Origin of the sequence: Streptomyces sp. DvalAA-14, from assembly GCF_900091855.1 — a bacterium.
Lineage (GTDB): Bacteria > Actinomycetota > Actinomycetes > Streptomycetales > Streptomycetaceae > Actinacidiphila.
Map to the genome: position 1 here is coordinate 1 of NZ_FMCH01000067.1, position 43,333 is coordinate 43,333.

At 71.5% G+C, this 43,333-nt stretch carries 41 protein-coding genes and 5 pseudogenes; 24 read left to right on the top strand and 22 right to left on the bottom strand.

The features are described from left to right. From GA0115240_RS03065 to GA0115240_RS03090, 6 genes and pseudogenes are all read left to right on the top strand, one after another. Positions 1–1,116: pseudogene (locus tag GA0115240_RS03065) on the top strand (molybdopterin-dependent oxidoreductase); the annotation flags it as partial. After that, complete coding sequence (locus GA0115240_RS03070) at positions 1,113–1,586, top strand: hypothetical protein (RefSeq protein ID WP_176724973.1); 474 nt, start codon at positions 1,113–1,115, stop codon at positions 1,584–1,586. The pseudogene GA0115240_RS03065 and the gene GA0115240_RS03070, both read left to right, overlap by 4 nt. A gap of 72 nt (positions 1,587–1,658) precedes the next feature. Then, the gene (locus tag GA0115240_RS03075; protein WP_093735095.1) at positions 1,659–2,738 is read left to right on the top strand and encodes an NAD-dependent epimerase/dehydratase family protein; all 1,080 of its coding nucleotides are present in this window, start codon (positions 1,659–1,661) and stop codon (positions 2,736–2,738) included. A 73-nt stretch (positions 2,739–2,811) separates the two neighbouring features. After that, positions 2,812–3,543 (top strand): glycosyltransferase family 2 protein, encoded by a 732-nt coding sequence (locus GA0115240_RS03080; RefSeq protein ID WP_093735096.1) that lies wholly within the window; start codon positions 2,812–2,814, stop codon positions 3,541–3,543. Then, positions 3,540–4,172, top strand: a complete 633-nt coding sequence (locus tag GA0115240_RS03085; protein ID WP_093735097.1) for a TIGR04282 family arsenosugar biosynthesis glycosyltransferase — start codon at positions 3,540–3,542, stop codon at positions 4,170–4,172. The genes GA0115240_RS03080 and GA0115240_RS03085 overlap by 4 nt, the downstream gene beginning before the upstream one ends. Then, a complete protein-coding gene (locus GA0115240_RS03090; RefSeq protein WP_093735098.1) occupies positions 4,169–4,873 on the top strand; it encodes a methyltransferase domain-containing protein in 705 nt (234 codons plus the stop codon). The genes GA0115240_RS03085 and GA0115240_RS03090 overlap by 4 nt, the downstream gene beginning before the upstream one ends. Positions 4,874–4,884: 11 nt before the next feature. Here the strand turns inward: GA0115240_RS03090 and GA0115240_RS03095 are convergent, their stop codons facing one another. The 3 genes and pseudogenes from GA0115240_RS03095 to GA0115240_RS39100 form a co-directional block, all read right to left on the bottom strand. Then, a complete protein-coding gene (locus tag GA0115240_RS03095) occupies positions 4,885–5,100 on the bottom strand; it encodes a hypothetical protein (RefSeq protein ID WP_093735099.1) in 216 nt (71 codons plus the stop codon). Continuing rightward, positions 5,097–5,768 (bottom strand): RNA polymerase sigma factor, encoded by a 672-nt coding sequence (locus tag GA0115240_RS03100; RefSeq protein WP_202450976.1) that lies wholly within the window; start codon positions 5,766–5,768, stop codon positions 5,097–5,099. The genes GA0115240_RS03095 and GA0115240_RS03100 overlap by 4 nt, the downstream gene beginning before the upstream one ends. Positions 5,769–6,134: 366 nt before the next feature. Then, positions 6,135–6,374, bottom strand: a pseudogene (locus GA0115240_RS39100) (FAD-containing oxidoreductase); the annotation flags it as partial. A gap of 212 nt (positions 6,375–6,586) precedes the next feature. Here GA0115240_RS39100 and GA0115240_RS03115 point away from each other — a divergent pair. The 4 genes from GA0115240_RS03115 (at position 6,587) to GA0115240_RS37825 (ending at position 10,117) form a co-directional block, all read left to right on the top strand. Next, positions 6,587–7,690, top strand: coding sequence for a lactonase family protein (locus GA0115240_RS03115; RefSeq protein WP_093735129.1), 1,104 nt, complete (start codon positions 6,587–6,589; stop codon positions 7,688–7,690). 274 nt (positions 7,691–7,964) lie between these two features. Further along, entirely contained in the window at positions 7,965–9,128 is a 1,164-nt protein-coding gene (locus tag GA0115240_RS03120; protein WP_093735100.1) for a lactonase family protein, read from the top strand. 33 nt (positions 9,129–9,161) lie between these two features. Beyond that, positions 9,162–9,413 carry a hypothetical protein gene (locus tag GA0115240_RS03125; RefSeq protein ID WP_093735101.1) on the top strand — a complete coding sequence of 84 codons (252 nt, stop codon included), beginning with the start codon at positions 9,162–9,164 and terminating at the stop codon, positions 9,411–9,413. Between the two features lie 128 nt (positions 9,414–9,541). Beyond that, positions 9,542–10,117, top strand: coding sequence for a hypothetical protein (locus GA0115240_RS37825; RefSeq protein ID WP_237554555.1), 576 nt, complete (start codon positions 9,542–9,544; stop codon positions 10,115–10,117). A gap of 143 nt (positions 10,118–10,260) precedes the next feature. Here GA0115240_RS37825 and GA0115240_RS03135 read toward each other — a convergent pair whose 3' ends face one another. From GA0115240_RS03135 to GA0115240_RS03165, 7 genes are all read right to left on the bottom strand, one after another. Then, complete coding sequence (locus tag GA0115240_RS03135) at positions 10,261–11,586, bottom strand: amino acid permease (RefSeq protein ID WP_093735102.1); 1,326 nt, start codon at positions 11,584–11,586, stop codon at positions 10,261–10,263. A 243-nt stretch (positions 11,587–11,829) separates the two neighbouring features. Next, positions 11,830–13,062, bottom strand: coding sequence for a Na+/H+ antiporter NhaA (gene nhaA, locus GA0115240_RS03140; protein WP_237554556.1), 1,233 nt, complete (start codon positions 13,060–13,062; stop codon positions 11,830–11,832). A gap of 187 nt (positions 13,063–13,249) precedes the next feature. Further along, the gene (locus GA0115240_RS03145; RefSeq protein ID WP_093735104.1) at positions 13,250–15,658 is read right to left on the bottom strand and encodes a phosphoketolase family protein; all 2,409 of its coding nucleotides are present in this window, start codon (positions 15,656–15,658) and stop codon (positions 13,250–13,252) included. Then, positions 15,633–18,422: a cation-translocating P-type ATPase gene (locus GA0115240_RS03150; protein ID WP_093735105.1), complete on the bottom strand. Its 2,790-nt coding sequence runs from the start codon at positions 18,420–18,422 to the stop codon at positions 15,633–15,635. The genes GA0115240_RS03145 and GA0115240_RS03150 overlap by 26 nt, the downstream gene beginning before the upstream one ends. A 92-nt stretch (positions 18,423–18,514) precedes the next feature. Beyond that, the gene (locus GA0115240_RS03155; protein WP_093735106.1) at positions 18,515–19,366 is read right to left on the bottom strand and encodes a slipin family protein; all 852 of its coding nucleotides are present in this window, start codon (positions 19,364–19,366) and stop codon (positions 18,515–18,517) included. Positions 19,367–19,548: 182 nt separating this feature from the next. Then, the gene (locus tag GA0115240_RS03160; protein WP_093735107.1) at positions 19,549–19,983 is read right to left on the bottom strand and encodes a pyridoxamine 5'-phosphate oxidase family protein; all 435 of its coding nucleotides are present in this window, start codon (positions 19,981–19,983) and stop codon (positions 19,549–19,551) included. Between the two features lie 171 nt (positions 19,984–20,154). After that, entirely contained in the window at positions 20,155–21,066 is a 912-nt protein-coding gene (locus tag GA0115240_RS03165; protein ID WP_093735108.1) for a universal stress protein, read from the bottom strand. A 309-nt stretch (positions 21,067–21,375) separates the two neighbouring features. Here GA0115240_RS03165 and GA0115240_RS39105 point away from each other — a divergent pair, with 309 nt between their 5' ends. The 3 genes from GA0115240_RS39105 to GA0115240_RS03180 are packed head-to-tail and all read left to right on the top strand — an operon-like array spanning position 21,376 to position 24,011. Then, positions 21,376–21,897: a CBS domain-containing protein gene (locus GA0115240_RS39105; RefSeq protein ID WP_141708702.1), complete on the top strand. Its 522-nt coding sequence runs from the start codon at positions 21,376–21,378 to the stop codon at positions 21,895–21,897. Continuing rightward, on the top strand, positions 21,783–22,208 hold the full coding sequence (locus GA0115240_RS37835) for an STAS domain-containing protein (RefSeq protein WP_370673265.1): 426 nt from the start codon (positions 21,783–21,785) through the stop codon (positions 22,206–22,208). Before GA0115240_RS39105 ends, GA0115240_RS37835 begins: the two co-directional genes overlap by 115 nt. A gap of 45 nt (positions 22,209–22,253) precedes the next feature. Beyond that, on the top strand, positions 22,254–24,011 hold the full coding sequence (locus GA0115240_RS03180; protein WP_093735110.1) for a sensor histidine kinase: 1,758 nt from the start codon (positions 22,254–22,256) through the stop codon (positions 24,009–24,011). Positions 24,012–24,193: 182 nt separating this feature from the next. On the opposite strand, the pseudogene GA0115240_RS03185 reads toward GA0115240_RS03180, so the two are convergent. Further along, positions 24,194–24,658: pseudogene (locus GA0115240_RS03185) on the bottom strand (LuxR C-terminal-related transcriptional regulator); the annotation flags it as partial. A gap of 304 nt (positions 24,659–24,962) precedes the next feature. Continuing rightward, positions 24,963–25,199: pseudogene (locus tag GA0115240_RS03190) on the bottom strand (transposase); the annotation flags it as partial. Positions 25,200–25,502: 303 nt separating this feature from the next. Between GA0115240_RS03190 and GA0115240_RS03195 the strand changes: the two are divergent. Next, a complete protein-coding gene (locus GA0115240_RS03195; RefSeq protein WP_237554560.1) occupies positions 25,503–26,894 on the top strand; it encodes a serine hydrolase domain-containing protein in 1,392 nt (463 codons plus the stop codon). Between the two features lie 354 nt (positions 26,895–27,248). Further along, positions 27,249–28,160, top strand: a pseudogene (locus tag GA0115240_RS03205) (IS5 family transposase). Positions 28,161–28,183: 23 nt separating this feature from the next. Here the strand turns inward: GA0115240_RS03205 and GA0115240_RS03210 are convergent. The 3 genes from GA0115240_RS03210 to GA0115240_RS03220 are packed head-to-tail and all read right to left on the bottom strand — an operon-like array spanning position 28,184 to position 29,458. Beyond that, positions 28,184–28,669: a transposase gene (locus GA0115240_RS03210; RefSeq protein ID WP_093735112.1), complete on the bottom strand. Its 486-nt coding sequence runs from the start codon at positions 28,667–28,669 to the stop codon at positions 28,184–28,186. A 24-nt stretch (positions 28,670–28,693) separates the two neighbouring features. Beyond that, complete coding sequence (locus GA0115240_RS03215; protein ID WP_093735113.1) at positions 28,694–29,107, bottom strand: recombinase family protein; 414 nt, start codon at positions 29,105–29,107, stop codon at positions 28,694–28,696. A gap of 30 nt (positions 29,108–29,137) precedes the next feature. Further along, positions 29,138–29,458 carry a recombinase family protein gene (locus tag GA0115240_RS03220; protein WP_093735114.1) on the bottom strand — a complete coding sequence of 107 codons (321 nt, stop codon included), beginning with the start codon at positions 29,456–29,458 and terminating at the stop codon, positions 29,138–29,140. Positions 29,459–29,698: 240 nt separating this feature from the next. Between GA0115240_RS03220 and GA0115240_RS03225 the strand changes: the two genes are divergently transcribed. Next, a complete protein-coding gene (locus GA0115240_RS03225; protein ID WP_093735115.1) occupies positions 29,699–30,316 on the top strand; it encodes a flavin reductase family protein in 618 nt (205 codons plus the stop codon). On the opposite strand, the gene GA0115240_RS03230 is transcribed toward GA0115240_RS03225, so the two are convergent. Both GA0115240_RS03230 and GA0115240_RS03235 read right to left on the bottom strand, forming a co-directional pair. Further along, positions 30,270–31,088 carry a TVP38/TMEM64 family protein gene (locus GA0115240_RS03230; protein WP_093735116.1) on the bottom strand — a complete coding sequence of 273 codons (819 nt, stop codon included), beginning with the start codon at positions 31,086–31,088 and terminating at the stop codon, positions 30,270–30,272. The genes GA0115240_RS03225 and GA0115240_RS03230 overlap by 47 nt on opposite strands. A gap of 103 nt (positions 31,089–31,191) precedes the next feature. After that, complete coding sequence (locus GA0115240_RS03235; RefSeq protein WP_093735117.1) at positions 31,192–32,415, bottom strand: MFS transporter; 1,224 nt, start codon at positions 32,413–32,415, stop codon at positions 31,192–31,194. A gap of 411 nt (positions 32,416–32,826) precedes the next feature. On the opposite strand from GA0115240_RS03235, the gene GA0115240_RS03240 reads away from it, so the two are divergent. Then, the gene (locus GA0115240_RS03240) at positions 32,827–33,669 is read left to right on the top strand and encodes a spermidine synthase (protein WP_093735118.1); all 843 of its coding nucleotides are present in this window, start codon (positions 32,827–32,829) and stop codon (positions 33,667–33,669) included. Positions 33,670–33,735: 66 nt separating this feature from the next. Here GA0115240_RS03240 and GA0115240_RS03245 read toward each other — a convergent pair whose 3' ends face one another. Beyond that, positions 33,736–35,145 (bottom strand): MFS transporter, encoded by a 1,410-nt coding sequence (locus GA0115240_RS03245; protein ID WP_093735131.1) that lies wholly within the window; start codon positions 35,143–35,145, stop codon positions 33,736–33,738. A gap of 787 nt (positions 35,146–35,932) precedes the next feature. Between GA0115240_RS03245 and GA0115240_RS03250 the strand changes: the two genes are divergently transcribed. Continuing rightward, positions 35,933–36,397: a DUF4442 domain-containing protein gene (locus tag GA0115240_RS03250; RefSeq protein WP_093735119.1), complete on the top strand. Its 465-nt coding sequence runs from the start codon at positions 35,933–35,935 to the stop codon at positions 36,395–36,397. A gap of 186 nt (positions 36,398–36,583) precedes the next feature. Continuing rightward, on the top strand, positions 36,584–37,246 hold the full coding sequence (locus tag GA0115240_RS03255; protein WP_093735120.1) for a DedA family protein: 663 nt from the start codon (positions 36,584–36,586) through the stop codon (positions 37,244–37,246). 67 nt (positions 37,247–37,313) lie between these two features. On the opposite strand, the gene GA0115240_RS03260 is transcribed toward GA0115240_RS03255, so the two are convergent. Further along, entirely contained in the window at positions 37,314–37,874 is a 561-nt protein-coding gene (locus tag GA0115240_RS03260; protein WP_093735121.1) for a gamma carbonic anhydrase family protein, read from the bottom strand. Between the two features lie 58 nt (positions 37,875–37,932). Between GA0115240_RS03260 and GA0115240_RS03265 the strand changes: the two genes are divergently transcribed. Next, positions 37,933–38,691, top strand: coding sequence for an acyltransferase (locus GA0115240_RS03265; protein WP_256069517.1), 759 nt, complete (start codon positions 37,933–37,935; stop codon positions 38,689–38,691). A gap of 51 nt (positions 38,692–38,742) precedes the next feature. Beyond that, the gene (locus GA0115240_RS03270) at positions 38,743–39,273 is read left to right on the top strand and encodes a YbaK/EbsC family protein (protein ID WP_093735123.1); all 531 of its coding nucleotides are present in this window, start codon (positions 38,743–38,745) and stop codon (positions 39,271–39,273) included. 52 nt (positions 39,274–39,325) lie between these two features. Here GA0115240_RS03270 and GA0115240_RS03275 read toward each other — a convergent pair whose 3' ends face one another. Both GA0115240_RS03275 and GA0115240_RS03280 read right to left on the bottom strand, forming a co-directional pair. After that, on the bottom strand, positions 39,326–39,799 hold the full coding sequence (locus GA0115240_RS03275; protein ID WP_093735124.1) for a carboxymuconolactone decarboxylase family protein: 474 nt from the start codon (positions 39,797–39,799) through the stop codon (positions 39,326–39,328). A 113-nt stretch (positions 39,800–39,912) separates the two neighbouring features. Continuing rightward, positions 39,913–40,320: a CoA-binding protein gene (locus GA0115240_RS03280; protein WP_093735125.1), complete on the bottom strand. Its 408-nt coding sequence runs from the start codon at positions 40,318–40,320 to the stop codon at positions 39,913–39,915. 93 nt (positions 40,321–40,413) lie between these two features. Here GA0115240_RS03280 and GA0115240_RS03285 point away from each other — a divergent pair, with 93 nt between their 5' ends. After that, the gene (locus GA0115240_RS03285; protein WP_093735126.1) at positions 40,414–41,040 is read left to right on the top strand and encodes a YigZ family protein; all 627 of its coding nucleotides are present in this window, start codon (positions 40,414–40,416) and stop codon (positions 41,038–41,040) included. 11 nt (positions 41,041–41,051) lie between these two features. Here the strand turns inward: GA0115240_RS03285 and GA0115240_RS03290 are convergent, their stop codons facing one another. Then, the gene (locus GA0115240_RS03290; protein ID WP_237554557.1) at positions 41,052–41,318 is read right to left on the bottom strand and encodes a Smr/MutS family protein; all 267 of its coding nucleotides are present in this window, start codon (positions 41,316–41,318) and stop codon (positions 41,052–41,054) included. A gap of 160 nt (positions 41,319–41,478) precedes the next feature. On the opposite strand from GA0115240_RS03290, the gene GA0115240_RS03295 reads away from it, so the two are divergent. Both GA0115240_RS03295 and GA0115240_RS03300 read left to right on the top strand, forming a co-directional pair. After that, complete coding sequence (locus GA0115240_RS03295) at positions 41,479–42,639, top strand: exonuclease SbcCD subunit D (protein WP_093735127.1); 1,161 nt, start codon at positions 41,479–41,481, stop codon at positions 42,637–42,639. 7 nt (positions 42,640–42,646) lie between these two features. Next, positions 42,647–43,333, top strand: a 687-nt coding sequence (locus tag GA0115240_RS03300) for an AAA family ATPase (RefSeq protein ID WP_141708704.1), incomplete at its 3' end; no start/stop codon positions are given.

Genomic DNA, 43,333 nt, shown 5'->3' on the forward strand with positions numbered 1-43,333 from the left:
GGCAAGGGCCTGCTCGGCTCTATCTGTTCTCCTGGCCCACCCACCCCTACCTGGCTGTACCGCGTCACGCAGGGACTTCACGTCACGCTCGGTGTCGGTGCTGGTCCCGGTGCTGCTGGCCAAGCTCTGGTCGGTGGTCCCGAAACTCTTCACGCTGCCACCCGTCGCGGTCGGCTGGGGCACGCCCTGGACCGGCTGTCGCTGCTGCTGCTCGTCGGGGGTGGGATCTTCGAGTTCGTCACCGGCCTGCTGAACGTCCAGTTGGACTACGTCTTCCCGGGGTCGTTCTACCCGCTGCACTTCTACGGCGCGTGGGTCTTCGTCGGGGCGGTGGCAGCCCATGTCGCCCTGCGCATGCCCCAGGTCGTGCGGGCCCTGCGCAGTCGGGACTTCCGCGCGGAACTGCGCACGCCGACCTCCCGGACGAAGCCGGAGCCAGCCGACGACAGCGGCCTGGTGTCCACTCACCCCGCCGAACCCACGATGTCGAGGCGCGGGGCGCTGGGCATGGTCGGTCTCGGCTCCTTCGTGCTCTTCCTGGTGACTGCCGGCCAGAGCATCGGCGGACCGCTGCGCACCACCGCCCTGTTGGCACCGCACGGCCGTCAGCCGGGCGACGGCCCGGGCGGCTTCCCGGTCAACAAACCGGCTGCGACCGCGCACGTCCGCCCGCAGGACATCGGCGAGAACTGGCGGCTGACCGTCCGCGGCGCGACCGGCCGCAGCGTCACCCTCACTCTCGACGGGCTCCGGCAACTGCCCCAGTACGGCTCGGCGCTGCCCATCGCCTGCGTCGAGGGATGGTCCACGGAGAACCAGCACTGGGAGGGCGTACGGCTGCGGGACCTTGCCGCGCTGGTCGGCCACGAGACCGAACCGCCCGGGGTGTTCGTGGAGTCCGTGCAGCTCGCCGGGTCCTTCCGGGCGGTGGCGCTGCGCGCCAACCAGGTCGGCGACGGACGCTCGTTGCTGGCCCTGCGGGTCAACGGCGCCGAACTCTCCCCGGACCACGGCCACCCCGCCCGGATCATCGTGCCGGACGCACCGGGCGTGATGAATACCAAATGGGTCCGCCAACTGAGCTTCGGCGCGACGGACTTCGAGGAGCACGCATGAAACGCCTGTTCCGCGCCGTTTACGGCGAGTCCGCCTTCCACCTACTGGTCCTGCTCGCCTCCTTCGCCCTGTGCGGCTACGCGCTCGCCCGGCTGCTCACAGGCGACTGGTGGGGCGTGGTGGAGTGGGCCGTCGGCGCCGCGCTGATTCACGACCTGGTGCTGGTGCCGCTCTACGGCGGCACCGACTGGCTGCTGCACAAGGCGTTGCGAGGCCGCCGGCCGGGATCACCGGCGCGGATCATGCTGGTCAACCACATCCGGGTCCCCGCCTTCCTTTCCCTGCTGCTCCTGCTCGTCTACTGGCCGCTGATCTCCCAGGACGCCGGGGCGACGTACCGCAGGGCGACGCTGCTGTCGCCCGGGGTGTTCCTCGGCCGCTGGGTGCTGATCACCGCTGTGCTCTTCGCCGCCTCCGGCTTGCTCCTGGTGTTCCGCCAGTGGCGGGCGGCCCGGGGCAATCGCAAGTGAAATCCTTACGAACCTGTGGTGCCCGTGGTGGCAGTGGTCCGCCGGACTGCTTGTCACCCTAGGGTCCGATCCATGCGCGTACTTGTCACCGGCGGCGCCGGCTTCATCGGCTCCCACATCGTTGCCGCCCTCGCGGCCCGCGGCCACGAACCGGTCGTCCTCGACGCCCTGCTGCCCACCGCCCACGCGGTCCCGCCGGCTCGACCGCCCGCCGGGACCGCCGAGTTCATCGCCGAGGACGTACGGAACCCCGAGGCCCTGTCCCGGGCACTGCGCGGTGTCCAGGCGGTCTGCCACCAGGCCGCGATGGTGGGCCTCGGCAAGGACATCGCCGACACCCCGGCCTACGTCGGCTGCAACGACCTGGGCACCGCGCACCTCCTCGCCGCCATGGCCGGCGCCGGCGTCCAGGACCTGGTGCTCGCCGGATCCATGGTCGTGTACGGAGAAGGCCGCTACGACTGCCCGCGGCACGGCCGGGTGACCCCCGGCCCGCGCACGGTGGCCGATCTGGACGCCGGGCGCTTCGAACCCCGCTGTCCGCAGTGCGGCGCCGACCTGACGCCGGGCCTCGTCGACGAGGACGCCCCCCTCGACCCGCGGAACGTCTACGCCGCGACCAAGCTCGCCCAGGAGCACCTTGCCGCCGCCTGGGCCCGCGCCACCGGCGGCCGGGCGATCGCACTGCGCTACCACAACGTGTACGGCCCCGGCATGCCCCGCGACACCCCGTACGCGGGTGTAGCCTCCTTCTTCCGCTCGGCCCTCGCCCGCGGCAGGGCCCCGCAGGTCTTCGAGGACGGCGCCCAGCGGCGGGACTTCGTCCATGTGCGGGACGTGGCGGAAGCCAACGTCCTCGCGTTGGAAGGTGTCGGCGACCGCCCGGACGGCGTGCTGCGCGCCTACAACACCGGCAGCGACAACCCGCACACTATCGCCGACATGGCGACCGCCCTCGCGACCGCGCACGGCGGACCGGCCCCCGAGATCACCGGCGAATACCGGCTCGGCGACGTCCGGCACATCACCGCCACCTCCGGCCGGCTGCGCGCCGAACTCGGCTGGGGGCCCGAAGTGTCCTTCGCCAAAGGGGTCGCCGAGTTCGCCCACGCGGCGCAGCGGGAGGGAGCGCCGACGCCTGCCGCGCCCTGACCGCGGATGTTCCCCGCCGGCCGGTCCGTTCCGTTCCTTTCCGCCCCGAACCTTCGACACGACTGGATCCCTCGTGAACCCCACCGCCGACGTCGTCCTGCCCTGTCTCGACGAATCCGAGGCCCTGCCCCGGGTGCTGGAACGCATCCCGCCCGGCTGGCGGGCCATCGTCGTCGACAACGGCTCCACCGACGGCTCCGCGCGCATCGCGGCCGATCTCGGGGCAACTGTGGTGCACCAGCCGCGCCGCGGCTTCGGCGCCGCCTGCCACGCCGGACTCCTCGCGGCCCGGGCCGAGTTCGTGTGCTTCTGCGACTGCGACGCCTCCCTCGACCCCGCCCTGCTGCCCGACTTCGTCGACCGGATCGCCGCCGGAGACAGCGACCTGGTCCTCGGCCGCCGCCGACCGGTCACCCGCGGAGCGTTCCCGCCGCACGCCCGCGCCGGGAACATCGCCCTCGCCCGCATGCTGCGCCGCCGCACGGGCCTGCGGCTGCACGACCTCGGACCGCTGCGAGCGGCCCGACGCGAGGCCCTGCTCGCCCTCGACCTGACCGACCGGCGCAGCGGCTACCCGCTGGAAATGGTGGTCAAGGCCGCCGACGCGGGCTGGCGGATCACCGAACGCGACGTCCCCTACCACCCGCGCACCGGCCGCTCCAAGGTCACCGGAACCTGGCGCGGCACCTGGCACGCCGTGCGGGACATGCGGGCGGTGCTGGGGGCTCCGCCGGTGACCGGTGCGGTGCCAGCCGGTGCCGCGGATTCTGCGGGCGTGACGACGGGCTCGGCAGGTGCCCGATGACCACACTGATGGTGATCGCCAAGGAACCACGGCCCGGACGCGTCAAGACCCGGCTGACCCCGCCGTACACGCCCGAGGAGGCGGCCGCGCTGGCCGAGGCGTCACTGGCCGACACCCTCGCGGTCCTCGCGGCGAGCCCCGCGCGGCGGCGGTTGCTCGTACTCGACGGGACCCCCGGCCACTGGCTGCCGGAAGGAATCGAGGTGATCCCGCAGACCGGTGGTGGCCTCGATGAACGGCTCGCCGCCGCCTTCGCGCTGTGCGAGGGTCCGGCGCTGCTCATCGGCATGGACACCCCGCAGATCACTCCCGAGCTGCTGCGGCCCGCGCTGCTGCCCGACCGCGACGACCCGGCGGACGCGTGGTTCGGACCGGCCACGGACGGCGGGTTCTGGGCGCTGGGCCTGCGGGAACCTGACCCGACTCTGCTGCGGGGAGTGCCGATGTCCACCCCGGACACCGGGCGGGTGCAGCGCGGCCGGCTCACCGGCGCCGGCCTGACCGTCCGCGACCTGCCCGAGCTGCGGGACGTCGACACCGCGTCCGACGCCGAAGCCGTCGCCGCACACGCACCCGGCAGCCGCTTCGCTGCCGCCCTGGCCCGGTTCGCCCCGGCGGGCGCACGATGAGCGTCCGCGTCAAGGTGCCCACGGCCCGGGCATGGTCGACCGCCGACCCGTACGCCACCGCACTGCGCACCGGCCGGGGGCCCCTCTTCCTGCACCGCTCCGACGGCTGGCTGCTCCCGCTCGACATCGAACGCTGGTGCGCTGAGCCCGACGCGGCCGACCGATCCGTGCTCCATGCCTGCCACGGTCCGACGCTCGACATCGGCTGCGGCCCCGGCCGCCTTGTCACCGCCGTGGCCGCGCGGGGCCTGCCGGCTCTGGGCATCGACGTCAGCCCCGAAGCCGTCCACCGCACCCGGGCCACCGGCGGTACCGCCCTGCTCCGCTCGGTCTTCGACCCGCTGCCCAGGGAAGGCCGCTGGCGGACCGCGCTGCTCATCGACGGCAATATCGGCATCGGCGGCGATCCCGCCGCCTTGCTCACCCGAGTACGCGGCGTGCTCCACCCGCACGGAAGACTCATCACCGAGGCGGCGCCCTGCGGTATCCCCGACGACCTCGACGAGCGCTCGGAGGTCCGTCTCCACGACGGCATCGGTGCTCACGGCATCACTTTCCCGTGGGCCCGGGTCGGGCCCGCCGCCCTCCACCGGTATGCCGCCGCGGCCGGGTGGGTCCGGGAATCGGCCTGGACCGTCGAAGGCCGCCGATTCGTCCAACTGCGGGGGTGCCACTTCTCCGGACGGCCGGCGGACAGCTGACCGGGATGCGGTCAGCCGCCCACTGCGGCCAGCAGACCCTCGAAGTCCTGTGCGCAGGGGCCGCAGGCCCGCAGATGGGCCGCCATGCCCGGGTAGCGCGCCTGCGCGTTGCCACCCGCTGCCACCAGGTCGACGTAGACGTGCAGCATCTCCATGGCCTGCTCGCAGCCGACATCGCGGGGATCGGTGTGCAGGAAATGGTCGATCCGTGCCGTTGCCTCGTTCACGTGTCTTCTCCCTTCCGGTCCAGGTGCCCACCGGCGACGAGTTGGGCCCGCACCTTGCGCCGCGCGTCGAAGACCGTCTTGTAGATGGCATTGCGGTTGGTGCTCCAGCGCACCACCAGGGCGTCCAGGGGTATCCCGTCGAGCACTACGGCGACGAAGACCTGGCGCTGGTGCTCGGTGAGCACGTCGTCCACCGCCTGCCGGAAGGCGCGGACCAGCTCACGCCACTGCGACTCGTGGGCCGGGTCCAGGCCCAGCCGGTCGGGCAGTTGGTCCCAGTCCTCCGTGGCCAGCGCCTCGGTCGGCCGGCGCCAGAAATGGCGACCCACCTTGGAGGAGACCTCCAGGATCACGAAGCGGTAGGCCCACGTGGTGAAGCGGCTCTCGCCCCGGAAGCCCGCCAGCTTGCGGGTGACGGCGAGCAGGGCGTCGGCGGCGGCCTGGTGGGCCAGGTCATCCACCTCCGGGCCGCTGATCCGGGTGTCGGAGCCCCGACGGCGCAGCTCGCTCCTGGCGATACGGAGGAGTACGGCGTGCAGGCGCTCGTACGCCTCCTCACGCGTCCGCGCGGAAGCGTCGCTCAGCGCCGCCACCCACGCCGCGGACTCCGGATCGAGGCCCGGCTTCGCGGTGGCGGTACCGCCGCTTTCGAGGTCCCTGTGTCCCATGGCGGCAACCGTAACAGCGGGCCCGGCGGCCCGTTCTTGTCGCACCCGCCTCTCACCTCTACTGCCCGGCGTGCTCCCTCACGTAGCGGACCAGCCCCGCGACGTCCTCGGGTACGAGACTGCCGATGGCGCCGTTGGAGTAGACGGCCACCACGACCCGGCCCCGCGGGTCGAGCAGGAAGTGCCTCGGTGTTGGGAACGCGGCCGATCGCCGACAGCAGGTGGGAGCCCTCGATGTGCTCCTCGCCGTCCGGGGTGCGGACCGTCAGCCGCACCTGCCCGCCGTCCACCTCCTCGACCCGGACCGGCTTCGCGGAGGCCGATGTAGCCCCCGCCGAGGATGATCAGGTGCTCGGGGAGCGTGTCCAGTTCCATGATCGTCGTCGAGTCCAGCAGCGGGACGTCCTGCGCTCCGCTGATCGTCAGCGGCCTGGGGCGGGTGCCGGTGTCGACAACGATCACCGGGGCGCCGATCTCCCGCGTCCCACCCTCCCTCAGCGCGATCTCGACGGTCTTGGGCCCGGTGAAACGGGCTTCCCCCTCGATCAGCTCCAGTCCTTCCTGCGTCAGCCGGCTCGCGTAGTTGTCGCGTGCGCCCGAGACCATGGCCCGCTTGCGCTCCCGAACGGCGGCGAGGTCGAGGTTCCGATCACGGTCACGTCGTATCCGTTCGCCTGGCGGCCGACGCCGACGCCGAGGCTGATGCCGACGTAAGAGTTGCGTTATGTAAGAGCACGTCTCTGGCGGCAGCAGAAGAAGTGATGGGGAACGGCGCCCGGCGCCGCGGCCCCCGGAACCACCTGCCGAAAGGGACGATCATGACCTTCACCGCCCTCCGCGCCGCCGGCTTGCTCACCGCGGCCCTCGCCTCCGCCGCCGTGTTCGCCGGCCCGGCCAGCGCGCACTCCCCGCACAGCGGCTCGACGGTGTTCGTCCAGACCGACAACCTCCAGGGCAACACCGTCGTCGCTTACGACCAGGCCGCCAATGGCTCCCTCAGCCAGGCGGGCACCTACGCCACCGGCGGCCTCGGCGGCCAGGAGCCCGGCACCGGACCGGACCACCTGGCCTCCCAGGGCGCGCTGACGTACGACAGCGCCCATCACCTGCTGTACGCGGTGAACGCGGGCAGCGACACCCTCACCGTCTTCTCAGTGGACGGCGACCGGCTGATCCGGCGCCAGGTCGTCACCTCCGGCGGCGCTTTCCCGGTCAGCGTGGCGGTGCACGGGGACTCCGTCTACGTCCTCAACGCCGACGACGGCGGCTCGGTCCAGGGCTACCTGAGCCTGGCGGGCGTACTGGTCAAGGTGCCGTCCTGGCACCGCGGGCTCGGCCTTCCCGCCGGCACCACTCCCGGCCAGGTCGGCGTCACCCCCGACGGCGGCAAGCTCATCGTCACCACCAAGAGCGGGAACAGCATCGACGTCTTCCCGCTCGGCTTGCTCGGCCCCGCCGCCCAGCCCGTGGTGACCAGCACACCCGGTCAGGGCCCGTTCGGCTTCACGTTCGACGCCGCCGGCCGGGCGGTCGTCACCGAGAGCGCCACCAACTCGGTTGCCACCTTCACTGTCGGCCGCGACGCCAAGCTCACCAAGGTCTCCGAAGCGGCCACCGGCCAGGCCGCCACCTGCTGGGTGATCGGTTCCGGCGACCACTTCTACGCCTCCAACGCCGGCAGCGGCACCCTCACCGGGCTGACCGAGGGCCAGCACGCCTCCCTGACAGCCATCGGCGACACAAGCACCGCCGCCGGCACGATCGACGCGGCCGTCACCGCCGACGGGAAGTTCCTCCACGTCCAGACCGGGGTGGGCGGTGGCGTCGACAGCTTCCGGATCAACTCCGACGGCTCCCTGACCAAGACCGGCAGCGTGATCGTGCCGAACGCCGCCGGCGGCGAGGGCATCGTCGCCCTCTGACCCCCTCGGGTGAGCACGGGCGGCACCCCAACCCCGGAGGGCTGCGCATGGGAAGGGGCGCCGAGGTCAAGCGGCGCCTCTTCCCATTGCCGAGAACACCGCAGGTGGTTCCGCCGTTCGACGGAGCGGCTCGCCCGAACGGCGGTTGCCGGCCCCGTCGGTCCATGAGGACGGGAGCTGCCTGCCTGATCCTGACGGCCGAACGGCGCTCCGCCCGGACCAGCCGGGCGGCGCCCGGACGCTTTCCGTCCACCCGACAGCCCGAAGGGGAACGATGAAACGCGTGCCCACGCTCTCCCGCATCGCCAAGTCCGCCATCGCAGTGGCGGCGTCCATGGCGGCATTCGCCATTCCGGCCGCGTCGGCGGCCGCGTCCCCGGCACCCCGCCCGGGCCCGGCAGGCCCCGACGGCCCGGTCTTCGTCCAGACGGACAACACCGCGGGCAACACGATCGTCGCCTACCGGCGGGCCGCCGACGGCTCCCTCCACCGTCAGGGGACCTTCGCCACCGGTGGCAAGGGCGGCATTCTCGACGGCTCGGTCGTCGACCATCTCGCGTCCCAGCACTCCCTCACCTACGACTTCGACCACCACCTGCTCTTCGCGGTGAACGCGGGCAGCAACACCGTCACAGTGTTCTCCGTCGACGGCGACCGGCTGCACCGCGAGCAGGTCATCACCTCCGGCGGCACCTTCCCGGTGAGCGTCACCGTTCACAAGGACGCGGTCTACGTCCTCAACGCCCGTGACGGCGGCTCCATTCAGGGCTACCGGATCACGGGCAACGAGCGGCTGCAGCGCATCGCCGACCGGAACCGCAAGCTTCACCTCGACACCACGACCGCCCCGGAGTTCACCCACACCCCCGCCCAGGTGTCCTTCACCCCGGACGGATCCCAGCTCGTCGTCACCACGAAGCTGGGCGGCAGCAGCATCGAGGTCTTCGGCCTCAACGCCTCCGGAGCCCCCTCGGGGCGCCATACGGTCACCACCGAAGCGGGCAGGCAGCCCTTCGGCTTCACCTTCGACGCACAGGGCCGCCTGGTCGTCACCGACGGCGTCAACAACGCGGTCCTGACCTTCCGGCTCCGCCGCGACGGCCGGCTCGTCCAGCTCGACGACGCTCCCACGGGTCAGATGGCCACCTGCTGGGTCGTCCGGGCCGGCCAGTACTTCTACGCCTCCAACGCCGGCAGCAACACGCTGTCGGGATTCCGGCAGACCCGCCGCGCCACCCTGGTGCCGCTCGGCAACACCCCGACCGGGACCGGCACCGTCGACGCGGCCGTCACCCCCGACGCGCACTTCCTGTACGTCCAGACCGGCGGGGTCGGCGCCGTCGACGCCTTCCGTATCGGCGCCAACGGCTCCCTCACCCCGGTGGGTACCGTCACCGTGCCCAACGCAGTCGGCGGCGAAGGCATCGTCGCCCTCTGACACGGAACCCTCGCCGCCGCCGCGGGCATCGCGGTGGCCGCCCCGCGGTTCGCCCACGCGGCCGGCGGCTGGCTGGGCATCAACGGAGTCGTCCACACCAACCCCGAGGGCTGCTACGACTCGGCCTTGTGGCCGTTGAGCGTGGACAACCACACCGACGCACCCGTCATTATCTGCAGTGGCTGCACCTGCTCGGGCGACGAACTCCAGACCGTCGAGCCGGGCGACCACGCCGTCAGCGAGTTCGGCAGCAGCGTCCTGGTCCTCGACTCGAACGACGACTGAGCCAACCCCACCCGACTCTGTCCTAGCCCCGGAAGGCCGGGCCTGCTACCAGGCCCGGCCACTAGGCGGACAGATTGATCTCGGTTGTCGAGACGGCAATCCCGGAGACCGAAGTGCAGGAGCTGCCCATGACCATGATCCAGACCGGCAAGATCAGCCTGAGCTCCGGGAACGCGATCGAGACCTCGGGCGGGAACACCTCGACCTTCACCCGGGTCACCTTCCCGACCCCGTTCCCGGCGGGATCCGAGGTCATCGTGCTGCCGCTGACACAGACGTTCAACGGTCCGGACACACCCGGCATCCGCGTCCACGACGTGACCGGGGCGGCGGCCGGGGCGGCCCACTCCGCAGCGGCTTCCGTCGAGACGCGGCAGATGGAGAAGGGCGCGCTGTCGTGGCGCCGGAGGGCGGCGCGGGCCGTCGGTGGTGGCAGGCCAGGACGGATCGGACGGGGGCGCCGCAGTCGCCGCGGTGGACGATCCCGGGCCGATCCGCGCGGCAGGCCGACACAGACGGGTTCCTCGATCCACCGGGCGGGGTCGACGCCGTGCCGCTCGGCGGGGACAGAGCGCACCCGGGCCGAGACCCCGCGCGAGACACTCCGCGAAGCCGCCCGCCAGGCCCTTGCCGGAGCCGCCACCCGCCCCCTGGTCCGTCGTCCGGAGCGCGCCGCCGGCTGCGCCCCGGCCCCCCACACCTGACACCCGCAACCGGCCGCCACGCCGCCGAACAGCAGTCCGGCATGTCCGCGCCGAGCCGCCCGGCTCAACTGTCCCGGGGCACTCGACCTTGACCTTGTGTCACCGACGTCTGACGGGGACTTCCGGATCGGCCGCCAGGGGCATCAGTCGGTTTCGGTGTGGGCTTCGATGTCTTCGAGACCGCTGGGTCGTCCGGCGCGGGTCCAGCGCAGGCGGAGAGCGGCGGCGATCACGATGGTGGCGGCCAGGGACAGCAGCGGCCAACCGCGCGCGAGGTTGATGATCAGGGTGAAAGCGACGGCGGTTGCGGCGGTGGCGTTGAGGGCGGCCAGCGCTCGGTGGTGTTCGGTGCGGGCGAAGTGGGTCATGGCGAGGAGGCCGATGAGGAAGCTGACGAAGACGGAGACGGCGTAGAACAGGACGAGTTTCTGCTCCTTTCCGGCGGCGGCGAGGATGATGACGGCGGCGGCTGCGAGGTAGACCAGCACGGACCAGTACGGGGTGTACTGGCGGTTCGTGCGGCCGAGCCAGGCGGGCAGCACCCCGGGGCGCCGGTCACTTCCGGCGAGGGCTTTGAGCAGGCCGGGGCCCGCCTGGAACGACGAGGACGCGGCGGCCAGCAGCAGCAGTGCACTGGTGAGCTGGAAGAGCGTGTAGAGCCAGCCGGGTCCGGAGGCGGCGTGGGCGATGTCGGCGATCTGGGTGGAGTTGTGGGCGGGCAAGCCGGTGTGGAGACGGGTGGCCAGCGCGGCCAGGGTGAGGGTCAGGCCGCCGACGATGGCGAGCAGCAGGGCCAGGGTGCCGCGGCCGAAGCGCCGGCGGGCGGTGTCGTCGAGCTGTCCGAGCTGGGCGATGGCGGTGGAGGGTGCCTCGATCCCGGTGGCCAGGGCCATCGCGACGGGGAAGGCCAGCACCACGGCCAGGACGGCGGGGAGCCCGCCCGGGTGCGGGGTGGAGGGGGCGGTGCCGTGGCTGTGCGGGCCGGTGAAGCCCAGGATGATGACGGCAACGGCGACCGTGACGAACACCGCGGTCATGCCGGCGAACAGCAGCCGCCCGCGGTGCCCGAACCAGGTCAGCCCGGCCACCGCGACCAGGAGCAGCAGCGCGAAGGGGATCCTCAACGGCGCCACGCCCGGGACCAGCGCGATCACCGCGCTGACCGCCGCCGAGATCGACACGCCGATGGTCAGGACGAAGTCCACCACCAGTGCGCCGATCGGCAGGAACGTCCACTGCGGTCCGAAGGCTCGGCCGGCCGCCGCCGCGGCGCCACCGCCTTTGGGGAAGCGGGCGACCAGTTGCCAGTAGTTCGCGGTCACGAGCACGACCAGGCCGACGACCAGGGCCATGGTGGGCACCAGCCGGGACAGGTCGCCGTGCAGAGCGCGCAGGGCCGCTTCGATGGCGTAGGCGACCGAGGAGACGGGGTCGGCGATCACGGCGAATGCGAATGCGAAGAACAGCACCGACCGCCGCGGTGGCCGGCGCAGCGCAGCGGATGCCGCAGAAGGAGCAGGCGCGGGCTGGTGCGTCACAGGCAGGTTCCCGTCGATGGGCGCGGGTGAGGACCATGCGGACCAGACTTCCCCACGGACCGTGCCTGGCCGGTGCCCCGCGCCGCACGCTGCACCGTCGGGGAAACCAGGACCGTTCGTTCACCACCCGGGGCCGCCGTCGCCGGCGTGCGGCCGGCCGCACGCTCCGGCGGGTCAGGGGCGCTCGGGGAGGGGCTGGTAGACGTCGGGGATGGCGTCATGATCGGCGTCGGCCGCCTCGTCCGCGCAAAGCCGCCGGTAGAGGCGGTTGCGCCAGCGCAGGACAGCGGTGGCCAGGAAGGCGGAGGCAAGGGAGCCGAGCAGGATCGCGGTCTTGATGTGATTCTCCCGATCAGTTCCGGGATCGAAGGAGAGTTCCCCGATCAGCAGGGAGACGGTGAAGCCGACTCCGGCGAGCAGGGATATGCCCAGCACGTCCCACCACGACAGGTCACTGTCCAGCGTGGCGCGGGTGAAGCGGGCCAGCAGGAAGGTCGAGCCGAACACCCCGGCCAGTTTGCCCAGCACCAGTCCGAGGCCGACGCCGAGGCCGGCCGGGTCGGACAGTGTCGGTCCCAGGCCGCCGGACAGCGAGATGCCCGCCGAGACCAGCGCGAACAGCGGCACCGCCACCCCCGCGGAGACCGGGCGCCAGCGGTGCTCGAACCGCTCCGACAGGCTCAGCCGCTCGCCGGCCCCGGGCAGGGCGGGAACGGCGAAGCCGAGCATGACCCCGGCGATCGTCGCGTGGATCCCGGACGCGTGCATCAGCGCCCACGCCGCCGCCCCCAGCGGCACCAGCACCCACCCGTACGTCACCCCGCGCCGGACCAGCACCCAGAACAGCGCGACCACCGCGAACGAACCCAGGAGCGCCCATCCGTTGATGCGGTCGGTGAAGACCACCGCGATCACCAGGACCGACAGCAGGTCGTCGACAACCGCCAGCGTCAGCAGGAACGAGCGAAGCCCCGCCGGCAGATGCGTACTGATGATGGCCAGCACCGCCACCGCGAACGCTATGTCGGTGGCCATCGGCACTGCCCACCCCTGCAGCGTCCCTCCGCCCGACACGGTGTTGACCGCGGTGTAGACCACGACGGGGCCGATCATCCCGCCGACCGCTGCGACGATCGGCAGCACCGCCCGGCTCGGCGAGCCCAGATCCCCCGCGACGAACTCCCGCTTGAGCTCCAGGCCGACCACGAAGAAGAACACCGCCAGCAGACCGTCCGACGCCCACTGCGCCACGGTCAGCCGCAGGTCCAGATGGGCCGGTCCGAAGGACGCGCCGGTGAAGGAGCCGTAGCCGGCTTTCCACGGCGAGTTCGCCCACAGCAGCGCCACCAGCGCGCCGGCCATCAGCATCAGCCCGCCCACGGTCTCCCGCCGCAGTACCGATGCCATCGCCCGCGCATGACGCCGGCCCGGATGCACGAACAGCCTGCGGGCGAAAAAAAGCGGAGAGGGCGGGGTGGCGGCCATAAAAACTCCCGGGGAAGAGGACAGGCGGAAGACCTCGCCGACCAGACTTCCCGGCACACCACGACAACCTTAACGCGTCCATGACGTCAAGCCGTTAAACTCCACGGCCTCACGCTTCACCGGGCTTGACGGTCATCGGGGGGCCGTGCCATGTCCAGTTGCGGATCTCGGGCAGGTCCTGGCCGTGCAGGCCGATGTAGCGGCTGTGTTCGACGAGCTTGTCCTGCATCTGCTGCTTGAGGTAGTCGCCTCGGGAGCCGAGTTCCGCGACGCGGTCGATGACGTCCATCACCAGGTGGAAGCGGTCCAGTCGGTTCTGCACTCGCATGTCGAACGGGGTGGTGATGGTGCCTTCCTCGTTGTAGCCGCGGACGTGCAGATTGCGGTTGGTCCGGGCGTAGGTGAGGCGGTGGATCAGCCAGGGATATCCGTGGAAGGCGAAGATGATGTGCTTGTCGGTGGTGAACAGCGAGTTGTAGTCCGCGTCGCTGAGTCCGTGCGGGTGCTCGGTGTCGGGTTGCAGCTTCATCAGGTCCACCACGTTGACCACGCGGATCTTCAGGTCGGGCAGATACTCGCGCAGGATCGACACCGCCGCCAGCACCTCCAGGGTGGGGGTGTCGCCGCAGCAGGCCAGTACGACGTCCGGCTCGCTGTCCTGGTCGTTGCCGGCCCACTGCCAGATCCCGGCGCCTTCGGTGCAGTGGACGACGGCGTCTTCCATGGACAGCCACTGCGGCATGGCGCGTTTGCCGGCCACCACGACGTTGACGTAATTCCGGCTGCGCAGGCAGTGGTCGATGACGGACAGCAGGCAGTTGGCGTCCGGGGGCAGGTAGACCCGCACCACGTCGGCCTTCTTGTTGACGACGTGGTCCAGGAAGCCGGGGTCCTGGTGGGTGAAGCCGTTGTGGTCCTGTTGCCACACGTGCGAGGTGAGCAGGTAGTTCAGCGAGGCGATGTCGCGCCGCCAGGGAAGCTGCTTGGTGACCTTCAGCCACTTCGCGTGCTGGTTGAACATCGAGTCGATGATGTGGATGAACGCCTCGTAGCAGTTGAACAGGCCGTGCCGCCCCGTCAGCAGGTAGCCTTCCAGCCAGCCTTCGCAACTGTGCTCGCTGAGCATCGAGTCCAGGACGCGGCCGGAAGGCGCCAGGAACTCGTCGTTCGGCTCCACTGCGGCGTTCCACTGACGGCCGGTGGCCTCGAAGACCGCGCCCAGGAAGTTGGACAGCGTTTCGTCGGGGCCGAAGATCCGGAAATTGCGGTGGTCCTCGTTGAGGGTGATCACGTCGCGGAGGAAATCCCCCAGTACCAGGGTGTCCTGCCGGTCGACGGTGCCCGGTGAGGGCACGTCCACCGCGTGCCGGCGGAAGTCCGGCATCCGCAGATCCCTCAGCAGCAGCCCGCCGTTGGTGTGCGGATTGACGCCCATCCGCCGATTCCCCTCGGGCGCCAGCAGCGCGAGGTCGGGCATCAGCCGGCCGTCCGGGTCGAACAGTTCCTCGGGCCGGTAGCTGCGCATCCAGCTCTCCAGCTGCGGCAGATGGTCGGGATGCGCGGCGTCCACCAGCAGCGGCACCTGGTGCGAACGGAAGGTGCCCTCGACCGGCAGCCCGTCGACCGTCTTCGGCCCGGTCCAGCCTTTCGGCGACCGCAGCACGATCATCGGCCAGCGCGGACGGGTGGCGTCGCCGGTGGAGCGGGCGTGCAGCTGGATCTCCCTGATCCGCTCGACGGCCAGATCCAGCGTCTCCGCCATCAGCCGGTGCATCGCCTCGGGCTCGGCCCCGGCCACCACATACGGCTCCCAGCCGCAGCCCCGGATGAACTGCTCCAGTTCCTCGTCCTCGATACGGGCCAGGACCGTCGGGTTGCTGATCTTGTAGCCGTTCAGGTGCAGGATGGGCAGGACCGCCCCGTCGCTGACCGGGTCGAGGAACTTGGTGGACTGCCACGCGGTGGCCAGCGGACCGGTCTCGGCTTCGCCGTCGCCCACCACGCAGGCCACCACCAGTTCCGGGTTGTCGAAGGCGGCGCCGAACGCGTGGCTGAGGGAATAGCCCAGCTCACCGCCCTCGTGGATCGACCCCGGGGTGGTGGGCGCGACGTGGCTGGAGATTCCGCCGGGGAAGGAGAACTGGGTGAACAGCTTTTTCAGCCCCGCCTCGTCCTGGCTGATGTCCGGGTAGATCTCGCTGTAGGAACCCTCGAGGTAGGTGTTGCCCACCAATGCGGGTCCGCCGTGCCCGGGGCCGGCGATGTAGAACATGTCGAGGTCGTATTTCTTGATGACCCTGTTCAAATGCACATAGACGAAATTCTGCCCCGGTGTCGTCCCCCAGTGTCCGACGATCAGCGGCTTGACGTCCGAGAGTTCCAGGGGGCGCCTCAGCAGCGGATTGTCGTAGAGGTAGAGCTGCCCCACGGAGAGGTAGTTCGCCGCCCGCCAATACGCGTCCATAGCGTGGAGCAGGTCCGGGGACAGGGTGTCAGCGGGTCGGGTGTGCGTGGCCATGGTCGGCTCCTTCGCGATCGGGTGTGTTCCGGCGGCGGAGCCACCGGAACAGTTCGTCGGCTCCCCAGACGATGAAGGGGAACGGGGCGATGACGGCCAGTTGCGACGGGGCGAGCGACGCGGTGCCGAAGATGTCCTGGAGGGGAGGCGCGTAGACGACGGTCGCGGTGAAGACGAGTTCGAAGGCGATGCCCCAGAGCAGCAGCGGGTTGGACCGCAGACCGATGGTGAACAGCGAGGCGTGGTCGGTTCGGGCGGCGAACGCCGTGCCGATCTGGCAGGCGACGATGCCGGCGAAGGTGATCGTGGTGGCTTGCAGATACGCGTGGTGCAGGGCCGCACCGCCCCCGGTGGGGTCGCCGGGGTGCCAGCCGGCCCGCCAGAGGGTGACGAAGAAGCCGCCCATGACCAGGGCCGCCGAGATGGTCCCCAGGAACGCCCAGGCGCGGACGAGCAGCGCCCGGTCGATGACTCCGGCGGTACGGGGGCGGGGCGGGCGGTCCATCAGCCCGGGTTCGGCGGGCTCGCGTCCCAGGGCCAGCGCGGGGAGCGTTTCCGTCCCGAGGTCGATGGCGAGGATCTGCAGGACTGTCAGCGGGAGCGGCACCGCTCCGCCGGACAGCGCGAACACGAGGAAAGGAATCACTTCGGGAACGGCGTGGGCGAAGATGTACAGGACGAACTTGCGGACGTTGTCGAAGACCCTTCGTCCGGCGTCGACGGCGGAGACGATGGTGGCGAAGTTGTCGTCGGTGAGCACCATGGTCGCCGCTTCGCGGGCCACGTCGGTGCCGGAGCGGCCCATCGCCACCCCGATGTCGGCATGCCGCAGAGCCGGCGCGTCATTGACTCCGTCTCCGGTCATCGCCACCACGTGGCCCTGGGCGCGGAGGGCTTCGCAGATGCGCAGTTTGGCCTCGGGGGACGTCCGGGCGAACACGATCTCGTGGTCACCCGAGATCAGGGCGTCCAGCTGGGCGTCGCTCATCCGGTCCAGCTCCGTGCCGGCGACGACAGGGCTGCCCTCGCCGCCGATGCCGACCTGGCGGGCGATTTCGGCGGCGGTGAGGCCGTAGTCGCCGGTGACGACATGGATCCGTATCCCGGCCCGATGTGCGGCCCGCACCGCTTGGGCGACGCCTTCCCGGGGCGGGTCGGCCATCGCCACCAGACCGACCAGCGTCAGGCCGGCTTCGGTCTCCTGCCTGCTGACCGGAGCGGGCTGTCCGCCGGGTAGGACCCGCCGGGCGACGGCAAGCACGCGCAGACCCGCGGCCGCGTAGCGATCGGTGGCAGTGCGCAGGTCGAGTTGTGCGCCCTCGTCCAGCGGCTGGCTCTGGCCGCGGGCGTCCACGAGGTCTGTGCACAAGGGCAACACGGTTTCGAGCGCGCCCTTGGTATGCACCACCACCTCGCCGGCGGTCTCGTCGACCGTCGACATGCGCTTGAGGTGGGCGTCGAAGTGGAAGACGGTCCGGCGTGCGGACGCACGCTGCGAGCTGGTCACTCCTACTCCGAGCTCCGATGCCAGCCGCAGGAGGGCGAGTTCCGTGGGGTCGCCGGTGCCGCCGGGTTGGTTCTCGACCGGCGCTTCGGCGGTCGTGCACGCGGCGGCGCTTGCTGCCAGCAGCTCGGCACGGGGATCGCCCTTTGCCCGGGCGGTGTCCATTTCGGCGCCGGGCAGCCACATCCGGGTGACCCGCATCCGGTTCTCGGTGAGTGTGCCCGTCTTGTCGGTACAGATCACCGTCGTCGAGCCGAGGGTCTCCACGGCTGAGAGGCGTTTGACGACGGCTCCGCCGCGGGCGAGTTCGCGTACTCCGCCGGCCAGGGCCAAGGTGATGGTGGGCAGCAGACCTTCGGGCACGTTGGCCACGATCAGCCCGATCGAGAAGCTGATTGCCGCGCCCCAGCCCAGACCGGCGGCGACACCGACGGGCAGAAACGCTGCCCCGATGATGACCGCGACCACCGCGATGATCCAAGTTGCCCGCCTGACCTGCTGTTCCAGCGGGCTGCGCTCCGCTGTCGCGCGCTGGGAGAGGCTGGCGATGCGGCCCAGCTCGGTGTGCATTCCGGTACGCGTGACGACTGCTTCGGCCTCACCGCCACTGCACGTGGTGCCACTGAAGACGAGTTCTTCGGCTTCCAGCAGGGCCCCGGTGACCGGGCCCGGATCGGCGGAGCGGCTGACCGGCAGGGACTCACCGGTCAGCGAGGACAGATCCAGCAGAACCGTCCCGTCGACGATGCGCGCGTCGGCGCAGACCCGGTCCCCTTCGGCGATGATCAGGATGTCGCCGGGCACCAGATCGCGGGCCGCGATCTCGCACCGCGTCCCGTCCCTGACCACACGGGCGGTGGCGGGCAGGAACGCGGCCAGCGCCTCGACGGCGCGCTCGGCCTGCGTTTCCTGGACGAAAGCGAATCCGGCGTTGAGCAGGATGACCGCCACCACGGCGATCGACAGCGCCGGCGTGCCGCCCGCCCAGGCCAGAACTGCTGCCAGCGCGAGCAGAATCGCCAGTGGCTGCGTGAACTGGGCCAGCAGTTCGCCCGGCCAGCGTCGACCCCCACGGCGGGACAACTCATTCGGTCCGTAGATCAGTTGGCGCCGCCCTGCCTCCCTGCTCGCCAGTCCCTGCCGAGAGGTCCGCAGGTCGCGGAAGAGCTCAGGCGGCGGCCGGCGCACGTCCACCTCGGCGTCCTCCTGACCAGGTGCCGCAGCACGGTCGGGCTTGTCGATGGCGGTTGACAGCACCATGGGGCTTCCTCCTGATCGTTGAACGGACTCGTGTACTCGGCGGTGTCACCCGGGGGGCTTGGGGGTCGCCCGCGGCGAGGTGGTCCCTGCTGTCACACCGACGCGCCGGCACCGTTCAGCACCGGGGCGGGGATTGTTTTCGCAGCGGCGATCGGCGGCACGGGGACTGCGGCGGCGGCCGTCTCACGGGCGAGGAAGGATCCGACCTCACCGATGGTGCTCATGAGGGGAGCGGGGAAGACGACGGTCGTGTTCTTGTCGACGCCTATCTCGACCAGGCTCTGCAGGTTGCGGAGCTGGAGCGCGAGCGGGTGGGCCATCATGATGTCCGAGGCGTCGCCGAGCGCTGCGGCGGCCATGGATTCACCTTCGGCATTGATGATCTTCGCTCGCTTCTCCCGCTCCGCCTCCGCCTGGCGGGCCATGGCCCGCTTCATGCTGTCCGGCAACTGGATGTCCTTGAGTTCGACCAGGGTGACCTCTACGCCCCACTCGGTGGTCGTGACGTCGAGGATCTCGCGGATGCCCAGATTGATCCGATCCGTCTCCGACAGCGTCTCGTCGAGCGTGTGCTGGCCGACGACCTTCCGCAGGGTCGTCTGCGCTATCTGGTCGATCGCCGTGTGCACGTTCTCGATGGCGATCACCGATTTCACCGCGTCAACCACCCTGAAGTAGGCGACGGCCGACACATCCACGCTCACGTTGTCCCGGGTGATGATGCCCTGGGACTGGATGGGCATGGTGACGATCCGCAGGGAGACCCGGCGAAGGACGTCGACGAACGGAACGATGAACCGCAGCCCCGGCGGACGCACCCCGACCAGGCGGCCGAACCTGAAGAGCACGCCCTGCTCGTATTGCTTGACCACTTTGGTCGCCATGGCGAGGGCCACGATGCCGAGAATGGCCACCACGACCAGAAGGAAGATCAGAAGTTCCATTGCCTTGCTCCTCAGAAAAGGGGGTTGCGCATGTCGCGTGCGATATCCCGGGATCGTCCTGTCGTGGGATCGGGATCGCCCTTGGCCCGTGCGCCGGACGGGGCTGGACGGTCCACGAAAGACCCCGGGTTGTGACGGTGGAGCTTCGGATTCGAGCCCTGATCGTGGACGCGGCACAGCGGCTAAACGTGCGATGACTCGGCATCCGGTGGACGCTCGAGCGATCGCCCGGCGACGAGTTCGCACGCGATCCTGATGTATGTCTCCTCCGGCGGGTACGCCCAGGAGTGGACGTCCAGTGCGCGCAGCCTCCTGCGCTCGCCGGGCTCCGTCACCACCGCGGCCCGACCGGTGACGACCACACTCCATCCGCTGCGTTCGTCGTCGTTGAAGCAATCCGCTTCGAAGGCGACTACCGCGTCGTCCACTCCGGCGGCCATTTGGGAGGACTTGGACGTACGGACGACAATGGCGGAATCGTGGTCCAGGACATACCTGACCGGCAGGACCGCGGGCAGGGCGTGGTGAGTGAAGACGATGCGCCCGATAGAGGTCATCGCCAGCAGCCTCAGGCACTCCTGATCGCCCAACTCGCGGAATCCGTCGTGGTAGTCCATACATCCATCGTCACCGCACCGGACTGTGCCCGGTAGGGCCACTCGGTCCCTCGTCCCAGGCCTGGTGGCCCCTCGTCCGGGCCGGAATCCGACGGCGGACTGGTCGCACATCCATTGCGGCGATTCGATCAGCCTGCCCGGTATGTGCCGCAGCGCGGCCGATGGTCGGTCTCAGTCGTGCGGGACGACGGCGATCGGGGCCTTCGCATGGTGCATGGCCGCGTGCGTGACGGAGCCGATGTGCGAGCCGATCGACGATCCGCGCGTGCGGCGGCCGACCACCAGCAGTGAAGCGTCGGACGCCGCCTCGATCAGCACGGCGGCGGCGCCGCCCATCCGCACGTCCGCCGTCACTTCGACGTCGGGGAACTTCTCCTGCCACGGCAACAGCGTCTGCGTCAACGCGTCCCGCACGTTCGCGGCCAGCTCGACGCCGAGGTCCGCCGGCACCGCCACGGGTGCGTATCCGTAGATCGCCGGCGGATACCAGCTGTGGACGACGCGCAGGGCAGCCGTGCGGCGGGAGGCAGTGCCGAAGGCGAAGGCGGTCACCGCGTCGCTGGGGCGCTCCAGGTCGAGCCCGAGCACGACGTCCCGGTAGCCGGAATTCCGCGACCCTTCGGAACCCTCGTCAGGCTGCCATTCGTCCGTTGCGAGTTCACCGGCACGCAGGAGCACCACCGGCCGTGTCGCGGCGGCAACGACCGCGAGAGCGACGGAACCGATCGCGAATCCCGCGACCGTGCCCAGACCACGGGACCCCAGCACGAGGAGTTCCGCATCTTCGGCCGCGGACAGCAGCGCGGGGACTGCCGGGGCACCGATCTGGTCGGCGGTGATCGGCAGCCGCGGATAGCGGCGGCGCAGTGTGGCCGATGCCTCGCGCGGTATCCGCTCGGCCCAGTGTTCGGTCGCGTCGGCGTCGGCCAGTGACCCGCTCGGGTCGTAGTTGTAGGGCTGCCAGGCCCAGGCATGCACCAGGCGCAGCGGCAGCCCGCGGCTGGTGGCCTCGCGGGCTGCCCAGTCGGCTGCGGCCAGGCTTTCGGGTGAACCATCCAGACCTGCGACAACGGTACGGATCATGGCTTGCGGCCTCCTTCAGGGGTCCGGCTTCCAGCGTCGGGGCTGCCGCCCCGGGGCAGGAGGGGCCGCAGGTCCTTCTGCCGGGGCCAAGCGGCCCTGCGGCCTGCTGCCCGGACGTTCGGACGGACCGCAGGCCGTGCTCGCGGAAATGGTCACGTACCCGTTCGGTGGGCTCGGGGCCGGGCACTGGTCGGCGGCCCTCCACGTACCCCGTAGGCCCCGGGCTCTGCCCCAATCGGCCCTTATGCCGGAAGGAGGCGAAGACGGACAGTGCAGGCAAGTCCCACACGCCAACAGGAAGGCAGCATCATGAGGCACCGCACCGTGGGCGACTTGATGACCAGCCCTGCCCTCGTGGCCCACCCCCAGTGGACGGTCGTCCAGGCGGCCCAGGTCATGGACAGGCACAAGGTCAAGCGACGGCCGGTCGTGGACGAGGCCGGTGGGCCGGTCGGCATCGTCAGCCGGGCTGATCTGCTGCGGGTCTTCCTGCGCCGGGACCGGGCGATCCGCCAGGAGATCAGCGGAGACGTCCTCGACCGCACCCTGGCGATCACTTCCACCGAGGTGGCTGTCCGGGTCGTCGGCGGCCAGGTGGCCCCGGTCGCCGTTGTCCGAAGCCGCAACCAGAATTGTCACCGTGACATCGCGCCGCAAGCGCAGCGGCCGTGCCTGCTCTGCTCACGCTCCTGGAACGGGATGAACCAACCATGGAAGTGCTCACCTTGCACGGCGAGATCGACCTCTTCACCGCCCCGGGAGTTTCCGTCCGACTGGATGCTGCAACCGTCCGACCGGGCACCGAGTTGGTCGTGGACCTGCGTGCGGTGACGTTCATGGACTGCAGCGGTCTGTCCGTGCTGTGCCGTGCACGCGAGCGTCTCCTCCGCGGCGGCGGCAGTGTGCGACTCGTCGTAAACGACTCAGCCCTCTTGCGGCTACTGCGCCTGACGGAACTGTCCGAGGTCTTCGACACGCTCACGGAACTGCCGGAGACCTTCCCCGTTGTGGCTGTCGGCCGGGTACAGCCGTATCCACGCCGGTCCTCACCCGGCGAGGAGTCGGCCGGAGGCGGCGAGGCCCTGCTGGTCGGAGGACGCGGGAACATCTCCCGCGGACAATCACGCGTGCCGCGCAGATAGGGGGACAGGCGCACACTGTGGTGCCTCGGCACCGGTGGAGGACCGTTGAGCGAGACCAGCACGGAGTCCGGCGGACAGCTGCCCAGATTGCGGCTGGACGAACTGCTCGAAGAGCTACAGACTCGGATCGACACGATACGCGGGACACGCGACCGGCTGCACGGCCTGTTGGAGGCGGTGCTGTCGGTCGGGCGGGAGCTGGACCTGCCGCACGTGCTGAGACGGATCGTGGAGTCCGCCGTCGTACTCGTCGATGCGGAGTACGGTGCCCTCGGTGTGATCGGAGACGACGCCCAACTGTCGGAATTTCTCACCGTCGGAATCCCCGACGAACAGGCGCTGAAGATCGGGCCGCTTCCCTCGGGGCACGGAATCCTGGGCGAATTGATCCGCAACCCGGAAACCCTGCGCCTGCCGGAGCTTTCCGCGCACCCGGCCTCCCACGGCCTCCCCGAGAACCATCCGCCGATGCGCACCTTTCTCGGAGTCCCGATCCGGGTACGGGACGTGGCTTTCGGGAACATCTATCTGACCGAGAAACGGGGCGGCCGGGAATTCGACACGGAGGACGAGGCTCTGCTGGCCACCCTCGCTGTCGCGGCCGGAATCGCCATCGAGAACGCCCGGCTGTACAAGAGGGCCCGTGAAGGCCAGCGTTGGATGGAAGCGAACGCCGAGGTGGTCAGTGAGCTGCTGTCGGGTGCCGACGAGACACCCGTACTGGAACTGATCATCGACCACGGCCGCCGCATCCTCGGCGCGGACCTGGGCGTTGTCGCGCTGCCCGTTGCCGGCGGCACGGACCTGCAGGTGACGATCGCCGTAGGTGTCGACGCAGAGAGCCATCGGGGGCTGGTACTGCCGGGCGAGGGCTCCTTCATGGGGGCCGCCATCGCCGCGGGGCGGCCGATCACCACGCCGCATATCGCCAAAGATCCCAGGGTCACCGTGGGCCCTCCGCGTTGGCAGGGGCTCGGGCCGGTGGTGGCCGTCCCCATGGTGGCCGGCGAAAAGGCACGGGGCGTGCTGATGCTCGCACGCAAGGAGGGCTCGGTCGAATTCACCGAAGCAGAAGCGTCGCCGCTGCTCAGCTTCGCGGGCCACGCCGCACTGGCACTCGAGCTTGCCGAACGACGCCGCGGCGCTGAGCAGTTGGCGCTGCTGGAGGATCGCGACCGGATCGCCCGCGATCTTCACGATCTCGCCATCCAGCGGCTGTTCGCGACCGGGATGACGCTCCAGAGCGCGCTGCGGTTCGTTGACCATCCTGAGGCCAGCGAGCGGCTGATGCGGGCGGTGGACGATCTGGACGAGACCATCAAGATCATCCGATCGACCATCTTCGGACTGCGGGTCCGCGCATCCGGCCGAGCCGTTCAGGGCCTGCGGGTACGGGTGTCGGGCGCGATGGCGCAGGCCGCCCGTACGCTCGGCTTCACCCCGGGGCTGCGCATGGAAGGGCTCATCGACACCGACGTGCCGCCGGCCGTCGCCGACGACGCCGTCGCCGTGCTGGCCGAGGCTCTTTCCAACGTCTCACGCCACGCAAGGGCCACGACCACCGGTGTCTCGTTCGCCGTTGCGTCCGGAACTCTGACCGTCACGGTGAGCGACAACGGCGTCGGCATGCCCGCCGGCAGCCGGCGAAGCGGCCTCGACAACCTCGCAGTGCGGGCCGAGCGCCACGGCGGCACCATGGACATCCGCTCCGGCGCGGAGGGCGGCACCCGCCTGGTCTGGCGCGTTCCGGTGGCGAGAGCCGACACCGGACCCGCCGAGAAGCCGCGCCCGTTGTTGAGTTGACGTGCAAGCCGATCGCGGACCGGTGCGGGGCCCGACTGGCAGCCGGGAGCGAGGCACCGGACGACACCGCGATCAGGTCCAGGCGGCCCTGCCGACGCGGGCCTTTGGCCGCACATCGATGTCTCGGAATGCCTTCCGCCACGACAGCTTACCGGGCTGCCTCCTCTCGACACCGTTCGTCGTCACCGGTGTCCGCGTTCGGTGTCCGCCGTCGGCGTCATCCCTCGGGCGAGGATGACGGCGGCCTGGCCGCGGCGCTCGACGCCGGGTTTGGCCAGCAGCCGGCAGACATTGTTCTTCACCGTCTTCTCGGACAGGTACAGGCGCTGCCCGATCTGCCGGCCGGTCGGGCCCTCACCGATCAGGCCGAGGATGTCGCTCTCCCGGGGCGAAGCGCGTTGAGCGCCTGCTGCCGGGGTCGGTGCCCTTATCACGCCGACTGCTCAGCAACCGGGCGGTGGTGGCCGGGTCGACCATCGACTGCCGGCAGGCGACGGTGCGGACCGCTGAGACCAGGTCGGAACCCCCGATCTGCTTCAGCAGTCAAGCGGCCGCGCCCGCCATGACCGCTCCAGCAGCGCATCGTCGTCATGGAAGGACGTCAGCAAAAGGCAGGCCAGGTCCGGTATGGCCGAGCGCATCTGCCGCTCGACGCCGGCCTCCAGACCGAAGCGGTCCGAAGAGACAGGGGAGTGCTCACTGGACGCAGCTCCGGGCGCTCGTGCCGACCGACACCCAGCACGTTCCGCGGAACCCAAGGTGCCGCCCGCGCGGGGATACTGGACCTTGCATGAGCCCTCGTTGGACATCGGCGGGGGCTCTTTGCCTGCCGGGTCTGGGGTTGTTGCGGGGGTGGGCAGGTCGGTGGCCCGGCTGTCGTGTCGGGTGGGCGCCGGGTTCCACGGTTCCGAGGGCGTTCGGGTGCTCGTCGGGGTGGGCCGCTTTTGCTGGTCAGCCGGGGTCCGGTGGGGCTTGGAGTCTGGTCAGGGCGCTGGTGATCACATGGGTCCAGGGCCAGTGGCGGGCCAGGCGGAGGATGCGTTGGCGGCCGGTGGTGATCAGGCGGGCGGCGGTGCAGGACAGTTGGAGCCGCAGGCGTTTGGGTTCCCAGCGGCGGGCTTGGCCGGTCAGCGCGAGCATCGGCATATAGGCCAGTGCGAGCTGGACGATCTCCAGCCAGAGCTGGTTGCTCCCTCGCCTCCCGTGCCTTCGCCTGCTGTCCTGCCAGACGGCAAGCGCTGGCTAGATGCGCGTTGGCGCTGGCCGCCATACCGGTAGGATCGGTCGTCGGAGTCAGGAGCCCGCCCTGCGGCGGCACCGCGCGTCGGACACAGGGGCGCCCGATTCCAGGGGCCGCCGCCGTACCGACTATAACCGCGGAACCGTAGCCGGCACATCGGTCCCGCGAGGGACGAATCGCCCACGCTCGCGCCCTACCTTCGGACCCGTTACCTCACAGGGCTGGAGGACGCGGTGCGATTGGTGGACGCGATGGTTCGGGAGCAGGTGGGCGGAGGCGAACCCGGCGTCGCCGTGGCCGTCACGCAGGAGGGTGTCGTCGTCCACCAGGGCTGCTACGGCCTTGCTGACGTCGAATGGCGGCAACAGGTCACACCGGACACCGTGTTCGCCCTCGCGTCGCTGACCAAGCCGTTCACCGCGCTGGCCGCCGTGCTTCTCGCCCGGGACGGCGCCCTGGACCTCGACGCCCCCCTCACCGACTACCTCGACGGATATCCGGACCCGCACGGGCTGCTGCGCCTCCGGCACCTGCTCACCCACACGTCGGGCATTCCCAATTTCGTGACCGCGCCCGGATTCCTGGACGGCCCGCAGCGCCTGGACCGCTCACCCGAGCAGTTCGTCGGGCTCTTCGCCCACCTGCCGCTCGATTTCGCCCCGGGAACCCGCTACGGCTACAGCAACTCCGGATATCGGCTGCTGGACCTGATCATCGAGCGGGCGGCAGGCGCTCCGTTCGGACAGGTTCTCCACGACCGCGTCCTGGCCCCCGCAGGCATGAGCCGCGCCCGGATGCTCGACAACGCGCGGCTTGTCGACCGGCGCGCCCGCGGATACGAGCGCGCCGACCCCGACAGCCCCGACGGTCGCAGCATCACCGGCGACGCCGACGGCTGGCGCAACGCCGACTACATCAGCGCCACCGTCACCGGAGGCGCGGGCGGCCTGGGCGCCACCCTGGAGGATCTGATCGCCTTCGACCACGCGCTGCGCGACCGTCTCCTGGTCGACCGCGCGCTGGAGAAGCGGTTGCACACGCCGGTTGCCCTGGCCGACGGCCGCACCGAGGGATACGGCCTCGGCTGGGTGCTGAGCCACTACCGCGGCACTCCCACGGTCGGGCACGCCGGTGGTATCGAGGGCTTCTCCAGTTACTACGGCCGGCTGCCGGAACACGACACCGGGGTCATCGTGCTCAGCAACCGCGGCGGGTTCGACGCCATGGGCCTGGCCCGTCGCCTGATCGACCACCTGCTGCGGCTGCCCGAGCCCGCAGCGCGGCTCGCCACCGTCCGGCACCGGCCCGAGCGGTGGACCGGGACGTACACCGACACGGTGGGCGCGTCCGCCCAGCTCGTAGTCCACGAGGGAGACCTCGTCCTCCTGCATGGCGGACGGCGCCGGCGGATGGTCCCGCTCGACGCGGCGACCTACGCGGATCCCCGGGATCCCGGGGTCCTGCTCCGCTGCCACCCCGCCGGGAGCTGGCTGGCGTCCATCACCGTCACCCACCCCTTCACCTGGTTCACCGGCCACCGCCGACAGGACGGCGGCGAGCAGCAGGGGAGCGAACCCGTCCACCCGGCAGGACGCGAGTACGGCCGAGGCGGAGCATTGCCCCCAGCCCTAGGCCCTGTCTGACAAATGATCATCCCTGTGATGAGGCGGGGGTTGCCGTGCTGGTTCAGCCGAGCGATGCTGGGCCGATGCCAGGGCAGCGGAAGAGGCGTCAGCGACAGGACCTGGGCCGCAGGGCCGCCAGCGCATCGACTCTCGAGTCCGGCAGCTGGAAGGTGCTCTTCGAGACCCAGGAGGAGTCGGAATGGCGGGCTCACCTCCGTGGCCTCCGCGCCGCCGACGGCCAGATCGACTGGGCGATGACTCGGATCGACACGTTGTGTGGCCGGCTGAGCCAGCCGACCACCTATCGGTTGAGTCTGTTCGTGCCGGATCCAGAGGGTGGTCCCGGCCGGAGCCGCCCTGATAATTGATCTTGTGGCTGGTCGTGGTGAGTTGACGGATTCGGCGTGGGAGCGGATAGCTCCGTTGTTGCCGGTGCTGGATGGTCGGGGGCGGCCCTGGCGGGATCATCGGCAGGTGATCGATGGGGTGTTGTGGCGCTTGCGGACGGGGGCTCCGTGGCGGGATCTGCCGGAGCGGTATGGGCCGTGGCAGACGGTTTACGAGCGGTTCGCCCGGTGGGAGTCCGACGGCACGTGGGCCCGGTTGCTGGAGCACGTTCAGGTCCGTGACGATGCGGTCGGCCGCGTGGAGTGGACGGTTTCGGTGGACTCCACCGTCAACCGGGCTCACCAGCATGCCGCGGGTGCCCGGAAAAAGGGGCCCCTGGCGGGGACAAACTGGAGGATCCGCAACGCTCGGCGGCGCGGCAGGCCCTCGGCCGGTCCCGCGGCGGACTGACCGCGAAGGTCCACCTGGCGGTGGACGGCCGTGGCCTGCCCCTGTCGTTTGTCGTGACGGCCGGGAACGTGAACGACTCCACGATGTTCGACGCGGTGCTGGACGCCATCAAGGTGCCCCGTGCCACGGTCGGCAGGCCGCGACGCCGTCCCGACCGGGTGCTGGCCGACAAGGCGTACTCCTCCCGGGCCGTCCGGGCAGGCCTGCGGCGACGCGGCATCCGGGCCACCATCCCCGAACGCTCCGACCAGGTGGCCAACCGCAAGCGGCGCGGCACCCGCGGCGGCCGACCACCGGCCTTCGACAAAGAGCAGTACAAGGGCCGCAACGTGGTCGAGCGCTGCTTCAACCGTCTCAAGCAGTTCCGCGCGATCGCGACCCGCTTCGACAAGCTCGCTGTCCGCTACCAGTCGGGACTGCACCTGGCCTCGCTCATCTTGTGGCTCCGCGACACCACAGCATGATCATTTATCAGACACGGCCTAGCCCCCGCCCGTCAGTCTCAGCCCTCACCCCTTCGGCCGTAGCCGAGCGCGCGGCGATCGGCACGACCCCCGATACGGCGTTGGGTCAAAGCCGGCACGGCCGAACATCTGACGCTTGAACATTTTGATCTTGTTGTTGTGGCCCTCGACCGCGCCCGAGCTGTAGCTCAGACTCAGCCCGGCGACGACAGCGTCGAGGTCTTGGAGGAGGCCGACGGCGAGGGTGTGCACTGCCGGGACCTGGTCAGCCCGGACCGCAGCGATCCACTCCTTGAGCTGCCTGCCACGTCGATCGTTCATGACCTCGGCGAAGGCCCGGACGTGCCGGGCCGCGGCGGCCAGGGCCGGGACCCGGGCCAGAATCTCCTTCAGACGCTGGGCGTCGTCGGCGTCGAGCCGGTCGGGGTGCCGGGTGATCCAGCCGGTGACGTCGCGGACCGAGGGCCTGCGCCGCGGCGGGTCCTGGCGCGGGAACGCCTGGCGGAGCCGGTGGACGTACTTGCGGACGATCTGCTCCTTGCCAGGGAAGCCGCGCTAGACGATCTCCTCGAACAGGCGACGCGCGTTGGTGCAGCCCCGCGCGAACCGCTGGTCGATGTGCGGCTTGAACGGGTCGAGGATGCCGGCCCTCATGGTCGAGGACCACTTCGCGGACTGCGGCGGCGTGATGCCTTCCTGGTTGAAGCGGGTGGCGATGCTGTAGGCGGTTTCGCCGGTCAGGCATTGGGCGTAGACGCGGCGGACAACTGCGGTCTCTGGGCCGAGGGGCTTGCCCTTGTCCGGGCCGGTGCGGATCCATCCGTAGGGGATGCGGCCCTGGATCCTGCCTTGTTGTGCGGCGGCCAGGTGCATGCGGGCGACGCGGCGGGAGGAGTCCTCGGAGGACTTCAGCGCCATCACGCACATCATGCGGGCCATGTGGCGGTCGTTGTCGTTGATCAGGTTCATCCGCCCGCCGGTGGCGCCGATCGCCGGCCGCTAGACGTACTCGATGATGTCGATCAGGTCTTCGAGGTCGCGCGGTTGGCGGACCAGGCGGTCCAGGTCGTAGAAGACGACGCCGTCGACGACACCGGCCGCCAGGTCCGCGAGCAGCTGGTGGAACCTGGGGCGGACCACGATCCAGTCGACGGAACCGTCGGGGCGGACGACCTTGCGCTTCTTGAACGCCGAGGTGTCGTTCTCCCGGTAGACCTTCGCGAACGGGCCCCAGCGAAGGTGGCGGCGGGTGTGTTCGGTGTCCTCGCTCTGCCGCTCGACGCCGGCCTCCAGACCGAAGCGGTCCGAGGAGATCCGCAGATACGCCCTGGGCGCTTCGGGACGTAAGCCGAGAGTTGGTCGAAGAGATTGAGGGTCACCCCGCGGCGCCGGGCCCGCGGGGGACGACGAGGTCGTCCCAGGGGGGCAGGGGAGTGCTCACTGGACGCAGCTCCGGGCGCTCGTGCAGACCGACACCCAGCACTCTCCGCAGAACCCAACGTTTGGCCGCCCCGTGATTCGCCCCTGGGATCTGCCGCTCGCGCGGGGATACTGGACCCTATGCGTATCAATTTCGACCCCAGCGAGCTGGACCGGAACACCTTCTACAAGCTGCTCACGGCGGTGGTCGTGCCCCGGCCGATCGCCTGGGTGTCGACAACCAACCGGGACAGCGGAACGGACAACCTCGCCCCGCACAGCTTCTTCACGGTGTCCTGTGTCAGCCCGCCCATCGTGCAGTTCACGTCGGTGGGCCGGAAGGACTCGGTGCGGAACGTGGAGGAGACGGGCGAGTTCGTGGTGAACCTTGCGCCCGAGCACATGTTCGAGCAGATCAATCAGACGGCGACGGACTTCCCCTCCGACGTCAGTGAATTCGACGCGGTGGGGATCGCCCGGGAGCCCAGTCTGCGGGTGAAACCGCCGCGGGTGGCTGCTTCGCCGGTGGCGTTGGAGTGCGAATTGCACAGCACGGTACGGCTCGGGGACTCGACGGTGGTGTTCGGCCGGGTGGTGCACGCCGCGGTGTCGGAGGCCGTGATGGTGGACGGCCATCCGGACGTGAAGAAGCTGCGACCCCTCGCACGGATGGGCAAGAACGAGTGGGGCACGCTCGGTGAGCTCTGGGAGATCAACCGGATCCCGCTGGAGGAGTGGCCGGACCTGCTGGGGCGTTGACGATCTCGTCGGACGCAGGATGACGGGTACGGCCGCGGCGGGCCACGGCTGCCGCCGCCACGGCCGTCACCCCCAGAAAGCCCAGCGACAGCAGGAAGACCGGCGAGGTGGGGGAGGCGGCGCGACTGCCCGCGACCACATAGGCGGCGGTGTTGGCCGCGCTTCCCGCCGCGGTGGCGGTGAGGAACGGAACCAGCCGGATACGGGACACGGCCGCCGCGTAGTTCGCCGCCGCGAACGGGACTCCCGGGAAGAGCCGCAGCGCCAGCGTGCTGCGGAAGCCGTGCCGGCTCAACTGCCGGTCCAGCGACAGGACCAGACGGCCGCGCAACAGTGGCCGCAGGGCGTCCCGGCCGAGGAAGCGGCCGAGCAGGAAGGCGAGCCCGGCGCCCAGCACGGTGCCGACGATGGCCGCCGGCAGGCCGGCGTGGATGCCGTACAGCGCTCCGGCGGCGGCGTTGAGCAGCGGACGCGGTACGAAGGCGACGGTGGCGAGGCCGTAGGCGAGGGCGAACAGCAGGACGGCGCCGGGGCCGGACGACGTGCGCAGCGGCCAGCCATGCGTCAGAAGGCGTTGCGGCTCCGATACGAGGGCGATCGCGATCGCCGAGGCCAGGAGCACGACCAGCAGCGCGAACCGGGCCCACGGCGAGAGCGCGGCCCGCGAGCACCGGGCCGCCCATCCGGCGGCGGGCCGGTCCGGCGAGGGACGGGCCGCGGCGCAGCCGGAGGTGGGCGGGGGAGCGGAGTCGGAGACGGCGGGGTCGACCACCCGGTGAGCCTAACCGAGAGCGCGGCCACCGCGCCCTCGCCGAAGCCCCGTGCCGACTGCCCCCCGCAGACCGGGCCCACCTCACCCCATCCCTGAGCCGCCGTCAGCCTGACGCCCCCACCCCGTCCGTCACCTCACGCGATCGCGGCCCGCCGGCGGCCACCACGGCCGAGGCACCACCCGGCGCCCGGTGGTCGAGGACGCCCGCGGTGATCGCGATCAACAGGCCGATCACCGCCAGCACGGCCCCGACCAGCGCGGGAGACGTCCAGCCCCAGCCGGCGCCGATCGCGATGCCGCCGAGCCAGGCGCCGCCGGCGTTCGCCAGGTTGAAGGCGGAGTGGTTGGAGGCGGAGGCCATGGTAGGTGCCTGGCGGGCCTTGTTCATGACCAGCATCTGCAGAGGTGTGGTGGTGAGGAAGCCGACCGCGCCGAGGATCACGACCGCCACCGGGGCCGTCTCCTTGGAACGCGCCGCGTAATGGAAGGCGACCAGCACCACGGACAGCGCGGCCAGTGAACCGTAGAGGGTCGGCCGCAGCGCGCGGTCGGTGAGCGGTCCGGCGGCGAGGGCCCCCAGCGTCATGCCGATACCGAACAGGGCCAGCAGCAGGGTGACGGTGGAGTCGGCGAAGCCGGTGACCTCGGTCATCATGGAGGCGAGATAGCTGTAGACGGCGAACACCCCGGCGAAGCCGAACACCGCGGTGAGAAGGCCGAGCAGCACCTGCGGATCACGCAGCGCCCGTAGCTCCTGGCCGAGACCGGCGTGCTCCTCGTCCGGCAGTCGCGGGACGAGCAGGGCGAGCGAGGCCAGGGCCAGCACGCCGATCGCCGAGACGACCAGGAAGGTCGCGCGCCAGCCGAGGTTCTGGCCGAGGGCGGTCGCCGCGGGGACCCCGACGATGTTGGCGACGGTCAGGCCGAGGAACATCGCGGCCACCGCCCGCGCCCTGCGGTCCTCCGCCACCATCCGCGACGCCACCACCGCGCCGACGCCGAAGAAGGCGCCGTGCGGCAGTCCGGCCAGGAACCGCCCGGCCAGCAGGGTGACATACCCGGGCGCGACGGCGGAGGCCAGATTGCCGACCGTGAACAGGCTCATCAGCAGCAGGAGCATCCGCTTGCGGGGGATGCGTGAGCCGAGCGCGGTGAGCAGCGGCGCGCCCACCACCACGCCGAGGGCGTACGCGGAGACGAGATAGCCGGCGGTGGGCACGGAAGTGCCGAGGTCGTGCGCGACGTTGGGCAGCAGACCCATCATCACGAACTCGGTGGTGCCGATGCCGAAGGCGCTGATCGCCAGGGCGAGTATGGCCAGGGGCACGGGAGTTCCTTCTCGGGACGGGGCGGGGCGGGGCGGGACATGACGGGACGGGACCGGTGCGGGACAGGTGTTGGGACGGGGACGGGCGTGGGGCGGGCGGGCGGCAGGTCGGGCCTGCCGCACAGGGGGTGGCTAAGTTCATCGCCGGAACAAATTCTCTCACCCCGGTCATTCCCGGACGCCACCAACGGGTGAAGTCGCGCTGACCATCGACCGCACGGGCGTGACAGCGGCCGCCGGCCGACCCCGGCACCGGGAGCCGGCCGGCAGATCTCCCCGCTGTCGCCCGGCGCGTCGCACCACGCTGCGGCGCGGATGCGACACGCCCGAGCGGCGCCGGTCCGAAAGAACCGGCCCCGGGCGGCGACGGCCCCCGTCGGCGGCCCAGGTGGCGGCTGGGAGAATCGACCGGTGACCCACGAACCCGTCCCCGTCAGCAGGGCCGTCGACTTCGGCACGGCCAAACTGCTGCCCGACCTGGACCGGCCGCGGGCCTGGCTGCTCACCGTGGACGGGGCTCCGCAGTCCTACGTGGACCTGGACGACCCCGAGCACCTGGAGTTCGAGTACATCCGGCGCATCGCGCACGTCGTGGAGTCCGCTTTCGACACGCCGGTCGACGCCGTGCACCTCGGGGGCGGCGCGCTGACCCTGCCGCGCCGGCTGGCGCACACCCGGCCCGGCTCGCGGCAGCACGTCGTGGAGGCCGACCGCGCACTGGCCGCGCTGGTCGCCGAGCACCTGCCGCTGATCGAGCCGGGCGTCACCGTCCACACCGCGGATGCGCGGCGGTGGCTGACGGCCGCTCCCGACGGAAGCGCGGACGTGATCGTCGTCGATGTCTTCGGCGGTTCCCGGGTGCCCGCGCACCTGACCTCGACCGAGTTCGTACGTGAAGCGGTCCGGGTGCTGCGGCCGCACGGTGTCTACGTGGCCAACATCGCCGACGCCGCGCCCTTCGCCTTCCTGGGTTCGCAACTCGGCAGTGTCCGCGCCGCGTTCGGCGGCGACGCGGAGCTGTGCGTGCTGGCCGAACCCGGGGTGCTGCGGGGGCGTCGCTTCGGCAACGCGATCCTGGCCGCCGCCGGCGGGCCCCTCCCGCTGGACGCCCTGGCCCGCCGGTGCGCGGCCGACGCCTTCCCGGCCCGGGTGGTGGCGGGCCGCGCGCTGCGTGATCTCACCGGCGCGCCGGTCCATGACGGGTCCGCGACGCCCTCGCCGGAGCCGCCGGACGGTGCCTTCACGGTCGGCTGAGCTGGAGGGCGCGCCCCCCAATGGCCTGGCCGTCGGGGCCGGGTCACGGGCCGAGCACCGGCGGGGTCAGCGGTCGGTTACCGCCCGGGTCGCGGGCGATGAGGCGGCCGGGCCCACCGGCTCCGCGACGGGTGGGCCCACCGGCTCAGCGAGGACCGGGCCCACCGGCGGGGCAGCCGGCCTCGCCACCGGGTAGGCGGCGACGCGCCGCTCCAGCCGCCGTACGTCCGGCAGCGCCAGCACCGCCCCGGTCAGCAGCACGACCAGCGCTGCCGACCCCCACAGCGTCCGGGTACGGCCGAAGGCGTCGGCCGCCGGACCGGCCGCCGCCATGGCCAGCGGGGTCATCGCGACCGAGCCCAACCAGTCGTACGCCGATACCCGGGACATCTTCTCCTCTGGGATCTCCTGGTGCAGGGCCAGCATCCAGCCGACCGCGAAGACCTCGATCGCGACGCCCGCCACGAACATCGCCACCGTCAGCACCCACAGTCGCGGCGCGAACGCGAGGGCGGCGGGCGGCAGCGCCAGGGGGAAGACGCCGAGCGTGCCGATCAGCAGGATGCGGCGCGGCTTCCAGCGCATCATCAGCAGCCCGCCGCACACCGTGCCGACACCGCTCGCCGCCAGGGCGAGCCCCCACGGCCCGGCGCCGCCGAGATGTTCGCGGGCGACCAGCGGACCGTAGACGGCCTCGCAGGCGCCGACCACGCCGTTGACGAAGCCGAACTGCAGCACGATGCCCCACAGCCAGGAGCGGGACACGAACTCCCGCCAGCCCTCGTGCAGTTCACGCAGGATGCCGCCGGGCGAGGCGGGACGCGCGGCGGTGGCCACGTCGATCCGGGAGCGCAGCCCGGCCGCCACGGCGAAACCGGTCGCGTCCACCGCGAGCACCCAGCCGGGCCCCACGCCCGCGACCAGGGCGCCGCCCAGGGCCAGGCCGCCGATGGTGGCGCCGTTCATGGACAGGCGGTAGGCGGAGAAGGCCTTTCCCGCGTGCGCGGTCTCGGCGGTGGACAGCACCAGGCCCTCGGAGGCCGGTGAGAAGAACGCCTGCGCGGCGCCGCCGGTGGCCGTCAGCGCCGCCATCTGCCACAGCGCGGGGTGCCCGCTGAGCACCAGCAGCGCGAACAGCCCCTGCGAGAGGGCGTTGCCGGTGTTCGCCAGCACCATTACCCGCTGGCGCGGCACGCGGTCGGCCACTGCGCCGCCGACCAGCAGGAAGACCACCATCGCGAGGGTGCGGGCCGCCGCGACCAGACCGACATCGGTGGCGTTGCCGCCTTGGTCGATGACGGCGTAGGCGGCGGCGATCGTCGCACCCGAACTGCCGAGGTTGGTGATGAAGGACGCGCCCAGCAGGAGCTGGAAATTCCGGCCGGCCCACGACGGCATGGCCGGGCGCCGGCTTCGGGAGGCGGGCGCGCGTGCTGCCGGGTCGTCGGGTGTCACCAGGGGACTCTCGCCGAGCATCCGGCGCATCGCAAACCATTTCGTGGCGCGGCGGCGCGGGTGGCCCTCCGGACCTGGCCGCGGCATCGGCTCCGAGGGCCCCCGGGCCGGGACCCGGGCGTCCGCCCGGTCACCGGGTCGTCCGGCGGCGCGACGGTGGCGACCTGTGCGCTTACTGTGTGTGCCCGGCCGCCCGGCCCCGGCCCGCCGCCGATACGCCGGCGCGGCCGACCCGGACCTCAGCCCGGTGCCGGACCGGCCACTCCACCGGGCACTCCCGCCCAGTCTGCGAGGCGCCCTGGTGGCTGGGGTCAACGTGGCGGGCGGGGGAGCGCCCCCGGGGCGTCGCTGCCCGAGGCGCGGGCCGCCGCCAGCTGCCCGCCGGCCCCACTACGTCCGGCCGCGGCCTTACCGCCCAGATACCGGAGGGGTCACCCCGGTCTCAGCCGGGTGCCTCGACCGGCTGCCCCGGCCGAGGCGTCGTAGCCGCGGCCGTCAACGGCGGGCGGGGAGCGCCTGCCCGGCGCCGCTGCCGCCAGCTGACCGCCGGCCGCACTACGTCCCGCTGCGGCCCACCGCCCGGATACCGGAGGGGTCGCCCCGGCCTCAGCCGGGTGCCTCAGCCCGGCGCCTCGGTCGGCCGCCCGCCGAGGCGTCGTAGCCGCGGCCGTCAACGGGACGGCGGGGGAGCCCCTGCCCCGGGTCACTAGCCCCCGGCGCCGCCCGCCGCCACCCGACCCGGGTCCGGCCCGCCGAATCCGGCGGGCGACCCCGCCCGGATGGTCCTACCGACTGGTAACATCCGTGCATGTCCGATACGTTGCCCTCCGCTGGGCCTTCCATAGGCGAACTGCTCACGGCCACCGTCCCGATGGCCCGCACGCTTCATCTTGAGTTCGGCGAGACGACGGCGGAGCGCGCCGTGGTCTCGTTGCCCGACCAGCCCGACTTCCACAACCATGTCGGGGGTCCGCACGCCGGTGCGGTGTTCACCCTCGCCGAGTCCGCGTCCGGCGCGGTCGTGCTCGCGGCCTTCGGTGAGCAGCTGAGCCGGGCGGTGCCGCTCGCGGTCCGCGCCGAGATCGCCTATGTGAAGCTGGCCAAGGGGGCGGTCACCGCCACCGCCGTACTCGGGCGGCCCGCCGCCGACGTGGTCGCCGAACTGGACGCCGGCACCCGGCCGGAGTTCCCCGTCGAGGTGTCCGTGCGCCGCGCCGACGGCGCCGAGACGGCCCGGATGACCGTCGTCTGGACGCTGCGGCCGAACAGCTGACCGGGGGCCGCCGGCCGCGGCCGCGTCCCCGCAGGTCGCGCGCCGGTCTCCCGCGGTCCGGTGGCGGCCCGCCGGGCGTTCGCGCTGCGCACCCCTGGCGGGAAGGTTTCGCCCGCGCGGTCGGTTAGGCTTCCACGGGACGCGCCGGGTGCGCGAATCCGACGTCGTGGTGGGGAGGTACTGGCTGTGCATGTCCAGGACTGGCTGGACGGCATCCCGCCGGTCGCCGTTTATCTGATGGTGTTCCTGGTGGTCGGGGTCGAGAGCCTCGGCATCCCGCTGCCGGGCGAAATCGTGCTGATGACCGCCGCGCTGCTGTCGTCGCAGGGGCACGTGAACCCGTGGGTGGTCGGCGCCAGTGCCGTGATCGGCGCGATCGCCGGGGACTCGATCGGATACTCCATCGGGCACAAGGGCGGACAACCCCTGCTCGACCGCCTCGGCCGGAGATTCCCCCGGCACTTCTCACCCGGACATGTGGCCAACGCCGAGCGCTCCTTCCAGCGCTGGGGCATGTGGGCGGTCTTCTTCGGCCGCTTCGTGGCGCTGCTGCGGATCTTCGCCGGGCCGATGGCCGGCGTGCTGAGGATGCCCTACCGGAAGTTCCTGATCGCCAACGCGCTCGGCGGCATCGCCTGGGCGGGCGGCATCACCGCGATCGTCTACTACGTGGGCGTCGTCGCCGAGCCCTGGCTCAAGCGCTTCGGCTACATCGGCCTGGCCGTCGCCGTCCTGTTCGGCCTCGCCTCGCTGCTCTACGTCAGACGGCGCGCGGCCAAGACGCAGGCGGAGATGGAGCAGGCGGCCGCCGAGCAGCCCGAGATCGCGGTGGCGCGCAGCCGGGAATAGCCGACCCGGCGCCGTATCACCCGCTGTGTCCCATTGATCCGAGTTCGCGGGCCGCAGGCGGTGCCGGTCAGCCCAGCGCCTCCCGGTGCTGCGCGGCGAGCCGCACATAGTGCTCGGCATTCAGCCGCACCGTCGCCCGTTCCTCCCGCGACAGCTCCCGGCGCACCTTCGCCGGCACCCCCGCGACGAGCGAACCCGGCGGCACCAGCATCCCCTGCGGTACGAGCGCCGCCGCGGCGACCAGCGAACCCGTCCCGATGTGCGCGCCGTTCAGCACGGTCGCGCCCATCCCGATCAGCACCTCGTCCTCGATCTCGCAGCCGTGCAGCACCGCGTTGTGGCCGACGGAGACATACGAGCCGATCAGCGCCGGGTAGCCCGGGTCCGCGTGCACCGTGCAGTTGTCCTGGATGTTGGAGCCGGCGCCGACGCCGATCGACTCGGCGTCGCCGCGCAGCACCGCGTGGTACCAGACGCTCGCCCCCGCCGCGAGCGTCACATCGCCCAGCACCACCGACCCGTGGGCGGTGTACGCGCCCGGGTCGATCCGCGGCGCGCGACCCGCGACCCCCGCGATCAGCGCCCCGGCCGACCCGTGCCGTACCGCGCCGTCGTCCCGCTCCGCCATGGCCACCGTCCTCCAGCCGATCCGCCTGCCGTCCACCGGCACCGTATACGGTGGGCCCGTGCGCAAGAATGAGAACGTGTTCTTCTCCGTGATCGGGGGCGCCGCAGCCTGGTGGCGCCGCGCGACCTCGCGGCTTGTGCACCGCGGTTGGCGCTGGGTGCAGAACGCGGGCGCGGTCACCGCCGCCCGCCCCGGACCGCTGCGCTTCGGCCGGATCGGCGAGGGCACCCGGCTCGCCTTCCCCCAGGGCACGGTCTTCGGCGAGCAGTGGATCCACCTCGGCGACCACTGCGTCGTCGGCGAGCAGGTCACCTTGACCGCCGGCATGATGCCCGGCCTCGACCTCGGCCCGCGCCCCGTGCTGCGGCTGGGCAACGGGGTGGTGCTCGGCCGGGGCAGCCATGTGGTGGCCTCGGCCCCGGTGGTCTTCGGCGACGACGTGTACTGCGGCCCGTATGTGTACGTCACCAGCGACAACCACTCCTACGACGACACCGCCCAGCCCGTCGGCAAGCAGTGGCCGCGCACCGCGCCGGTCGAGATCGGCTCCGGCAGCTGGCTCGGGTCGGGCTGCGTGATCCTGCCCGGCGCCCGGCTGGGCCGCAACGTGGTGGTCGCGGCCGGCGCCGTCGTCCGCGGCGAGGTGCCGGACTTCGCGGTGGTCGCGGGCGCCCCCGCCCGGGTCGTACGGCGCTGGGACCCGGACGCCGGCTGGCAGCCGCCGCTGCGGACCCCGCCCCCGGTGCCGATCCCCCAGGGCGTCACCCCCCAACAGCTGCTGGCGCTGAGCGAGTTGGAGGACCGGGCGGAAGCGTGACGCCTCGGTCGGCCGCTGCGGGACGGCGCCGGGGTTTGTTAGGTTCGCGGTATGCGCGCACCGATCGGGTCCTTCGAGGTCGTCCACCCCGCCACCGAACGACGTGAACTGCTGCCGCCGCCGGTGGCCGCCGCGGTGACCGCGGAGATGATCCTGGTGGATACCGACCCGGGGAAGGCCGACACCGCCGACTTCGCGGCCGCCTACGGCCCCGGACTGCTGGAAGTCTCGGCGAACTGCGTGGTCGTGGCCGGCAAGCGCGGCCAGGACGTCACCCTGGCCGCCTGTGTGGTGCTGTCCACCACCCGGGTCGACGTCAACGGCACCGTCCGCCGCCATCTCGGCGTCCGCAAGGCATCCTTCGCCGCGATGGATGTCGCCGTCGGCGAGAGCGGCATGGAGTACGGCGGCATCACCCCGGTCGGACTGCCGGCCCACTGGCCGCTGCTGATCGACGCGGCCGTGGTGGACACGCCCCACGTCGTGCTCGGCAGCGGCGCCCGGCGCGGCAAGCTCATCGTGCCGGGCAAGACGCTCGCCGAACTGCCCGGCGCGATCGTTCTGAGCGGCCTGGGTATCTAGCCGTCCCGCCCGGCCGGCCCGCCCCCGGGCCGGCCGGGCCCGGTGGCGGCCGTCAGCCGAACTGGCCCGGCTGGTAGTCGCCGGCGGGCTGCTGGACGATCACGTTCAGCCGGTTGTAGGCGTTGATGAGGGCGATGAGGGCCACCAGGGCCGTCAGCTGCTCCTCGTCGTAGTGCTTGGCGGCGTTCGCCCAGACCGCGTCGCTGACGCCGCCGGCCGCGTCGGCGATACGGGTGCCCTCCTCGGTCAGCTCCAGGGCGGCCCGCTCGGCCTCGGTGAAGACTTTCGCCTCCCGCCAGACCGCGACGAGGTTCAGGCGCAGCTGGGTCTCCCCGGCGTGCGCGGCGTCCTTGGTGTGCATGTCGGTGCAGAAACCGCAGCCGTTGATCTGGCTGGCGCGGAGCTTCACCAGTTCCTGTGTGGCGGCCGGCAGTGACGAGTCGGTGATGAGCCGGCCGGCCGAGTTGATGTGCTTCGCGAACCCGGTCGCGATGGAACTGCCGAAGAAGTTGAGACGGGCGTCCATGGTGATCCCCTTGCTGGGTCGACGGTTGCACAGCACCGACCCGTCCGCCCGTCGCGACGTGACCGCCGCGCGATGTGACGTACGTCTCCCTCGGGTCACCGGATCCGGCCGCGTCAGCCCAACTGGGGAATCTCGATCGCGGGGCAGCGGTCCATGACCATCTCCAGACCGGCCGCCCGGGTCCGCTCGTACGCCGCCTCGTCCACCACCCCGAGCTGGAACCAGACCGCCTTCGCTCCCGCCGTCACCGCCTCGTCGGCGACCGGGCCGGCCAACTCCGAGTTGACGAAGACATCCACCACGTCCACCGGGAAGGGGATGTCGGCCAGCGAGGCGTACCCCTGCTCGCCGTGCACCGTCTCGGCCTTCGGATGCACCGGGACCACCCGCTTGCCGAAGCGCTGCAGCACCGCCGCCACGCCGTACGCCGCGCGCGTGGTGTTGTTCGACAGGCCCACCACCGCCCAGGTGTCGCCCGTCCCGGTCAGAATCCGCCGCACTGTCGCCGCGTCGCCGTACATCTCGCCGTCCTCCCGCCGATGCCGTAGCATCCCATTACGCCTGCTCGAACCCGGAAATGTCCGCCGCCATTCCCGCCCGCATAGGCTGAACGGATGATTGACCGGTATCTGACGGTGCCACGCGAGGGCGTCCACGAGAGCGAGATCAAGCGTTCCCGCTTCCTGTGCGCGCTCGCCCCCGCCGACAGCGAGCAGGCCGCGCAGGACTTCGTACGCCGGGTCCGCACGGCGCACCCGGCCGCCGGACACCACTGCTTCGCCTATGTGATCGGCCCCGACGGCCGCCTGCACCGGGCGAGCGACGACGGGGAGCCCGGCGGGACCGCCGGCACGCCGATGCTCCAGGTGCTGCTCGGCCGCCAGGTGCGCGACACGGTGGCCGTCGTCACCCGCTACTACGGCGGCATCCAGCTGGGCGCGGGCGGACTGGCCCGCGCGTACGGCGGCGCCGTCTCGGCCGCGCTCGACCGGATCGGCACCGTCGAGCGCCGCCACCTCACGCTCGTCACCGTCACCACCGACCACCGCCGGGCCGGACGGCTGGAGAACGAGCTGCGCGGCGCCGGCCGCGTCCTGCGCGGCACGTCCTACGGCGCCGAGGTGGTCTTCCACCTCGGCATCCCGGACGCCGAGCTGCCGGCCTTCCGCTCCTGGCTCGCCGACACCACCTCGGGCACCGCCGGCTGCGCGGTGGAGGGCAGCGCGTATGTGGAGGTCTGACAGCGGGCGGTTCAGGTCGCCCCGGGCCGGCTGAAGTACACCAGGACGCGGCCGGAGTTGGTCGCGTCGGTCTCCATCCGGACGTACAGCTTCCTGATGTGCTTCTGGGCCAGGAAGGCGATCACCCGCTTCTTCAGCTGACCGGTGCCCTTGCCGGGGATGATCTCGGCCACCTCGGCACCCGAGCGGGCCGCCCGGAAGAGGAACTCGCGCAACGCGAGATCGATGTCGCGGTTGTTGCGGAAGATCGGGTGCAGATCCAGGCTGAGCAGCTCCATCGCCTCCGATCGTCCGTGTCGCGGGTCCACCGGGGGCCCCGTCTCTGCTCGGAAGGGTACGCCGCGCGCCCGCCGCACGGCGCGCGCACTCTACAATCCAGATCACCGCAGACCGGCTTTGAGGAATGGCGAGGACACACGTGCAGGTGGGGGCCAACGGGTGAGATTCCTGCACACCTCGGACTGGCACCTGGGGCGGTCCTTCCACCGGGTCAGCCTGCTCGGCGCCCAGCGCGCCTTCCTCGACCACCTGGTGGCCACCGCCCGCAGCGAGCGGGTCGACGCGGTGCTCGTCGCCGGGGACGTGTACGACCGGGCGGTGCCGCCGCTGTCCGCCGTCGACCTGTTCGACGAGGCGCTGAACCGGCTCGCCGACCTCGGCGTCCCCACCGTGATGATCTCCGGCAACCACGACTCGGCCCGACGGCTGGGCGTGGGCGCCGGATTGATGGGCCGGGCGGGCATCCACCTGCGGACCGACCCGGCCGGCTGCGGCCGCCCGGTCCTGCTGCCCGACGAGCACGGCGAGGTCGCCGTCTACGGACTGCCGTATCTCGAACCGGCCCTCGTCCGCCAGGAGTTCGGCGCCGAACAGGCCGACCACACCGCGGTGCTCACCGCCGCGATGGACCGGGTCCGTGCCGACCTGGCCGGCCGGCCCGCCGGGACCCGCGCCGTCGTGCTCGCCCACGCCTTCGTCACCGGCGCGGCGCCCTGCGACAGCGAGCGGGACATCACCGCGGGCGGTGTGCAGGCCGTCCCCGCCGAGGTGTTCGACGGGGTGCACTACGCGGCCCTCGGCCATCTGCACGGCTGCCAGACGGTCAGCGACCGCGTCCGGTACTCCGGTTCACCGCTGGCCTACTCCTTCTCCGAGGAGCACCACCGCAAGAGCATGTGGCTGGTCACCCTCGGCGCGGACGGCGAGGTGACCGCCGACCGCCTCGACACGCCGGTGCCGAGGCGGCTGGCCCGGCTGCGCGGCCGGTTCGACGACCTGCTCGGGAACCCCGCGCACGACCGGCACACCGACGCCTGGGTGGAAGCCACCCTCACCGACCCCTACCGGCCGCACGAACCCATGGCCGCACTCGCCAAACGCTTCCCGCACATCCTCAGCCTCGCCTTCGAACCCGACACCGGCGACGAGGACCGGGCTGCGTCCTACGCCCAGCGGCTGCGCGGCCGCACCGACGGCCAGATCGCCGAGGACTTCGTGGCGCACGTCCGCGGACAGGGGCCGGACCACGACGAACGCGCGGTGCTGAGCGAGGCGTTCGACGCGGTGCGCGCGGACGCGGCACGGACGGAAGGCGACTGACCCACCGATGCGACTGCACCGACTCGAACTCACCGCCTTCGGCCCCTTCGCCGGGACCGAGCACGTCGACTTCGACGAACTGTCCGCCGGCGGCCTCTTTCTGCTGCACGGCCCCACCGGCGCCGGGAAGACCTCCGTCCTGGACGCGGTCTGCTACGCCCTCTACGGGCAGGTGCCGGGCGCCCGGTTGGCCACCCGGCTGCGCAGCGACCACGCCCCGGCCGGCGCCACCACCGAGGTCGTCCTCGAACTGACCCTCGGCGGTCGGCGGTTGGAGATCACCCGGCGGCCCGAGCAACTCCGGGCGAAGAAACGCGGCACCGGAACGACGCTCGACAAGGCGGTCACCCTGCTGCGCGAGTACACCGGCGCGGCAGGCGGGGAGCAGGGAGACCAGTGGCGGGGGGTCTCCAAGTCCCACCAGGAGATCGGCGAGGAGATCAAGCAACTTGTCGGGATGAGCTGCGAGCAGTTCTGCCAGGTCGTGCTGCTGCCGCAGGGCGAGTTCGCCACCTTTCTGCGGGCCGGCGCGATCGAACGGGCCGCGCTGCTCGGCAAGCTCTTCGACACCCGCCGCTTCCGGTCCGTCGAGACGTGGCTGCGCGACCGCAAGTCCCGGGCCGCGCAGCGGCTCACCGAGGGCGACGCGGACCTGCGGGACCTCGCCGCCCGCCTGCGGCAGGGCCGCGGGGCC

Bases quoted from the DNA above. Each gene is read 5' to 3' on its own strand.
- GA0115240_RS03250 (WP_093735119.1), top strand. From the start codon at position 35,933: ATGTCCGATACGTTGCCCTCCGCTGGGCCTTCCATAGGCGAACTGCTC.
- GA0115240_RS03225 (WP_093735115.1), top strand. From the start codon at position 29,699: ATGCGTATCAATTTCGACCCCAGCGAGCTGGACCGGAACACCTTCTAC.
- GA0115240_RS03215 (WP_093735113.1), bottom strand. From the start codon at position 29,107: ATGAACCTGATCAACGACAACGACCGCCACATGGCCCGCATGATGTGC.
- GA0115240_RS03115 (WP_093735129.1), top strand. From the start codon at position 6,587: ATGACCTTCACCGCCCTCCGCGCCGCCGGCTTGCTCACCGCGGCCCTC.
- GA0115240_RS03085 (WP_093735097.1), top strand. From the start codon at position 3,540: ATGACCACACTGATGGTGATCGCCAAGGAACCACGGCCCGGACGCGTC.
- GA0115240_RS03275 (WP_093735124.1), bottom strand. From the start codon at position 39,799: ATGGACGCCCGTCTCAACTTCTTCGGCAGTTCCATCGCGACCGGGTTC.
- GA0115240_RS03070 (WP_176724973.1), top strand. From the start codon at position 1,113: ATGAAACGCCTGTTCCGCGCCGTTTACGGCGAGTCCGCCTTCCACCTA.
- GA0115240_RS03155 (WP_093735106.1), bottom strand. From the start codon at position 19,366: ATGGAACTTCTGATCTTCCTTCTGGTCGTGGTGGCCATTCTCGGCATC.
- GA0115240_RS03245 (WP_093735131.1), bottom strand. From the start codon at position 35,145: ATGCTCGGCGAGAGTCCCCTGGTGACACCCGACGACCCGGCAGCACGC.
- GA0115240_RS03145 (WP_093735104.1), bottom strand. From the start codon at position 15,658: ATGGCCACGCACACCCGACCCGCTGACACCCTGTCCCCGGACCTGCTC.
- GA0115240_RS37825 (WP_237554555.1), top strand. From the start codon at position 9,542: ATGACCATGATCCAGACCGGCAAGATCAGCCTGAGCTCCGGGAACGCG.
- GA0115240_RS03285 (WP_093735126.1), top strand. From the start codon at position 40,414: ATGATTGACCGGTATCTGACGGTGCCACGCGAGGGCGTCCACGAGAGC.
- GA0115240_RS03195 (WP_237554560.1), top strand. From the start codon at position 25,503: ATGGTTCGGGAGCAGGTGGGCGGAGGCGAACCCGGCGTCGCCGTGGCC.
- GA0115240_RS39105 (WP_141708702.1), top strand. From the start codon at position 21,376: ATGAGGCACCGCACCGTGGGCGACTTGATGACCAGCCCTGCCCTCGTG.
- GA0115240_RS03160 (WP_093735107.1), bottom strand. From the start codon at position 19,983: ATGGACTACCACGACGGATTCCGCGAGTTGGGCGATCAGGAGTGCCTG.
- GA0115240_RS03120 (WP_093735100.1), top strand. From the start codon at position 7,965: ATGAAACGCGTGCCCACGCTCTCCCGCATCGCCAAGTCCGCCATCGCA.
- GA0115240_RS03280 (WP_093735125.1), bottom strand. From the start codon at position 40,320: ATGTACGGCGACGCGGCGACAGTGCGGCGGATTCTGACCGGGACGGGC.
- GA0115240_RS03270 (WP_093735123.1), top strand. From the start codon at position 38,743: ATGCGCGCACCGATCGGGTCCTTCGAGGTCGTCCACCCCGCCACCGAA.
- GA0115240_RS03090 (WP_093735098.1), top strand. From the start codon at position 4,169: ATGAGCGTCCGCGTCAAGGTGCCCACGGCCCGGGCATGGTCGACCGCC.
- GA0115240_RS03260 (WP_093735121.1), bottom strand. From the start codon at position 37,874: ATGGCGGAGCGGGACGACGGCGCGGTACGGCACGGGTCGGCCGGGGCG.
- GA0115240_RS03100 (WP_202450976.1), bottom strand. From the start codon at position 5,768: ATGGGACACAGGGACCTCGAAAGCGGCGGTACCGCCACCGCGAAGCCG.
- GA0115240_RS03150 (WP_093735105.1), bottom strand. From the start codon at position 18,422: ATGGTGCTGTCAACCGCCATCGACAAGCCCGACCGTGCTGCGGCACCT.
- nhaA (WP_237554556.1), bottom strand. From the start codon at position 13,062: ATGGCATCGGTACTGCGGCGGGAGACCGTGGGCGGGCTGATGCTGATG.
- GA0115240_RS03075 (WP_093735095.1), top strand. From the start codon at position 1,659: ATGCGCGTACTTGTCACCGGCGGCGCCGGCTTCATCGGCTCCCACATC.
- GA0115240_RS03165 (WP_093735108.1), bottom strand. From the start codon at position 21,066: ATGATCCGTACCGTTGTCGCAGGTCTGGATGGTTCACCCGAAAGCCTG.
- GA0115240_RS03290 (WP_237554557.1), bottom strand. From the start codon at position 41,318: ATGGAGCTGCTCAGCCTGGATCTGCACCCGATCTTCCGCAACAACCGC.